Source organism: Kribbella hippodromi (assembly GCF_039531045.1).
Taxonomy (GTDB): domain Bacteria; phylum Actinomycetota; class Actinomycetes; order Propionibacteriales; family Kribbellaceae; genus Kribbella; species Kribbella hippodromi.
In genome coordinates this window covers 174,127-228,961 of record NZ_BAAAPH010000005.1, presented here as the reverse complement: position 1 = coordinate 228,961, position 54,835 = coordinate 174,127, and the positions used below count along the sequence as shown (strand labels likewise).

Genomic DNA, 54,835 nt, shown 5'->3' with positions numbered 1-54,835 from the left:
AACCGCCAGCCCGGTGGCGGCGCGCTGCATCAACGTACCTGGTGGAAGTTTCGCCATCAGTGCGGCCTCGGCGGACCGTACCTGCTCGACGGTGTACGCGTGCCGCATGCTCAACCCTCCAGAACGACCACGGCGGATGCGATCCCGGCATCGTGGCTCAGCGAAAGATGCAGACTCTGTACGCCGAGTTTGGCCGCTTGCGCCGCGACGGTGCCGGTGATTTCCAGCCACGGCCGGCCGGTCTCGTCGGTCTGCACCTCGGCGTCGTGCCAATGCATCCCGGCCGGGGCGCCCAGTGCCTTCGCCAGCGCCTCCTTGGCCGCGAACCGGGCCGCCAGCGAAGCCGGTGGTTTCACCGCCTCGACGGGCGTGAACACCCGCTCCCGCAAGTTCGGCGTCCGCTCCAGCGTCCGCATGAACCGATCCACGTCGACCACATCAATCCCCACGCCGACGATCATGCGCCCCACCTTAACCGCCACCCGCTCACCGCGACGGGCGGGTGCACGCCCCGCCGTCCGCTCACCGCGACGGGTGGGTGGTGGACTGGCGTACGCGCATGTCCACCGCCAGGTCGAGGCGTAATGCGGTGGGGGTGACGCCGCGAGCCAGATCGAGCACAACGCGAGCGGCGAGCTCGGCCATCTGCTGCAACGGCTGATGCACGGTGGTCAGCGCGGGCGTCACCCACTGCGCGAGCGGCAGGTCGTCATACCCGACCACCGACAGATCCCGCGGGATGTCCAGCCCGAGCTCGCGAGCCGCCTGATAAACACCAAGCGCCTGCATGTCACTCCCAGCAAAGATCGCCGTCGGCCGATCGGCAACCGACAGCAGCACCATCGCCTCCTGGTACGCACCGGCCACACCGAAGTCAGCCGCCCGGATCAGCCCAGGATCGGGATCCACCCCGCTGGAGCGCAGAGCGTCGGTGTACCCGTCCACGCGCTGCCGCGAGCACAACGTACTGACCGGCCCGCTGATCATCCCGATCCGCGTATGACCGAGACCGCGGAGGTGGGCGGTCGCCATCCGGCCACCGTTCCAGTTGGCCGAACCGATCGACGGTACGTCGTCACCGACATCCCCCACCGGATCGACCACCACAAACGGAATCCGCCGCGCCTCCAGCTGAGCACGCTGATCAGCGTCCAGATCCGAGAAGACCATGATCACGCCGAGCGGACGGCGGTTCAGGACCGACTCGATCCACTGCTGGCGTGGGCGCAGCGCCCCGCCGCACTCGGACAGCACCAGCTCGACGCCCTCGGCCCGGACCACTTCCTCGACGCCGCGGATGAGTTCCATCGCCCATTCGCCGCCGAGCTGGTTGAACACCAGGTCGATCATCGGACTGACCGGCGTACTCGCACCGCGCCGCCGGTAGCCGTGCTGCTGGATCAGGCTCTCGATCCGCGCCCGGGTCGCCTCGGCCACGTCGGCCCGCCCGTTCAGCACCTTGGAAACCGTCGGTACGGACACCCCGGCCTGCTCGGCGATCTTCGCAATCGTCGGCCGATCGGTCACGCCACCCTCCCCGGCTGGTCGAAACTTTCGCCCCAGCCTAGCGCCCCGTCGCTCGGCGACGGGGCGCTCAACGGTGAATCGTGCGGCCGTGGGCGTCCGGGATGCCGCTGAGGCGGTAGAAGAACGTGTTCACCTGGTCGCGCCACTCGCGGGCGTTCACCAATTGGGCCTCGAAGCGAGACGTGACGTTCTCCTGGACGCACGCGTCGAAGCGGTCGGCGATCGCCTGCCATCGGGCGACCATCGACTCCACTTCGGCGTACCCCTGGAAGTGCAGGTCGTAGATGTGCTGCAGGACAGTCACCCCCCTGCGCAGAACGTGGCCGTAGGCAACATGATGGAAGAACAGCAGCAGTTCGTCGGGGCAGGTGTACACATCCTCGTACAGACTCGCGAGTGGTTCCGGGTACTGCCCGGTGAAGCCCGATCCGCTCTTCACTGTACGGTCCACGCCGACCCCGTCGCGGTCCGCGAAGTGCCCGCGCCCGGAGTACTCGTACCCGGTCATGCTCGGCCCGTAGTGCGTCGCCGGCGTCACCATGAAGCCGACGCCGAGCGGCGCGGTGTACCGCTCGTACGTACGCCACGATCCCGCCATGATCGCGACCAGTTCGCTCCGGGTCCAGTCGTCCAGGGCGAACGTCGCCGCCGCCCATTCGTGCACCAGACTCACCGGATCGGCCGCGGGTTCCCACGCCAGCCGCCCGTACGCGTAAAGGTTGCTCTGCGCAAGTTTGTGCCCGGTCCAGTTGTCGGCATCGCCAACGTTGGACACTGCAACGATCGCACCGATGCGGTCGGCAACCGTCGCGCCGCCGTCACCGGTCGTGTCGAACTGCAGGATCTCCCGCCACCAAGGACCGAGGTAACACAGATCCCGCTGCTGCCCGGAGTACTCCTGCGTGATCTGCAACTCCAGCGCGAACGGCGTCTCCTGCAGCTCCCCGAGCAAGGGCGACACGGCCTCGCGTACCTGGAAATCGAGCGGACCGTGCTTGACCTGAAGCACGACGTTCTCCTCGAACCGCCCGTCCAGCGGGATGAACTGGTCGTACGCGGCCCGGGCCTGATCCGATCGCCGGTCCCGCCAGTCCGGTGCATGCTCGATCCCGGCGCACCGCCAGAACACCGTCCCGCCGTACGGCGCCACCGCCCGCGCCAGCACGTTCGCGCCGTCGGCGTCCCGGCCGTCGCGGACGACCAGACCACCGAGATCCGGCACCACCTCGTACCACCGGGCGACGGTGGCTGACCACCAGCGCGCCACCCGTTCATCCCGCGGTTCCTCCGGGAAATCCACAACCAGACTGACCGCGATCCCGTACTCACGGAACACCCCGGCCAAGCGCGCGACATCCGGTAGTTCCGCCTTGGCGAACGACACGGCGTTGATACCGACCGACGCCAGCAACCGCGCGTACGCCCGGACCCTGGTCAGGTCGTCGACCACCCGGCCGTCGCGGAAGAAGATCGATTCGCCCGCGTACCCGCGCTCGACCGTGCCGGAGAGCTGATCCCAGTGGTCGAGCATCCGAATCGGTACCGCCGGCCGCTCGACGACGGTGAAGTCGCCGTTCATCCATTCGAAGTACCGCAGCAGGTAGAAGTAGCCGTACAGCAACCCGTGCCCGTCCTCGGCGGCGACGACCAGATCGTTGCCTCGTCGCACCACCACGAACCCTTCGACACCCAGACCGTGCTCGGGGACCGCGGCCTCGACCTCCCGCCACAGCGGCGTCTCCCGGACCCGGGCGAGCGTGCAGACGGACACGTGCGCGTCGGTGCGGAGGCGGTGCGTCTGCCGGACCTCGGCCCGGATCGTCTGGGCCAGCACTCCGGACGCGTGCACGGTCACCTCAGGCAGCCGTTGCGTACCCAACCAGGCGGTGTCTTCCCTCATCGGGCGCAGATCTTTGCATACAGACCGGTCACCGAAAGTTTCGGCGGGTGTGCCAAGGTTGAGACGAAGCCCACGCCGGCCAGGTGTGGGTGCATCCGGCACCGATGGGAAGAATGGGCCACATGCTGCAGCCGTCGCGGGAGGTGACTCCCTACACCGAGCTCGACCGGGCCACCTGGGCCCAGCTGGCCGAGACCACCGTCTCGCCGCTGACGGCCGACGAGGTGGAGCGGCTGCGCGGCCTCGGCGACGAGATCGACATGGACGAGGTCCGCGAGGTCTACCTGCCGCTGTCCCGGATCCTGTCGCTCTACGTCCGGCACGCCCGCGCGCTGCACGCCGACACCGAGAGCTTCCTCGGCAAACCGGCCGCGACCCGGACTCCGTTCGTGATCGGGATCGGCGGTTCGGTTGCCGTCGGCAAGTCGACCACCGCCCGGCTGCTGCGCGAGCTGCTGGCCCGCTGGCCCGAGCACCCGCGGGTCGCCCTCGTCACCACCGACGGGTTCCTCTGGCCGAACGCCGAGCTCGAGCGCCGCAGCCTGATGCAACGCAAAGGCTTCCCGGAGTCGTACGACCGGAAGGCGCTGCTGCGCTTCGTGGTCGAGGTGAAGTCCGGGATCGACGCGGTCGAGGCACCGGTGTACTCGCACCTGCACTACGACCGGATGCCCGGCGTCCGGACCACTGTCGAACAACCGGACATCCTGCTGCTGGAAGGCCTGAACGTCCTGCAGCCGGCGCCCCGGCACGCGGACGGCAAGAGCGGTCTGGCGGTCAGCGACTTCTTCGACTTCTCGGTGTACGTCGACGCGGCCGCCGCCGACATCCGTTCCTGGTACGTGGCGCGCTTCCTGAAGCTGTGGGAGACGGCCTTCCGCAACCCCGAGTCGTACTTCGTCCGCTACGGCGAGCTGAGCCGCGACGAAGCGGTGAAGAAGGCGGAGTCGCTCTGGGACGGCATCAACGGGCCGAACCTGCGCGAGAACATCCTCCCGACCCGCTCCCGCGCCACCTTGGTCCTCCGCAAGGGCGCCGACCACGCCGTCCGCTGGGTCCGGCTGCGGAAACTCTGACTGCCAGCACGACGGCTCTGGCGGTCAGGCTGCTCTGACCGCTGGGACGACGGCCGCGGCGACGACTGCCGCGGTGAGGGCGAAGGCGAGCGGATAGCCCGTCCCACCAACGATCGCGCCGAACAGGATCGCGCCGGCTCCCCAGCCGCCGTCGTACGCCAGGTTCCACAGCGCGCTCACCTGCCCGTACCGGGACCGATCGACGCGGTTGTACATCAGCGTGAGCGTGAGGTTCTGCGCGGCACCGAAGCCCGTACCGAACAGCACCGAGCCGGCCAGGATGGCGATCGGGTTGCCGAAGAAGATCAGCCCGGCGGCGCCCGCGGCAGCGAGTACAAGAGCAGGGCCGAGGACCCGAGCGGGACCGATCCGGTCCGCGTACCGACCGGCCAGCCAGCGGGCGATCGGAGCCGCGATCGCCTGCAGCAGCAGGGCCGCGGCGACCAGCGAATGATTGCCGCCGGCAACTGCCAGTGGAAGGAAGGTGACGCTGATGCCCGCCGCCACAGTCACCGACGCGAACACGAAGGTCGGCATCAACAGTCCGCTTCCACGTACGCCACCGAGCACCCGCACCTGCTGCTTCTCCGTACTGGCGGCCGGCAGTCCGATCAGCGTGACGAGGCCGGCGAGCGATGCGACGGCCGCAAGCACGAACAGCGCGTCGAAGCCGATCAGGTTCGTCAGGTAGACACCGAGCGGAAGACCGATCACCGCCGGTACGCCGACCGCAACCCCGTACACCCCGAGCGCCTCGCCCCGGCGGGTGGATGGGGCGACCTCGGCGACCAGCGCGACCGCACCGACGACCAGGATCGCGAGCCCAGCGCCGCGCACCACGCACACAGCGAGGACGATCGGCAGCGACGCGGTCGCGAGCAGGACCAGCGAGGGCGCACCGAGCAGCACGAGCCCGAGACCGAGAACCACCTGGTATCCCCAGCGGGCCAGCATCCGCGGTACGAGCAGCTCGACCGCGACCGCCGCGAACATCATCGCGCCGGTGGAGAGCCCCACGCCGACCCCGCCGGAGCCGTTCGCCGCCAGGTAGAGCGGTACGACGGAGGTGAGCAGGTACATGCTGAGGCCCGAGCCGAACACCATCACCAGCAGCCGGACGAACCGGGTGCTCAGGAGGCCCGGAACCTGGACGGCGGGGAGTTCGCAGGTGGTCATGCCCTTCACGCTAGGGACGAACCGGTACGCGCTACAGATCCAGTTGCTCAGCCGTCGAGAGGACCAGTTCGTGGATCTTTGTCGACAAGGCGCCTTGGCCGGGGTCAGGTACGGTCATCCGGTGGGAAGTCCCGTACACGTCTGGTCGGCGCCCGCCGGATCCCAGCCGCGCGCCACCGCCCACACCCTGCTGCTGGAGCTCGCGAGCACCCTGGTCGACCGCCCATCGCCTACCCACGACGAAGCAGGCCGGCCGCACATCGCCGGCCTCGCAGTCAGCCTTACCTACACCGAGCACTGGGTGGTGGTGGCCGCGTCGCGCCAAGGCCCGATCGGCGTCGACCTGGAGGAAGTCCGCCCGCGCGAGTTCCACCGGCTCGCAGGTCGTTGGTTTACCCCACAAGAGCGTGCCTGGCTGCGCGACCAACCGGACCAGCTGACCGCCTTCCTCCACCTCTGGACGGCCAAGGAAGCGGTCGGCAAAGCGCTCGGCCTCGGCCTGCACGACCACGGCCTGAGCCGGCAGATGCCTCTCGGCGGTGGCGTGGTCGAGGCCGCACCCGAGCTCGCGGTCACCTACCTGCCGCACGAACACGCCGTGCTCGCCGTCGCCGCGCCGCGATCTGCCATCATCGAACCCCGCGTCACCGACTCTTGACCCACCGTGCGCGCGTGGGTAACTTTCGCGTCGTTGGGGATTATCTGTAAGTCAATTACGTTTCTGCCGCTCGCCCCTGCCCGCCCGGACTGAGTTGGTGACACCGATGAAACTGACCCGACGCCAGACCCTCGGACTGGCGGCGGCCACCGTCGCAGGTTCGACGGTCGCCGGCCCCCTTGCCGCCGATGCCCACCCGGACCGCTGGGTCCTCGACACGCTGCGCCGGATGACGCTGGAGCAGAAGGTCGGCCAGCTGTTCGTCTGTTACGCGTACGGCGCTGCCGCCGACACCGCCGACACCCGCAACACCAAGCTGTACGGCGTCGCCACGCCGGCCGAAGTGGTCGCGAAGTACCACCTCGGCGGCGTCATCTACTTCACCTGGACCGACTCGGTGAAGGACCCGCAGCAGATCGCCCAGCTGTCGAACGGTCTGCAGGCGGCCGCGATCGCCGACGCCGGAGTACCGCTGCAGATCGGTACCGACCAGGAGTACGGCACGGTCGTCCGGGTCGGCCCGCCGCTGACCCAGTTCCCCGGCGGGATGGCGCTCGGCGCGACCCGCTCCCCCGCGTACGCCAGGTCCGCCGGGGCGATCGCCGGGCGCGAGCTGAAGGCGGTCGGCATCACCACCGACTTCGCGCCGGACGCGGACGTGAACCTGAACCCGCTGAACCCGGTGATCGGTGTCCGCTCGATCTCGTCCGACCCCACGCTGGTCTCGCAACTCGTCGCCGCCCAGGTGAAGGGGTACCAGCGGGACGGCCGGATCGTCGCCACCGCGAAGCACTTCCCCGGTCACGGCGACACCGACACCGACAGCCACGTCGGCATCCCGGAGATCCACCACACCCTCGAGGAGTGGACCCGGTACGACCGGCCGCCGTTCGAGGCGGCGATCCGGGCCGGCATCCAGTCGATCATGACCGCGCACATCGTGGTCAAGGCGCTCGACCCGTCCGGCGACCCGGCCACCCTGAGCCGGCCGATCCTGACCGGCATCCTGCGCAAACAGCTCCGTTTCGACGGGGTGGTGATCACCGACTCGCTCGGGATGCAGGGCGTCCGGGACAAGTACGGCGACGCGGAGATCCCGCTCCGGGCGATCGAGGCCGGCGTGGACCAGCTGCTGATGCCGGTCGATCCCGGTCTGGCGTACAACTCCGTACTGGCCGCGGTGCGTGGCGGCCGGATCAGTGAGGCGCGGATCGACGAGAGCGTCACCCGCATCCTCAAGGTGAAGCGCGCGAACGGCCTGGTGGATCGCCCGTACGCCGACCTGACCCGGATCCCGAAACTGATCGGTACTCCGGCGAACTACGCCGAGGCCCAGCGGATCGCGGACCACAGTACGACGCTGCTGCGCAACGACGCCGACCTGCTTCCGCTCTCACCAGCACCGCGAAAGATCCTCGTCACCGGTTTCTCCCCCACGACGCTCGCGACCGCCCTGCAAAAGCGCGGCGCGACGACGGTGGTGAAGGACACCGGCACGACGCCGACCGACGCGAAGATCGCCGACGCGCTGGCGGCCACCGGCGCGGCCGATCTGACCATTGTGCTGACCAACAAAGCCTGGGACACCGAGGTCACGGACAAGCTGGCCAAGCAGCAGAAGCTGGTCAACGGCCTGCTGTCCACGGGACGTCCGGTGATCGTCGTCCCGGTCCGCGACCCGTACGACGTCGCGTACTTCCAGCCCGCGGCGACCTCGCTGGTCACGTACGGCAGCACGGCCGTGTCGATGGAGGCGCTGGCCAAGGTGCTGTACGGCGAGATCGCGCCGACCGGCAAGCTTCCAGTCGAGATCCCGGCCAAGCCGGACCCGAACAGCCCGGACCCGGCGCCGGTGCTGCATCCGTTCGGTCACGGCCTCACGTTCGATCCGCGGAACACCCGGCTGACCGTTGCCTCGTACAACATTCACGCCGGTGCCGGTACGGACAACGTGTTCGACCTGGAGCGGACCGCGCAGGCGCTGAAGGTCCTGGACGCGGACCTGATCGGTTTGCAAGAGGTCGACGTCCACTGGGACACCCGCAGCCAGTGGCTGGACACGCTCGCGGAGCTGGCCGGGAAACTCGGCATGTACTCGGCGTTCGCACCGATCTACGACTTCGATCCGCCCGCGGCGGGTCAGCCGCGCCGGCAGTACGGCGTGGGGCTGCTGTCCCGGTTCCCGATCGTGCGCAGCGAGAACCACTCGATCACCCGGCTTTCCACCCAGGACCCGAATCCGGTGCCCGCGCCGGCTCCCGGGTTCCTCGAGGTGGAGGTCGACGTTCGCGGGCGGCGGCTGCACGCGTACTGCACGCATCTGGACTACCGCGGCGATCCGACCGTGCGGCGGATGCAGGTCGCGGACACCGTGCGGATTCTGGCGCAGGACCGGCGTGGGGATCTGCAGGTGCTGGTCGGTGACTTCAACGCCGAGGCAGCCGCGCCGGAGCTGGCCGGCCTGTGGACCCGGCTGACCGACTCGTGGACAGCCGCGGGAAGGACGACCGGCGGTCCGTACACCTATCCGGCCGTCGCCGCGAACAAGCGGATCGACTTCGTCACCGTCGGCGCCGGGCTCCGGGTGCTACGGGCCGAGGTTCCCGCCGAAGTACCGGCCGCGCAGGCGCCGAGTGACCACCGCCCGATCATCGCCGACCTGACGTTCCGTTCCTGAGGAGACCCATGAAGCGACGCAGTCTGCTCGCGGGTGCCGGCGCTCTCGCCACGGCACCGCTGATCGACGTACCCACCGCCCAGGCCGGGACGCACCGCAAGGTGATGACCGGCGCCGAGGTGCTCGCGAAGAGCGGCTGGCGCGCGCTGGCCGGCCAGAAGGTCGGCGTGATCAGCAACCCGACCGGCATCCTGCCCGACTACACGCACATCGTGGACACCATGCACGCGTCCGGGAAGGTCGACATCGTCGCGGTCTTCGGTCCCGAACACGGCTTCCGCGGCAGCGCGCAGGCGGGCGGTTCGGAGGGCGATCACGTCGACCCGCGGACCGGAATCATGGTGTACGACGCGTACGGCGCGAACGCCGACAAGCTCGCGACGCTCTACGCGAAGTCCGGTGTGGAAACCGTCGTCTTCGACATCCAGGACGTCGGCGCGCGGTTCTACACCTACATCTGGACCATGTTCGAGGCGATGCTCGCGGCCGTTCGTACCGGTGCGCGGTTCGTCGTCCTGGACCGGCCGAACCCGGTCGGCGGGTACGCGCGCGGGCCGATGCTCAAACCCGGGTACACCTCCGGCGTCGGCAAGAAGGAGATCCTCCAGCAGCACGGCATGACCGTCGGCGAGCTGGCCCGGATGTTCGACGCCGAGTACCTCCCGCTGGAGCCGAACGGCGGCCGGCTGAAGGACCTCACCGTCATCCAAGTCTCGAACTGGAAGCGCGACCAGCTGTACGACGCGACCGGCCTGACCTGGGTGATGCCGAGCCCGAACATGCCCACCCCGGACACCGCCCTGCTGTACCCGGGGCTCTGTCTGTTCGAAGCGACCAACATGTCCGAAGGCCGGGGTACGACGCGGCCGTTCGAGCTGATCGGCGCGCCGTACGTCGACTACCGCTGGGCGCAGGCACTGCAGACCAAGAACATCCCCGGTGTCGCGTTCCGGGAGGCGTACTTCACGCCGACCATCAGCAAGAACGCGAACGTCCTGTGCGGTGGCCTGCAGGTACAGATCACCGATCCGGACCGGGTCGAGGCGATCACGGCGGCGACGCACATGATCGTCGAGGCCCGTAAGCTCTACCCGGAGTTCACCTGGCGGGCGGAGACCCCACCCGGCCGATGGATCGACCTGCTGACCGGATCGGACCGATTCCGGACCATGCTGCTCGCCGGCGCGACCGCCGACCAGATCGTCGCGGCCTGGCAGCCCGAGACCGGAGCGTGGACCGCTCGGCGGGCGAAGTACCTTCTGTACAAGGGAGCGCACCAATGAAGCGGTGGGCCACAATGACTAGTGTCTCTGCGGTGATACTCACGATGGCAACCCCTGCAGTTGCTGGCAGCAACGATTCCGGCCGGTTCGACCGGCCGCACGACGGCTACGCGCCGAAGACCACGCTGCTGCGCGACGCGACGCCCGCCCAGGCCGGTCTCGATCCGGCGCCGATCGACGCCGCGCTGGCCCAGGTGGCCGCCTGGACCAAGCCGATCGGGACGGCGAAGCCGATGTACGCGGGCGCGGTCACGCTGCTCGGCCACAACGGGAAGATCGTCACCCGGACGGCCACCGGCCTGGCGGTGAAGTACGCCGACGGCCAGGGCACCGAGCTGCCGCCGGATCAGCAGCTCCCGATGCGTACCGACACGATCTTCGACATGGCGTCGGTCTCCAAGCTGTTCACCTCGATCGTCGTACTGCAGCTGGTCGAGAAGGGCAAGGCCGAGCTGGACGCGCCGATCGCCTCGTACATCCCCGAGTTCGCGCAGAACGGCAAGGAGCACGTCACCGTCCGGCAGGCGCTCACGCACACCAGCGGATTCCCGTCCTGGCTGCCGTTGTGGAGCATGGGGAAGACACCGGAGGAGCGGCTGCAGCTCGCCCTGACCGCGAAACTGCAGGACGCACCCGGTACGAAGTACCTGTACAGCGACCTGAACCTGATCGCGCTCGGCGAGCTGGCCCATCGGGTGACCGGTAAGCCGCTGGACAAGCTGGTCGCGGACGGGATCACCAAGCCGCTGCAGATGCGCGACACCGGCTACAACCCGGATCCGAAGAAGAAGCCACGGATCGCCGCCACCGAGTACCAGTCCTCCCCGCCGCGCGGCATGGTCTGGGGTTCGGTGCACGACGAGAACGCCTGGTCGCTCGGCGGCGTGGCCGGACACGCGGGCGTTTTCAGTACGGCGGACGACCTGGCCGTACTGGCGCAGACGTTCCTGAACGGCGGCAGCTACCGCGGCGCCCGGATCCTGAAGGAATCCTCGGTCACCGCGATGATCACGAACTTCAACCAGGGCTTCCCCGGCAACGACCACGGCCTCGGCTTCGAGCTGAACCAGCGCTGGTACATGGGCGGGCTGTCCGGTCCGCGCACCGCCGGCCACACCGGGTACACGGGGACGTCGATCGTGATCGACTTCGACTCGCGCTCGTTCGCGATCCTGCTCAGCAACCGCGTCCACCCGAGCCGCGACTGGGGCAGCAACAGCCCGGCCCGCCGGGCCGTCGCGCAAGGCCTCGCGCTGGCCCTCGGCGTCGGGCCGCGGCACGGCAAGGACGCCTGGTTCTCCGGTACGGCCGACAACGCGACCACCACCTTGGCTGCCAGGATCGCGGTTCCGCCGAGTGGGGCGAAGCTCGCCTTCGACCTGTTCGTCGACACCGAGGACACCGATCTGCTGTACCTGGAGACGTCCACCGACGGCACAACCTGGACGAAAGTGCCGTTCTCCGTACTGGATCGGGGGTCGGTGGTCGATACCGACGGCTCGATCAGCGGCTCGGGCGACCGGCGCTGGCATCAGGCGAGCGCCGATCTGGGCGCGGGCGAGCAGACCATCCGCTGGCGGTACACGTCAGACCCGCAGTACCAGGGCCGCGGCGTGTACGTGGACGGCGTGAAGATCACCAGCGGGAGCGGCGTACTGCTCGACGGAGAACGCTCGCCGGAGTCTTTCATCGCATCAGGTTGGAGACTTTCGCGTCGGTGATCCCATCTGGTGCATGGGCGCCGTACCGTGGCTGTCATGAATTCAACGACCTCTCCAGAACCCACGGGGCCGCTGCTGGTCCGGGTCCGCGCGGTGATGCCCGCGCTGGCGCCGGCCGAGCAGCGGGTGGCGAACGCGGTCCTCGCGGACCCGGGCGGAGTGGCGGCGATGACGATCTCCGAACTGGCCGAGGTGGCCTCCACCTCGGAGACCACGGTCATCCGGTTCTGCAAGCAGATCGGTGTCCCCGGCTATCCGCAGCTCCGCCTGCAGCTGGCGGCCCAGTCGGCGCAGGAGAGTGCGCACCCCGAGGTGGGCGGTGACATCGAGCCCGGGGACTCGCTGGCCGACGTGGTCAGCAAGGTCGCGTTCGCCGACGAGCGGGCGGTCCGGGAGACCGCCCAGCAGGTCGACGTGGACACCCTGGCCAAGGTGGTGGACGCGGTCGCCAAGGCGCCGCGGGTCGACCTGTACGGCTTCGCCGCCAGCGCCTTCGTCGCGCTGGACCTGCAGCAGAAACTGCACCGGATTCGCCGGGTCGCGTTCGCCTGGTCGGACGTGCACATCGCGCTGACCAGCGCCGCGCTGCTCGGTGCGCACGACGTCGCGATCGGGATCTCGCACACCGGGACCACGGTCGAGGTGGTCGAGGCGCTCGAGGAGGCCGCCAAACACGGCGCCACCACGGTCGCGGTAACAAACTTTCCGCGTTCCCCACTGGCCCGGACCGCCGACCTGGTGCTGACCACCGCCGCCCGGGAGACGACGTACCGGTCCGGGGCGATGGCCAGCCGGATCGCGCAGCTGACGGTGATCGACTGCCTGTTCATCGGGGTCGCGCAGCAGGTGCTGCCGGACGCCCGGAAGGCGCTCGAGGAGACTGCCAGCGCGGTCCGTGGGCACCGGCTCAAAGGATCCGAGTAACGTCAACCAATTCCGTCAAGGATGAACGGAATTGAAAAAGCTTCGGTAGGAAACTAACATCAAGCCCGTGACCTCACCGACCGAGCAGCGCAACCCGAGGACGCTCGCCATCGACGCGGTGGGCACGTCCGAAATCCTCCATTTGGTCAACAACGAGGACGCCCGGGTCGCGGGCGCCGTCGCGACCGTCATCCCGGAGCTGACCAAGGCCGTGGACGCCGCCGTCGAGGCGATCCGCAGCGGCGGCCGGGTGCACTACTTCGGCGCCGGCACCTCCGGGCGCCTGGCGGTGCTGGACGCGGCCGAGCTGCTGCCCACTTTCCACGTTCCGGACGGGCTGGTGGTCGCCCACCACGCCGGCGGCATGGAGGCGCTGCTCCGCGCGGTCGAGAACGTCGAGGACTCCGAGGACGGTGGCGCCCTGGACGCGGCCGCGGTCACCGGTCAGGACCTCGTCGTCGGCCTCGCTGCTTCCGGGAGCACGCCGTACGTCGCCGGCGCCCTGAAAGCCGCCCGCGCGGCCGGGGCGACCACCGTACTGGTCACCTCGAACCCGGACGCCCCGCTGGCGCCGCTGGCCGACATCGTGGTCGCCGCGGACACCGGCCCGGAGGTGATCGCGGGCTCCACCCGGCTGAAGGCCGGCAGCGCGCAGAAGATGATCCTGAACGCGTTCTCGACCACGCTGATGATCAAACTCGGCCGCACCTGGTCGAACCTGATGGTCGACCTGGTCGCCACCAACAAGAAGCTCCGCGGCCGGATGCTGCGCATCCTCGGCGAGGCCACCGGCGCCGACGAGACCGCCTGCGAAACCGCACTGGCCGCGTCCGAGGGCGAGCTCAAGCCCGCTTTGGTACACCTCCTCACCGGCACCCCGATCCCCGCCGCCCGAACCGCCCTGGAAGCCGCCCACGGCCGCGTAGCCACCGCCCTCGCCGAACTAGGCAACCCCACCACCCCCACCACCCCGGCCGCCCCCTCCGGCCCGTCCGGCCCAGCCGACCCCTCCGGCCCAGCCGGCCCGTCCGGTCCCGCCGGCCCCACCACCGGCCCGTCCGGCCCCGTCCCCGTCTCAGGGGTCAACCCCTGAGTTTGTGGGTTGTCCCTGGTGCATGCCACGAGCCAACCCACCAGCACAGGGGTTGACCCCTGAGACGTCAGTGGGTCGGGCGGGTGATTGGCGGGCCCGTGGTTGGCCGGCCGGTGGTTGGCCGGCCGGTGGTTGGCGGGCGGGTGATTGGCGGGCGGCCAGTCGACCCAGGCGGCCCCGTCCCGTCTCAGGGGTCAACCCCTGAGTTTGTGGGTTGTCCCTGGTGCATGCCACGGGCCAACCCACCAGCACAGGGGTTGACCCCTGAGACGTCAGTGGGTCGGGCGGGTGATTGGCCGGCCGGTGATTGGCGGGCCGGTGGTTGGCGGGTCCGTGATTGGGGGGCGGGTGATTGGGGGGCGGATGACTAGGGTTGCTACGACTAGGGCCATGAAGAGTGCGGTGAGTGCGAATGGGACTGGGATGAGCGGGTCCAGCAGGACCAGGACGGCGCCGAGCGGTACGACGAGGTTCACCACGCGGTCGGCGTTGTCTCGTAAGGCGATCCACCAGATCCCGAGGACGAAGATCGCGATCGGGACCGTGACGGTGTAGGACGCGGCGAGGTCGCTGAGCTCGGTGTGGTGCGTGATCACGTCGATCTCCACCTCGATACCGGCGGAGAACGCTCCGGCCGCGGCGAACACGAAGTAGTGCACGTACCCGTACCGCAGCGATCGCCACAGCGACGTGATCGCGGTGTGGTGCGGTGGCCAGAAGTAGATCCACCAAAGCGCCGCGGTGACGACCAGCGTGAGTACGGACAACGCGATCAGCGGGCCGAGCGCCTCGTGGTCGTGTACTGCCTCGATGATCGCGTTCGCCGAGGCGAGCAGGCTTTCGCCGAGCAGGATCAGCGTGAACAGGCTGTACCGCTCGGTGATGTGATGTGGATGCCACGGCGTCATCCCGCGCCGCTCGGCCACCACCGGTACGGCGATCTCGAAGAGCACGAAGACCACCCAGGCGGCGAGCTGGATCGATTCCGGCAGCACCAAGAACACCAGCCAGAGCACTTGCGCGGTCGCGATCCCACCGGCGTAGAACAGCGTCGCGCGCCGGCTCTCCCCCGCCGAGTGCGACGCCCGCAGCCATTGCGCGATCATCGCGACCCGCATCACCACGTACGCGAGGACGACGACGCGGAAGTCCTTCTCGGTGAAGACGCGTTCGATCCCGGCGGCCAGCACCAGTACGCCGCTCATCTGCACGATCGTGAGCAGCCGGTACAGCCAGTCGTCGGTGGCGAAGGACGTGGCGAACCACGTGAAGTTCATCCACGCCCACCAGATCGCGAAGAACACCATCGCGAACGACAACAACCCGCTGCCGACATGCTTCTCCGACAACGCGTGATGCAACTGCGAAGCAGCCACACTCACCGCGACGACGAACACCAGGTCGAAGAACAACTCCAGCGACGACGCCACCCGCCCCGGCTCATCCGGATCCCTGGGCCGCATCGGCACCAACCGAGCCCGGGTCACCACTTCACTCATGCCCGCCAGGCTAAACGCACCCCAGCCCCCCAAACCGGTTTGGGGCACCCGACACCCCAAACCGGGAGTACAACCCTCCCCACTCCACGCGCACAACCTCCCCAAACCGGTTTGGGGAGGTTGTGCGCGTGGGGGTGTCAGTCGAGGCCGACGGCCTTCAGGGGGTTGGGCCAGGCGGCCAGGGCGGCTTGGAGGGCGGGGGTGGTGATGGTGTCCAGAGCCTCGGTGTACGCGTCGTTGATGACGTCGGCGATCTGGACCGGAACGCCGGCACGGGCGGAGCGTACGGCGGCCTCGACCATGGCGATGCTGACGACATTCGAGTGCACTTCGGACTGAGGTGTTGTCGACGTACGGATCGCGTCGACGAACTCGGACAAGGAGCCGGCGATCTCTTCGGGGTCGTCGGTCATGACAGCGGGCAGGTCTTCGCCGGAGGAAAGCGCGGCGACCGGCGGGTTGTCGCCGTCCCAGGTGGCAGTGCCGCCGGGCGTACTGGCGCGCCAACGCCCGTTCCACGAGGTTTCCAGACCCGCGGCGCACCAGCTGCCGGAGAACGCGAACCGGGTGCCGTCCGTGTACGTGAAGATCGCGGACGCGGCGGCATTGCCGTCGAACCAGCTCCAGGACGGGTTGTACGAGTCGCAGTACACCGACACCGGCTCGGCCCCGATCAGCTTCCGGGACAGGTCGAACTGGTGGATCGCCATGTCGACGAGCAGCGGCTCGGCCATCCGCTCCCGGAAACCACTGAAATGCGGCGCCTTGTAGAACTCGCAGGTCAGCGTGCCGATCGGCCCGAGCTCGGCGAGCTGCCGCTGGAACGCGGTGACGGCCCGGAAGTACCGCCGGGACTGCGAGACCATCAGCAGCTTCCCGCTCACCTCCGCGGCGGCGACCATGCCGAGGCACTCGCGGACCGTCTCGGCCAGCGGCTTCTCGCACAGCACCGGCAGCCCACGCAGCAACGCGTCCACGCTGACCGTCGGGTGCGCGGCCGGCACGGTCACGTCGATCAGCGCGTCCGCGGCGCCCGCCAGCTCGTCGATCGACGCCGCCACCGGGACGTCACGGAACCCGTGTTCGTCCGCGGCCGCCCGGGCCACCTCGACATCGAGGTCGACCAGGCCGGCCAGCTCGACGTCGGGGTTCGCGGCGATGGTCCGCAGCCAGGCGCGGCCCATCCCGCCGGCGCCGGCCTGCAGGAGGCGTACGGGTTCAGGCATCCGCGGGCTCCTCGATCGGGCCGGTGTAACCATGTCCGTTGAAGAAGTCGCCGGTCTCGTAGCGCAGCAAGGTCGGAACCTTTCGTTCGGGGAGGTCCGTCTGTGCCCACTCGACGCCGTTCGCAATCACCTTGCGGACGTCCTGGTGGTGGTACACCGGGTAGTCCTGGTCGCCCGGCGAGAAGAAGAAGATCTTCCCGTGCCCGCGCCGGAAGGTGCAGCCGGAACGGAACACCTCGCCACCGGAGAACGAGGACACGAAGACCAGTTCGTCCGGTACCGGGATGTCGAAGAACTCGCCGTACATCTCCTGCTGCTCGATCACGATCGGATGCGGTACGCCGCGCGCGATCGGATGCGTCGGATTCACCGTCCAGACCAGTTCGCGATCGCGTTCACTGCGCCAGCGCAGCGTGCAGGTCGTACCCATCAGCTTGCCGAAGATCTTCGACCAGTGACCGGAGTGCAGCACGATCAGGCCCATACCCGACAGGACGTGCTGGTACACCCGGTCGACCACCTTGTCGTCGACTTCGCCGTGCGCGGCATGGCCCCACCAGACCAGGACGTCGGTGCCGGCCAGCACTTCCTCGGTCAGGCCGTGCTCCGGCTCGTCCAGCGTGGTGGTGGAAACGTCGGCGTCCAGGTTCTCCCGGATGCCGGCCGCGATGGTCTCGTGCATGCCGTCGGGATAGATCTCCCGGACGTGCGGCTCGACCTGTTCGTGCCGGTTCTCGCCCCAGACAAGTACCTTCATAATTGGTCTCCCCAATGGTTATTTGACGGCCCCGCCGATGGCGCCGGCGGCGATGTACTTCTGCGCGGCGACCAGCAGCACGATGGCCGGGATCGCCGAGAGCACCGCGGTCGCCATCACCGCGTTCCAGTTCTGCACCTGGGTGCCGAGGTACTGGTAGATCCCGAGCGTCACCGGCCGGACGCCACCCTTGGTGGTCAGCGTCAGCGCGAACAGGAAGTCGCTCCAGGAAAACAGGAAACTGAACAGGCCCGCGGTGATCAGCGAGTTCTTGCTGATCGGCAGCACGATCGCGACGAACGCCCGGAACAGCCCGGCGCCGTCCACCCGCGCGGCCTCCACCAGCGACGGTGGCAGCGAGAGCATGAACGACCGCAGGATCAGGATCGCGAACGGGATGCCGCTGCTGCAGTTCGCCAGGATCAGGCCGGGGATCGAGTTCAGCAGGCCGATCCGCTCGTACGCGGTGTAGAGCGCGTTCGCGATCACGATCCCCGGGATCATCTGCGAGATCAGGATCGCCAGCAGCCCGATCGACACCCACCGGGACCGGAACTGCGACAGCGCGTACGCGCACGGGGTCGCGATCGCGAGACTGAGCACGACCGTGCCGGCCGCGATGATCATGCTGGTGACGAGGTTCCCGCCCTGCTCGTCGAGAGCGCGTTTGTAGCCGGCGAAGGTCGGGTGCAACGGCAGGAAGCCCGCGGTCAGCGTGTTGCCCGACGGCTGCAGCGACGCGTTCACCATCCAGTAGACCGGGAACAGCATCACGCACAGGATGAGTACGCCGATGATCGCGTACGCCGTACGTTTCATCGTGCTCCTCCTACTCGTCGACGGCGCGACGGGTGCCGCGCAGGTAGAAGATCGCGAACACGAACGAGATCGCGATCAGGATGTTGCTCAGCGCCGCGCCCTGCCCGAACCGGAAGTCGACGAAGGACTTCTCGTACGACTGGGTGGCCAGCGTCTGCGTCGCATTCGCCGGACCACCACCGGTCAGGCCGAGGATGATGTCCAGGACCTTGATCGTGTACACGACGCCGAGCATCAGCAGTACGCTCGCGACCGACCGCAGGTTCGGCCAGGTGATGTAGACGAACGCCCGCCACCCGGTCGCGCCGTCGAGCTGACCGGCTTCGTACAGCTCGTCGGGGATCTCCGACAGGCCCGCGTACAGCAGGGTCACGTTGAACGGGATGCCGATCCAGATGTTCACCCCGATCACCGCGATCAGGGCGACCGACGGCGAGTTCAGCCACGGCACCGGATCGTTGATCACGTGCAGACCCAGCAGGGTCCGGTTCAGGATGCCGCTGTCCTGCTCGAGGATCGACCGCCAGGTCGCGCTGGACACGATCAGCGGCAGCAGCCACGGCAGCAGGAGCAGCGAACGGATCAGGCCGCTGAGCGGAAAACGGTTCCGGAAGAACAGCGCCAGGCCCAGCCCGATCGCGAACTGGAATACGATCGACCCGATCGTGAACAGCGCCGTGTTCAGCATCGCGTCCGAGAACAGCTTGTCGGACACGACCGTGCCGTAGTTCTGCAGCCCGACCCACGGCGCGACGCCGGTGAAGAACGTCTTCAGCCCGTAGTCCTGCAGGCTCATCAACAGGTTCTTGACCACCGGGTAGCCGAATAGCGCCACCATCGCGACCGCCGCCGGAAGGACGAACAGCACCTTGGTCAGGTCCTCGCCCCGCCGGCCGCGGACCCGTGCGCGGCCGGCTGTCGTGGCGCGAGTGGTACGGGTCAGCGTGACCATGCCGATCAGCCGCCGGACGCCTGCTTGAAGGCGTCCTGGGCCGAGGCCTTACCGGTCAGCGCCAGCTGGATCGCCTGGTAGATCACCTTCGCGGCGTCCGGCCACTTGTCGCCGAGCTTGCCGGTCCGGGCGCGGGCCGTCTTGACCTGCTCGGCGAAGGCCTTCATCGACGGCACTTCCTTGGCGTACTCGTCGAGCAGCGCGGTCTTGGTCGGGAGAGTGAACCGGGCCTTGGCCCAGGCCAGCTCGTTCTCGTCCGAGTTCAGGCACTTCACGAAGTCCGCGGCCTTCTGCTGCTTGGCCTGATCCTTGTTCAGCGGGACCGTCCAGGCCTCGCCGCCGAGCGGCGCGACCGGTGTCTGATCCGGCTTGTTCACCGGGAACGTGACCACGTCCCACTTCACCGACGGCACCTTCTCCAGGGCCGGGATCTGCCACGGGCCGTTCACCATCATCGCCGCCTTGCCGGCCACGAACTGGTCCTTCACGTCGCCCTGCGTCCAGTTGATGACGCTCTTCGACGCGGACCCCGACTGCACCAGATCCACCCACAACTGCAGGGCTTCCGCCACCTGCGGGCTGTTCAGGTCGGTCTCGTCACCACCGTTGGTCCACATCGCCGGCAAGAACTGCCAGGAGCCTTCGTACGTGGCGTTGGCGTTGAAGGCGATCCCGTACCGGCCCGGTTTGGTGAGCTTCTTCGCCGCGGCCTTCAGCTCGTCCCAGGTCTTCGGCGGCTGGACGCCGGCCTGGGCCAGCAGGTCCTTGTTGTAGAACAGCGCGATCGTGTTGGTCACCGGCGCCAGTCCGTACAGCTTGCCCTGGTACGAGGTCGCGTCGACCATGCCCTTGATGACGCCGTCCGAGTTCAGGCCGAGGTCGTTCAAGGGCGCCAGCGCACCGGTGGCCGCGATCTGCTGGACGTCGGGATTGTCGAGCATCAGCACGTCCGGCAGGGTCTTCGACGACGCCTGCTGCAGCACCTTCTGGATCAAGGTGTCACCAGGCACCGTTTCCCGCTGGATGCTGATGCCGAGTTTGGTCGCGCAGGCGTCGAGCCCCTTCTGGACCAGGGACTTGTCCGGATCGTTGTTGTAGTAGTCCAGGATCGTGAGGCTTTTGACGCTGTCACCGGACGCCGGCGACTGGCCGCCGGCGCCGTTGTCACCGCAGGCCGCCAGCAGGAGCGACACCGTGGTCGCACCCGCCAGCACGGCGGCGATCCGCTTGCTGATCATGACATCGGACTCCTTCGCAGCGTTTGACCGGGCAGCGGTGAACCTTGCGATTTCGCCGGTAAACCGCTTAACTGAGGCGTTGAAGGACTATGTTCCCTAGGTCACACCGCTGTCAAGAGTTCGGAGGGGGCTGGATCGATGGCCACCATGCGCGACGTCGCCGAACGGGCCGGGGTTTCGATCGCGACCGTCTCGTTCCTGCTCAACGACACCAAACCGGTGACCGCGGCGACCCGGGCGCGGATCGAGCAGGCGATGGCCGAGCTCGGTTACCGGCGGAACGTCGTCGCCCGCGCGCTGGCCAGCCGGCGTACGCACATCATCGCGATGGCGTACCCGGCGCTGGAGCACCGGTTCGGGATGTCGACGGCCGAGTTCTTCACCAGCGCGGCCGAGGCGGCGCGCAAGGAGGACTACCACCTGGTGCTGTGGCCGGTCGGCAACGACGGCGTCGAGCTGCGCGAGCTGCTCGGACAGGGCCTGGTCGACGGCGTCGTGCTGATGGAAGTGCAGCTGGATGATCCGCGCATCGACGTCCTCCAGGAGGCGGGTACTCCGTTCGCGCTGATCGGGCGTACGGACGAGCTGGACGGCTTGCCGCATGTGGACATCGACTTCGACGCGACGGTCGAGGACGCGGTGCGGTACGTGTACGAGAAGGGGCATCGCGAGCTGGCGCTGATCTCCGGTGATCTGAGCGATCCACGCTTCCACTCGTACGGGCCGTGGGTGCGGACCGAGGACGCGTACCGCCGGGTCGCCGCCGCGTACGGCCTGCCGGTCGTGGTCGTGCCTTGCCTGGACACCACCCAGGCCGGGAAGGTCGCCGCCGAGCGACTGGTCGCGGATCATCCGGAGACCACCGCGATCCTGGTCCTCAACGAGTACGCGGCCCTCGGCGCCGTCGCGGGCCTCAAACGCGCAGGTCATGACGTACCGGGCGACATCTCCGTGCTGTCCTTGCTGATGGTCCCGGAAACCGCCGCGATGACCGACCCCGAGCTCACCATGATGCGCACGCCCGGTCCCGAGCTTGGCCAGCTCGGCACCGAGGCCCTGCTCCGCGAGCTCGAAGGCGCCGAGCCGCTCCCACCCCAACTGGTCCCGGCGAAACTGAACCCCGGCGCTACGGTCGCGGCTCCCAGAGCGCGGCGACCAAAGGCCGGTGCAGATCGTCCCGCCGCGCGCAAAGCCCGACCGTAAGCGGATCAAGCTCGGCCTCCACCTCGACCAACCGGTCCCGCATCACCGACGAATCCAGGACCAGCCGCGGCACCACGCCGATCCCGCAGCCCAGAGCGACCAGCGCGAGCAACGCTTCATGTCCGTCGGTCTCCGCCGCAATCACAGGCTTCACCCCGGCCCGCCGAAACCACCTGAACGCGGCCTCCCGCACCAGCCCACGCGCGGGTACGACGTACTCGTCCTGTGGCTCACCGTTGCTCACCAGGACGAGGTCCGTGACCGCGACCGTTCGGCTGACCAGCGTCTGCGGCAGCCGGCGCGGAATCCCGGCGACCGCTACATCCACTTCGCCTTCATCCAGCCGGGCAAGGGCAGCCGCGGCGTCGCCCGTACGCACATCCAGCCGGATCTGCGGATGCGCCTCGCGTAAGGGCGCAAGCAGGTCCGGCAGCAGCATCTGGCAGGCGGTGACGGTCGCGAAGATCTTCAGCTCGCCGGTCAGCCCGGCCGGTTCGTCCGCGCCGGCGCGATAGTCGTTCCAGAGCGCCAGCGCCTGCTCGGCGTACGCCGCGAACCGCCTGCCTTCCGCGGTCAGCACCACGCCGCGCGGACCGCGATCCAGCAACCGCGCCCCGACCCGCGTCTCCAGTCGCTGAATCGTCCGGGTCAGGGTGGCCGGGCTGACATGCGACTCCAGACTTGTCCGCCCGTAGTTCAGCGTCCGCGCCAGATGCAGGAACAACTCCAGCTCACGGCGTTCCATTTCACCTCCCGCAACGATCCGATGCAGATGTTGCGCTTGCTGCAATGTACCGGATCCGCTTTCACTGAAAGACATGCACACCATCAGCTCGTCGGTCTTCAGGACCGAGACCATGACCGTTCCCGGCGGGACCGAGACGATCGTGCGCGGCGGCCGGGACCTGTTCCCGCTGCTGCCGCGGGCGCTGCACGGCGTCCGGCGGATCGGCGTCCTCGGCTGGGGACCGCAGGGCCGCGCCCAGGCGCTGAACCTGCGGGACTCGCTGGCCGGCACCGACGTGGTGGTGTCGGTCGGGCTGCGTCCCGGCTCGGCCTCGGCCGCGGATGCGCGGAAGAACGGCTTCACCGAGGAGAACGGCACTCTCGGCGACTGGCTCGAGGTGGCCGCCAGGTCCGACCTGGTCGTCCTGCTGATCGCCGACGCCGCGCTGGCCGCGAACCACGAGCGGATCTTCGCGGCGCTGTCACCGGGCGCGACCATTGGTCTGTCCCACGGATTCCTGCTGGGTCACCTGGGCACGATCGGCAGCGACTTCCCGGCCGGGCATCCGGTCATCGCGGTCTGCCCGAAGGGCATGGGCGACTCGGTCCGCCGCCTGTACCAGCAGGGCGAAACGATCAACGGCGCCGGCATCAACGCGAGCATCGCCGTCCACGCGGACCCGGACGGGCACGGGACCGATCGGGCGCTGGCCTGGTCGATCGCGCTCGGGTCGCCGTACACGTTCGCGACCACGTTGCGGTCCGAGTACCTGTCCGACATCGTCGGCGAGCGGGCCATCCTGCTCGGCGCCGTCCACGGCCTGGTCGAGGCGTTGTACCGGCATTTCCGGATCACGGGCGACGACCCGGGGACGGCGTACCAGCGGTCGACCGAGTCGATCACCGGCCCGATCGCCCGGACCATCTCGGACTCCGGGCTGGCAGCGGTCCGCGCGGCCACCGGCGACGAGGAGGCCTTCGATCGGGCGTACGCCGCCGCGTACCAGCCGGCCCGCGACCTGGTCGCCGAGATCTACGACGAAGTGGCCGATGGCACCGAACTGCGCAGCGTGATCCTGGCCGAGCAGCGGCTCGCGACCCGGCCGATGACCGCGATCAGCGGCAGCCCGATGTGGTCGTACAGCACCGAAGCGCACGCGCGGCGGGACGTTGCGCCCGCCGTTGTCGATCCACTGACCGCGGGGCTGTTCGTGGCGACGATGACCGCCCAGGCCGACGAGTTCGCCGCCCGTGGCCACGCCTGGTCGGAGATCGTCAACGAGTCGATCATCGAAGCCGTCGACTCGCTGCTGCCGTACATGCACGCGCGGGACGTCGCGTACATGGTGGACAACTGCTCGCGGACCGCCCGGCTGGGTACGCGTCGCTGGGGTCCGCGGTTCCAGGCGGCGTACGAACAGCTCGCGCTGCCGCGGGCGGAGGCGCCGGCCGAGGACGGACTGATCAAGGAGTTCCTGGCGAACCCGGTGCACGAGGCGCTCGCGGCGGCCGCCGTACTGCGCCCGTCGGTCGACATCTCGGTGTCCTGAAACGGGTCCTGAAACAGGTCCTGAAACGGGTCCTGACAACGCGAAAGGGGCCGGAGATCCGGCCCCTTCGGCGTAGTGCTCTTACAGCTTGAGCGAGGTCGCGACCACATCGGCGAGCGAGTGGGCGATCTCGTGTGCCGTGTCCGACGACTCCGCCTCGACCATGACCCGGACCAGCGGCTCGGTGCCGGACGGCCGGAGCAGGACGCGGCCGGTGTCACCCAGCCGCGCGGTGGCAGCGGCGATCGCGGACTGAACGGCCGCGTCCGTGCCGGCCCGCGACTTGTCCACGTTCTTCACGTTCACCAGCACCTGCGGCAGCCGGGTCATCGCGGCGGCCAGGTCGGCCAGGCCCTTGCCGGTCTGGGCGACCCGCGCGAGCAGCATCACCGCGGTCAGCGTACCGTCGCCGGTGGTGGCGTGGTCGGACAGGATCACGTGCCCGGACTGCTCACCGCCGAGCTTGTGGCCGCCGGCCTTCATCGCCTCCAGCACGTACCGGTCGCCGACCTTGGTCTGCTCGACCGCGATCTGCTCCCGGACCATCGCCTGGACGAAGCCGAGGTTGCTCATCACGGTCGCGACCACGGTGTCGTTCGACAGCCGGCCACTGTCCCGCATCGCCAGCGCCAGCACCGCGAGGATCTGGTCGCCGTCGACGAGCTCGCCGTTCGCGTCCACCGCCAGGCAGCGGTCCGCGTCGCCGTCGAGCGCGATGCCGACGTCGGCGCGGTGCCCGAGCACCTCGCGCTGCAGACCCTCGATGTGGGTGGAGCCACAGTTCAGGTTGATGTTCAGGCCGTCCGGCGCGGCGGCGACCGTGATCACCTCGGCACCGAGCCGGCGCAGTGCCTCCGGCGCGGTCTCGGACGCGGCGCCGTTCGCGCAGTCGATCACGACCTTCAGGCCGTCGAACCGGTTCGGGGCCGAGCGGACCAGGTGCGAGACATACGTCTCGAAGCCCTGGCCGTCATCGGTCACCCGGCCGACGTCGGCACCGGTCGGGCGCTGCCACTCCTCGCCCATCTTGGCCTCGATCGCGTCCTCGATCGCGTCGTCGAGCTTGATCCCGCCCCGGGCCAGGAACTTGATGCCGTTGTCCGGCATCGGGTTGTGGCTGGCCGACAGCATCACGCCGAGATCGGCACCGGTCGAACCGGTCAGGTACGCGACCGCCGGCGTCGGCAGCACGCCGAGCTTCACCACGTCGACGCCGGCGCTGGCCAGACCGGCCACCACCGCCGCCTCCAGGAACTCACCACTGGCCCGCGGATCCCGCCCCACAACGGCGCGTGGCCGGTGCCCTTGGAAGGCACCGGCCTCGCCGAGTACGTGAGCTGCCGCGACCGAGAGGTCGAGCGCCAGCTCCGCGGTCAGGTCCACGTTCGCCAGGCCACGGAATCCGTCCGTGCCGAACAAACGCCCCATCAGGTGATCAGCGCTTGCTGTACTGAGGCGCCTTACGGGCCTTCTTGAGTCCGGCCTTCTTCCGCTCCTTGATCCGCGCGTCGCGGGTGAGCAGACCGGCCTTCTTCAGCCCCGGGCGGTTCGCCTCGAGGTCCGCCGCGTTCAGGCAGCGGGCCACGCCGAGCTGCAGCGCACCGGCCTGGCCGGTGATGCCGCCGCCGTTGATCCGGGCGATCACGTCGTACGAGCCCTCCAGGCCCGCGACGACGAACGGCTCGTTCACGTGCTGCTGGTGGACCTTGTTCGGGAAGTAGACATCGAGGTCCTTCCCGTTGATCTTCCACTTGCCGGTGCCCGGGACGATCCGGACGCGGGCGACGGCCTCCTTGCGGCGACCAGTGGCGCCGGCCGGGTTGATGACCGCGACCCGGCCCTGCTCGGCGCGCTGCTCCGGAGCCGGGTTGGTCTCGGAGGTGTAGGCGACCGGGCCCTCGGTGTCGATGGGGACCTCGGTGTCGAGCTCTTCGGTCTCGGTGGTGATGTCGCTCACGCTGGGAATCCTCGTTTACCTGGTTCGTCGATCGCTTACTGGGCGATCTGGGTGATCTCGAACGGCTTCGGCTGCTGGGCCGTGTGCGGGTGCTCCGGGCCGGCGTACACCTTCAGCTTGGTCAGCAGCTTCCGGCTCAGGCGGTTCTTCGGCAGCATCCCCCAGACGGCCTTCTCGACGGCCTTGCGCGGGTCCTTGTCGAGGATCTCGCCGATCGGCGTCGCGGTCAGACCACCCGGGTGACCCGAGTGCCGGTACGCCAGCTTGTCGGTCCGCTTGGTGCCGGACAGGGCCACCTTCGACGCGTTCACGACGACGACGAAGTCGCCACCGTCGACGTGCGGAGCGTACGTCGGCTTGTGCTTGCCACGCAGCAGGGTGGCGATCTGGACGGCGAGCCGACCGAGCGTGACGTCGGTGGCGTCGATCACGTGCCACTCACGGGTGACGTCAGCAGGCTTCGGGCTGTACGTGCGCACGGTCGTTGACCTTCGTTTCTCAGAGGTTGGCAAAACTGGACGTCGGCGAGCGGTCCGCCGACTGAGGATGGACCTGGAACGCACAACAGCGTCCTAGAATACCGGCGTCGGTGCGTACGGGTCAAAGTGAGCCCGGCCGCCGAGGGGACCCCGGCTTGGAAGCAGCTGAGGACCGCACTAGTTTAGCCGTAAAGATTGCAGTCCAGACCCGCGTCCCGCCGGCTGACGATAACCCTCACTCAGCGGCCGATGACGCCAGCTTCCGAAGAGGGCATCGTGACCGAACAGTCGCTCACCGTCCGGGACAACCGGACCGGCAAGGACTTCGACCTTGCCATCACCGACGGCACCATCCGTGCCGCGGATCTCAAGCAGATCAGCGCCGCCGACGGCGACGGTGGCCTGGCCACCTACGACCCGGGCTTCGTCAACACCGCGTCCTGCCGTTCCGCCGTCACCTTCATCGACGGCGACAAGGGCATCCTGGAGTACCGCGGGTACCCGATCGAGCAGCTCGCCGAGCAGTCCAACTACCTCGAGGTGGCGTACCTCCTGGTGAACGGCAAACTGCCGAACAAGGCAGAGTACGAAGCGTGGGCGCACGACGTGACGTATCACACGTTCGTGCACGAGAACCTGAAGACCTTCATGCAGGGCTTCCGGTACGACGCGCACCCGATGGGCATGCTGCTGGCCTCGGTCGGCGCGCTGTCCACGTTCTACCCGGAGTCGCGGGACATCTTCGACGAGGAGTCCCGGGCGCTGCAGATCCGCCGGCTGATCGCGAAGATGCCGACCCTGGGGGCGTTCGCCTTCCGGCACGCGCAGGGCAAGCCGTACGTGTACCCGGACAACGAGCTCAGCTACACCGCGAACTTCCTGTCCATGCTGTTCAAGATGAGCGAGCCGAAGTACGCCGCCGACGACCGGCTGGTCCGCGCGCTGGAGATCCTCTTCATCCTGCACGCCGACCACGAGCAGAACGCCTCCACCAACGCGGTCCGCGCGATCGGCTCGACCCAGGTCGACCCGTACACCGCGGTGGCCGGCGGGATCGGAGCCCTGTACGGCCCGCTGCACGGCGGCGCGAACGAGGCGGTGCTGAAGATGCTGCGCCGGATCGGCGGCGTCGAGAACGTGCCGTCGTTCATCGAGGGCGTGAAGAACGGCGAAGAGCGGCTGATGGGCTTCGGTCACCGGGTCTACAAGAACTACGACCCGCGGGCCAAGATCATCAAGAAGGCGGCCGACGACGTCTTCGAGGTGACCGGGATCAACCCGCTGCTGAAGATCGCCGTCGAGCTGGAGAAGATCGCGCTCGAGGACGAGTACTTCGTCTCCCGGAAGCTGTACCCGAACGTGGACTTCTACTCGGGCCTGATCTACGAAGCGCTGCAGTTCCCGCCGGAGATGTTCACCGTGCTGTTCGCGATTCCGCGGACGTCCGGCTGGCTGGCGCAGTGGCTGGAGATGCTCGGTGACGGCGACCAGAAGATCGCCCGGCCGAAGCAGATCTACACCGGCGGGCGCGGCGTCCAGTACGTCCCGATGGGCGACCGCTGACCCAGCTTGCGACGGCCCCCGACCGACCGGTCGGGGGCCGTTGCTGTTCACGGAGGAAATTTTCCGGCACTATGGGCTGAGTAGTGAACATCCTTCTGATCCGCCCCCAGGAGGTCACATGCTTCATCCCGTCCGTGAGCTGATGCGCCGCCCGATGCGGCCCGCGCTGCTCGTCCCGCTCGTGCTGCTCGCCGGTCCGGCGTTGCAGCCGTCGGCCGCGCCCGCCGCCGTGCCTGATCCGGTGATCGGGCACGCGGTGTTCAACGACCCGGCCGGAACGACTGCCCAGCAGAACACCATTCAGGTCCAGCTGGCCGGCCTGATCGACCGGGTGCCGGCCGGCGAGGAGATTCAGGGGTCGTTCTTCGGCTTCGACCCGCCGGACACCGCCGACACCGCCACCGACCCGGACCTCGTCGACCGGCTGATCGCGGCCCACGACCGCGGCGTCAAGATCAAGCTGATCGTCGACCAGAAGTCCAAAAACTCGGCCGCGACCCAGCGGTTGCGGGCCGCGATCGGGTCCGCCGACGACCAGCCGTCGTACGTCGTCGACTGCGCCGACAAGTCACCCGCCGGCACGATCCGCGGCTGTATCGCGACCCGGGTCAAGCAATGGTCGGACGGGCCGGTCACGCCGTACAACCACAACAAGTTCTTCACCTTCTCGAAGATCCGGCAGAGCTCCGGCGCGGAAGCCGGCTCGGTGGTCTACCAGGCGTCCGCGAACCTGGGCATCTGGGACCAGAACGAGGCGTACAACAACGCGCTCACGTACTCGGATCCGAAGACGTACGCGGCGTACCGGACGTACTTCTCCGACCTGCGCTCGTACCGGTACGTGGCGGCCGGAAACAACAACTATTACAAGGATTCCGGCAGCGGTACGGACTACCGGGCGTTCTTCTTCCCGCGCCAGGAACGGGCCGGTCAGCCGTTCGACGATCCCGCCACCGACACCGTCTACAATACGCTCGGCTCGGTGCATTGCACGTACACCGAAGCGGACGGTTCGCGGCACCAGACCGACGTCCGCGTGGCGATGTGGGACTTCAACCGGCCCGCGATCGCGCAGCGGCTGGCGCAACTGCGCAAGGACGGGTGCTGGGTCGACGTCGTCCTCACCAACGCCAACGACGCCGTGCTGACCGCGCTGAAGTCGGCGCCGGTGCAGATCACCAAGTGCAACTACAACGTTGCCCCAGGCATCGATGTCCGGGTGCACTCGAAGTACCTGCTGATCGACGGCGGGTTCGACAACGACATCGTGCCGCGGGTGTACACGGGCAGCCACAACTTCTCGTACTCGGCGCTCCGGCAGGCCGATGAGGCACAGGTCCGGGTGATGGGCCGGACGGTGCACGACGAGTACCTGAAGAACTTCTGGCACATCAGGGACACCTGCCGGGCGAAGGGCGGCGTCATCACCTGAGTCACCTGAGTCACCTGAGGATTGGCTCTTCAGCTGAGATTGGCTCTTCAGCTGAGATTGGAAACGGCCCCGGGCGGACGGTTGGTGTCTCGGTCCGGGGCCGTTCGGCGCCTCTGTGGACTAGGACGTCGCGGTGGCCGCCGCCGGTTCCGTCAGGTACGTGACGAGTTCCGGGACCTGCCCGCGAGCGCGGATCATCGCCAGGTGGTCGATGTAGTCCCGGGACTCGACGATCAGCCCGTCCCGGACCCGGAGCACGAAGACGGCCGGCGTCCGGAACGGTTCACCGGTGGCCAGGATCGTCCCGGCGTACTCGAACTCGGCCACGATCACCTCCGGGTCGGCGGTCTCGTGCACCCGGATGTTCTCCGGCCGGAACCGGACCACCTCGGTGACCCGCGGCCCGGTCCCGCCGAAGTGCTCGCGGAGCGCTTCCCGGGACAGCAGCGGGCGGTCGCCGTACGGGTTCATCGGGTGCCGGACGTCGGTCTGCTCGGCGTACAGCTCGGGCAGGGCGGCGAAGTCGCGGTCGGCGACGCCGTGCACGAGCTTCAGGAAGACCTCTTCAGGAGTCATCGCGGGGTTCCTCACGAAAGATAAACGGAGTGGTGACTTCGAATATATGGAGTATTGACTTCTGTTACAACCAGACCGGGGGTTCGCGGCGTCTTCTAGGCTGAGAGCGACGGAGGGGAGCTGGGGTGCGAGCAGACGCGCGGGACAACCGGGCCAGGATCATGACCGCCGCGGACGACGTCTTCGGGCGGTCGCCGAGTGCGTCCACCGATGACGTGGCCAGGCAGGCGGGAGTCGGGATCGCGACGGTGTTCCGGCACTTCCCGACCAAGACCGAGCTGCTCGAGGCAGTGCTGACGCTGCGGCTGGAACGGCTGCGGGAGCGGGCGCGCGAGCTGTCCGGCGACGCCGCACCAGGGAAGGCGTTCTACGAGTTCTTCACCCAGGTGGTGTCCGAGTCGGCCTCCAAGCTGGCGATCGCCGAGGCACTGACCGCCGCCGGCGCGGTGGTCGGCGCGGAAGCCCAGGAAGCCGGGCGAGGCATGCGATCGGCCTTCAACGACCTGCTGACCGCCGCGCAACGAGCTGGCGCGGTGCGTACTGACGCCGAGTTCCCCGAGGTGTACGCGCTGCTGATCGGCGCGTCCCGCGGCGCGACCGCGGCCAAGCTGGAGCCGGCCGTCCGCGACCGGATGCTGAACCTGATCTACGACGGCCTCAAACCGTACTCGTGAGGCGCCGCTGGCGATCCTGGTCCAAGCTCCGCCGCACTCTGATCGCGGTGACGGCCGCGATCGTCCTGCTCGTGGTGGCTCCACTTGGCAGCTTCGCGATCTCACTCCGGGTGCAGTACGCCGGTGAGCCGTCGGCGGACGCCCGGACCCGGAACCATGACGCGCTCTGGCTCGGCCATGCCTGGGTCGACGGCCGGAAGACCGCCGCCGACGTGACCGCACTGGGCGCGCGGCTGCGGGGCACGGGCATCCGCGACCTGTACGTACACACCGGACCGCTCGAGCACGACGGATCGTTGCCGCTGGCAAAGGTTTCGCCGAAGGCGCGGTGGTTCGTCGAGGCGATCAGGGCGGCCGCGCCGGGCGTCCGCGTGCAGGCGTGGCTGGGCGATGTGGTGCGGCCCGGCAAGGACCCTGGGATGAATCTGGATGATCCGGGCGTACGCCAGAAGGTGGTCGCGTCCGCGAAATCCGTACTGGAGCAGGGTTTTCAGGGCATCCACTACGACTTCGAGCCGGTGCGATCCGGCAGCAAGGGGTACCTGGCCGTCCTGGACGAGACGCGGGCATTGGGTACGACATTGTCGGTCGCCGCCGCGCAGATCGATCCGCTCTGGTACTTGCACTCGATCCCGGTCGACAAGTGGTGGTCGCAGGACTACTTCCGCCAAGTTGCCGAACGCGTCAACCAGATCGCGGTCATGTCGTACGACACCGCCATGCCGTTGGAGTCCTTGTACGGCGGCTATGTCGCCAAGCAGACCAACCTGGCGCTGGCGGTCACTCCCCCGGGCACCGACCTGCTGATGGGGCTTCCGGCGTACTGGGAGAGCAATCCGGCGCACTGGAGTCACGCCGAGACGGTCACCGCCGCGGTCCGCGGTGCCCGGCTCGGTCTGGGCGATTCACCTCGCCAGAACTTCGGACTGGCCTTGTACGTCGACTTCGCCGCCACGGACGCGGACTGGGCCGCGTACCGCGACGGCTGGTGTGTCTCGCCCTAGGAGCGCTAGCGGGCGCTAGCGGGCGCGTTCTACCCGGCCCTCGTCCCAGACCGGCTCGTCCGGCTCGTACACCGAGCCGTCGGAGCCGAACACCAGGTACCGGTCGAAGCCGCGCGCGAACCAGCGGTCGTGGGTCACCGCCAGCACGGTGCCGTCGAAGCTGTCCAGGCCCTCCTCCAGCGCCTCCGCTGACTCCACATCCAGGTTGTCGGTCGGCTCGTCCAGCAGCAGCAGCGTCGCACCGGACAGCTCCAGCAGGAGGATCTGGAAACGAGCCTGCTGCCCACCGGACAGGCTGTCGAACGTCTGCTCGGCAGCATGCGCCAGCTCGTACCGGTCGAGCTTCCGGGACGCCAGCTCGCGGCCCATGCCCTCCCGGTGATCGTCACCGCGGTGCAGGATCTCCAGCAGCGTGCGGCCGACCAGCTCCGGGTGCTCATGGGTCTGCGCGAACCAGCCCGGCCGTACGCGCGCACCGAGCTTGGCGTTGCCGGTGTGCGCCACAGGTGCGATCGGTACCTCACCGATCGGCCGGTGCTCCACATCCGGATCAGAACCGCCGTTGGCGAGCAGCCGGAGGAAGTGCGACTTGCCGGAGCCGTTCGACCCAAGCACAGCGACCCGTTCGCCGTACCAGACCTCCAGGTCGAACGGCTTCATCAGACCGGTCAGCTCCAGCTCGGTGGCGACGACAGCACGTTTGCCTGTACGCCCACCGGTCAGCCGCATGCTGACCTTCTGCTCACGCGGCAGTGCCTGCGGCGGTCCGGCCTCCTCGAACTTGCGCAGCCGGGTCTGTGCGGCCCGGTAGCGCGACGCCATGTCGGAGTTGTACGCGGCCTTCTGCTTGTACATCAGCATCTGTGCACGCAGTTTGGCGTGCTCCTCGTCCCAGCGCTTCCGCAGCTCCTCGAAGCGCTCGAACCGGTGCTGCCTGGCCTCGTGGTACGTCGCGAAGCCGCCGCCGTGCGTCCACGCGTTGTTGCCGGCCGCACCGAGCTCGACGGTGACGATGCGGGTGGCTGTGTTCGCCAGCAGCTCCCGGTCGTGGCTGATGTACAGCACGGTCTTGTCGGAGCTACGGAGCTGCTCCTCCAGCCAGCGCTTCCCTGGTACGTCCAGGTAGTTGTCGGGCTCGTCCAGCAAGAGCACCTCGTCCGGACCGCGCAGCAGCGCTTCCAGTACGAGCCGCTTCTGCTCGCCACCGGACAGCGTCTTCACCTCACGCCAGCGACAGCGGTCGTACGGTACGCCGAGCGCGGCCGTCGTACACACGTCCCAGAGGACCTCCGCGTCGTACCCGCCGACCTCGCCCCAGTCCGCCACCGCCTGCGCGTACTTGAGCTGGGTCTTCTCGTCGTCGGCCTCCATCATCGCCAGCTCGGCCTTGTCCAGCCGGGCCGCCACCTCCCGGATCGCGTCCGGCGCGACGCCCAGCAGCAGGTCGCGTACGGTCGACTCGTCCCGCACCGACCCGACGAACTGGCGCATCACGCCGAGCCCACCGGACCGGGCGATGCTGCCACTGTGCGCCTTCAGGTCACCGGCGATGATCCTGGTCAGCGTCGTCTTGCCGGACCCGTTCGCCCCCACCAGCGCGACCTTCGCCCCATCGCCGACCCGGAACGTGATGTCGTCCAGCAACACCCGCCCATCCGGCAACTCGTACCCGACACCAGCGACCTCGACGTGACCCATCCCCCCAGTCTGACCGCACCCACCCAACCCGAGCGAACGGTTATCCTGCGCTGTGCCGACGCAGCGCTGGATGGGGCCGGAGATCCTTCCCGATACTCGGGAGTATCAGTGGGTGGCGCAGGTCGTGGCCGCGGTCGAGCGGCGGACCGGTCGCCCCTCGTCGTGGAACCGTCGGCTGTACGAGGAGCGGTCCGGCATGGGCGCCACCGCGCAGCCGAATGGACCGCTGTCCATCAACGGGCCGGAGGTACTCGACCCGCTGTTCCGTGCGTACGACGCGACCGAGCCGCTGGACGACTGGACGACCCGCCAGGCCCGGGCAGCTGTCCTGGTGGTGGTCCATGAGACCGACCACCACCAGCACCAGGGCGGTGACCAGAACGCGCCCGATGCGGTTCGGTTCGACTCGATGGAGTGCGACCCCGTGACCGAGGGCCTCGCGGACAGCAACGCGCACCGGCTCCTCGATCCGGTCATCGACGACATCGGCATGGCCGACGCGTTCCCGCGAATTCATGAGGTGGACGTGGTGAGCTCGTACACCGGGTACCAGGCCGGTGTGGAGGGCGTGCTGGACGGGCTGCAGCGGATCAGCGGGCGGCCGTGGGACGAGGTGCATGCGGCTGTCGACTCGGCGCCGTTCGTGCAGCGGTACAACGCGATGGCCGATGTGGTGATCGACAGCCGGCTCGACGGGCTGATGCCGCCGGAGCACCGGTCGCAGCTCCGGCTCGTGCTGGGGCAGCCATTGCGCGAGGAGCTCGGTTTACTCGCGGAGTACGACCTGGCGCACGTCGTACCGGATCTGCTTGCCGACCGCGGCCAGGAGTCCGGTGCGAAGGCGGTGCAGCGGCTGGAACAGGAGGTGCAGGCTGTCGAACAGCACTACCGGCGGTACGGCGACAATGCACCGCGGATGCGGATGAACGCGCATGAGGTGGCACTGCTGCAACGCATCGAGTCACACTACGGGCGCTCCACTGCCGACCTGGAGGTCTCTCACCTCCGCGAGCTGATGGACGAACAGAGGGCCGGCTGGACGCCAGGGGGAGGGTGGGGAACGGGCAAACCGAAGAGCTGGGCGGGCGCCCCAGTTTCCAACCTCCATCGAGCAAGTCGTCGTCCGCAGCCGGACCAGCCCTCCAGGCGAACGGACTGAGCTACCAGCCCTTGAGTGCGTTCAGGTACGTGCCTCCGGACGGGCGGACCGAACCTGTCATGAACAGCTTCAGTGGCGCGGCGTACAGGCCGTACGTGTGCGACCCGGTGAAGAAGCCGGCCGACTGGCACCCGTCGTACTCGACCCAGATCTCCCGGACCCCCGCACCGGTCTCGAAGCGCAGCACGATCGCCTCCGACGGCTTGGCGGTCGGTGGGGCGCACTTGAACACCGGCAGCGCCGGATTGCGCTCCGGGAGCACCTTGATCGCGTCAACCACCTGCTGTGCCGTAGCCGCGTCGAAGTTCTCCTGCCCCAACAGACCGGTGCCGCCCTCGGCGAATCCGTACCGGCAGGCGCGCATCCCGGTCACCGGTGTGTTCAGGTCGAGCCCCGTACTCGCCTGCAGCGCGCTGGGACCGGCCGCCCGCAGGATCGGGTGATCGGTCGGACATGCGGAGCCCGCCGCTTCCGGTGTCGGCGCCAGCGCGTTCCCGGACCGCTTCGGCACCGCACTCCCGCCGCTGTCACTGCTGCTGGTGGCGACTGGTGAGTTGTTCGTCAGGAGGTTCACCCCGACGCCGCCCACCACGATGACGGCCACAGCGCCGGCCACCGCCAACCAGCCCTGCCTACGGCGGTGCACCCGCCGGCGCGCCTCTGTGGCCAGCCCGTTCCGCTGCAGACCGGACTGGTTGTGTGCCTGGTTCTGCAGTGCGGAGGTGATCTTGGGGCCGAGCTCCTGCTCAGGGTCGTGCTCAGGCATCCTCGGCTCCTTTCGTACTCTCATCTGCACCCAATGTGGTCTTCAGCGCCGCCAGTGCACGGTGTACGTGCGAACGCGCGGTCGCCTCCGCGCAGTGCAGCAGCTGGGCGATCTCGGCGTACGACAACTCCTCGTAGAACCGCAGTACGACAGCGGCCCGTTGCTTGTCCGGCAAGGTCGCGCACAACGCCCAGACCGCTTCCGACTCGGCTCGGGCGGCCGCACCGTCTGGAACCGCGTTGGCCGTCCGGACCGGATCATCCACCGGTGCCTCCCGCCGGCGGAACCGCCGCCACCAGGAGATGTGCGCGTTCACCACCATCCGCTTCACGTACGCCTCAGGGTCGTCGGCACGGCTGACCCGGCCCCAGCGAGCGCACGCGGTCGTCAGCGCATCCTGCACCGCGTCCTCCGCCAGGTGGGTGTCCCCGGTCAGCACATAGGCGAACCGCAGCAGGGCGTCCGCCTTCTCGGCCACCCAGCCCTCGAACTCCAGCTGCCCACTCCGTGCCTCCGCTGCCGCCAAGGCTGCCTCCATACCCTCAGGACGCCCCCGGCCGCCGATCCGTTGCACCCGAAGACGCCCGCCAAGTATGGCCATGCCCAGGCCCAATGAGCCCGGACGGCCGCTACCCTCAGCCAACTGTTGCGCGACCGTGAGGGGCTGGGATCTCAATGGTGAACGACCGTGAGCCGATCGATTACAGGATCGAGCGCACCGACATGCTTGCCGAGAACTGGGCTCGCCGGCTGGACGCCGCGCTGGGCCGGCCGTCCGGCGCCCGGGGGAGACTGCCGCTCTATCGATGGACGGACGCCGAAACCCGCAGTGCCGCCCATCAGGACGGCTCGATCACGTTGAACCAGTGGACCGCGTACACGATGACAGTCATCAGTGACCGGCAGTACAACGCGCAGTGGGCCGGTAAGTTCCGGCCCCACACCGCCGAGGACCTCAGCAACCTGCGGGCCGCGGTGGCCGACTTCGGCGACACCTATCTCGAACTGGTCCAGCCGGCCGACCGCACGCTCGATCGCGCCGCCCTGGCGCTGGACATCGGTGTCCGCGCGAACACCGTCGATGTGACCGCGATCCTGAACGGGATGCACAACCTGCCCGCCAGCTTCGAACCAGCCGGCGGAATCGAGAGCCAGACCGGACCGGATCGCCATCCGTTGCTTCAGGGCGCGGCAGCGGAGCTCACCGAACGGGTCAGCCGCCGGGTGGGGATGCGGCCTGGCGAGATCGACAGGCTGCTCCGGACAGTCCCGCCGGCCGGGCGCTTCAGGGCGCTCGCCACTGTGCTGGTCGAGCAGGACAGCCTCCACCACCGGCTTCCGGATGGCTCTCGGCGCCAACTGCCCCGGGATCACGTCGACCGGCTGAAGGAATTTGTGGCCGCGGACCTCGAAGCGACTTTCGACGAGTTGGGCCGGCTCGACCCACAGAACAGCCGGGGTCAGGGCGAACGCATGGTCGCGGGCGCGATGCAGAACGTGGCCGGCTTCCTGCGGCAGCCGGTCCAGACCGAACAGGCCGGCTACCAGCAGGTCGCGAGCGTGATGTCCGCCGTACAAACCGAGCTGTCACAGACCAGGGCACCCGGTATCGGGGTGGCGACTCTGCACCTCAAGTTCAACACCGACTACTGGAGCGGCCGGCTCCGCGAGTCCGTGGGCGACGGTACCGGCGCTGTCGGCTCCGATCGATCTCTGACCTTCGACCGGGATCAGGTCGTCGGCGTACTGGATGCGGCGGACACGTCCAGGCCACCTTCGCCGGAGGTCAGGTCCGCGGTGCACACGGTCGGCGTACAGGCTGCCCGGCTGTGCAACCCGGAGGCACCCGGCACCACCCCGAGGGACGCGACCGACCAGGCGCTGGACGATCAGCTCACCGAGGACTTCGCCACTCGGCAGGAGCCTCAACTGCTGGCGGCAATCGGCTACGGCCCGGCACAGCTGGGCCCGGAACACAGCGTCCCGCTGCCTCCGACCGCGACGGCTCAGGTGGTGGCCGCCCTGACGGCGAATGCGGGTCGCCACCGCGACCTCGAGCCACACGAAGCCGCGAAACATCTCCTCACCACACCGCCGAACGAGCGCCTCGACCAGGCCGCCGCGATGAGCCTCAGCGGTATCGGCTCCGCAGTGAGCCCTGAGGTACGCGCCCACGCCACGCGGACCCTGGCCACGGACCTGCGCGCCGCCCTGACCAGCGCGGCGGAAGCCGACCGGGACGGCAGGTCCAAGCTGCATGTCTGGAGCCGGTCGTCGGCCGGCGAGGACTTGAGCCAGAAGGTCACCGCGGCGGTCGGCAAGGCCCGGAAGACGCTCGCCGGTCCGGGGGTGGGGATCATGAGCAACCTGCAGCAAGCGGTATCGGCGGCGACCACCGGACAAGCTCCGCCAGGAGGTTCCCGCCCGGGCGCGGAGGGTTCCGCACCCCGTCAGCAGTACACCGGCCAGGCCAAATCCGGCCAAGACAGGTCTGGCCGCAGCTAGTTGATCAGCTGGTGGTGGCGCGGAGGACTCGGAAGCCCTTTGCGCTGGCTACTCGTTCGCAGGGATAGCCCTGGTCGGTCAGCCAGCGTTGCAAGGAGTCTCCGCCCAGGTTCTTGCCGACGACGAACCAGGCGACCCCGCCGGGTGCGAGGCGGGCCAGCCAGTGCAGCAGCATCTTGTGCAGTTCCGCTTTGCCGATGTGGATCGCCGGGTTCGACCAGATGGCGTCGAAGCGCAGGTCGTCCGGTACGCCGTCCGGCAGCACCGCATGTACTCGGTCCGCGACGCCGGCGGCCTTCGCGTTCGCCGCGGTCAGCTCCAACGCGCGGGTGTTCACATCGACTGCCCACACGGTCGCAGCTGTTTCCACAGCCAGCGCACAGGCGATCGGCCCGTACCCGCAGCCCAGGTCGAGGTATGTACCGGAGCCCTTCGGTGCCTCAACCGAGCGCAGCAGCACGGCCGTACCGATGTCCAAGCGGTCCCGGGAGAACACTCCGGTCGCCGTGGTGAACGTGTACGGCTTGCCCCAGATCCGTGCCTCGACGGTCCGGCGTACGTCCGCGGAGCCGGGCTCCGCGGAAAAGTAGTGATCAGCCACGCTGGTGTACCTCTCCCCTGACCTGACGGGCCTGCAGTGCCCGCGCGGCCAGCTCATCGTCTGCCGGGTAGCGCACTTCCTCCAGTGTCAGGCCGTGCGCGGGCAGCACCGACACGGCCGAGTCCCGCAGCTTGCCGGCCAGTACGGCGGCCGGCCACGCCACGTCGCGACGCCCATCACCTACCGGGAGCATCGAGCCGACCAGTGCGCGCACCATCGAGTGACAGAACGCATCCGCGATCACAGTGCCTTCCAGCTGCCCAGTACCGGTCCGCTGCCACGAGAACTCCAGCAGCGCCCGGACCGTACTCGCACCTTCGCGCTTCTTGCAGAACGCGGCGAAGTCGTGCTCACCGAGCAGTCCGGCTGCCGCCGCGTTCATCCGCTCCACATCCATCGGCCGCCCGACCCGGAGCACGTGGGCACGGGTCAGCGGATCCCAGCCGGCCGGGTCGTCGCACAACCGGTACACGTAGCGGCGGGCCAGAGCGGAGAACCGGGCGTCAAAGCCCTCTGGAGCCGCCGTGACGGCCGTGACAGCTACATCCTCGGGCAGGACGCCGTTCAGCCCTCTCAACAGCCTCAGCGGGTCCACAGCGGCTTCCACGTCGACATGCGTGACCTGACCCCGCGCATGTACGCCGGTGTCCGTCCGACCTGCACAGGTGACCGTGACCGGCTCCGGAAGCCGCAGTACGACCCGGATCGCCTCTTCCAGTGCGCCCTGCACGGTACGAAGCCCCGTCTGCCGGGCCCAGCCATGAAAAGCCGTCCCGTCATACCTGAGATCGATCCGCCAACGCACACGGCAATCTAACGCAACAGAACCCCCTCACCGTGCGGTGAGGGGGTTCTGGAGAACTACTTGCCTACTTGTCGTCGTCCGAACCGCCGGCCTTGGCGAAACCGGCCGCCTCGGCGTCGGCCTCGGTCTTGAACCAGACCTCGGCGACGGTCTGCTCGTACCACGGCGACTCGGTGGTGTGGTACTTCATCGAGTCCTCGTTGCCCTTGATGCTGAAGCCTTCCGGCGCGGAGCCGTCGGCATTCGGGGCAGCGGAGTTCTCGAACTTGCCGGCCACCACGTCCTGAACCGGCGCGGCGTCCTCGACCTTGTCCTCGGTCTTGGTCTCGGCCTTGGTCTCGGCGGCCGCGGCCTTCTTCGCCGGCGCCTTCTTCGCCTTCGGCGAGTCGGACAGCGCCTCGACCAGCTCGATCCGCGCCATCGGGGCGTTGTCGCCCTTGCGCGGGCCGAGCTTGGTGATCCGGGTGTAGCCACCCGGACGGTCCGCGTACCGCTCGCCGATCTCGGTGAAGAGGACGTGGACGACGCTCTTGTCCTTGATCCGCTTCATCACCTGGCGGCGGGAGTTCAGGTCACCGCGCTTCGCCTTGGTGATCATCTGCTCCGCCAGCGGCTGCAGGCGCTTGGCCTTGGCCACGGTGGTGGTGATCGCGCCGTGCTCGAACAGCGACGTCGCGAGGTTGCTGAGGATCAGCTTCTCGTGCGCCGGGCTGCCGCCCAGGCGGGCACCCTTGGTGGGGGTTGGCATCTCATAACTCCAGGAATCTAAGGCTCGTCGAGCCGTTGGGATCGGCCCGACGGGCCAAGGTCAGCTCAGTACTGCTCGGTCTCGGCGAAGCTCTCGTCCTCGTCGTCCGCCTCGTTGCCATAGGCACCGGACGCGGCGCGCAGGTCGAAGCCCGGAGGCGAGTCCTTCAGCGACAGGCTCATCTCGGCCAGCTTCAGCTTGACCTCGTCGATCGACTTGGAGCCGAAGTTCCGGATGTCCAGCAGGTCCTGCTCGCTGCGCGAGATCAGCTCACCCACGGTGTGGATGCCCTCACGCTTCAGGCAGTTGTAGGACCGGACGGTCAGCTGCAGGTCCTCGACCGGCAGCGCCAGGTCGGCGGCCATCTGCTCGTCCACCGGCGACGGGCCGATGTCGATGCCCTCGGCCTCGACGTTCAGCTCGCGGGCCAGACCGAACAGCTCGACCAGCGTCTTGCCGGCCGACGCGACGGCGTCGCGGGGCAGCATCGACGGCTTGGTCTCGACGTCGACGACCAGCCGGTCGAAGTCGGTGCGCTGCTCGACCCGGGTCGCCTCGACCTTGTACGTGACCTTCAGGACCGGGGAGTAGATCGAGTCGACCGGCATCCGGCCGATCTCGGCGTCCGCGGACTTGTTCTGAACGGCCGACACGTAGCCACGGCCACGCTCGACGACCAGCTCCATCTCGAGCCGACCCTTCTCGTTCAGGGTGGCGATCTTCAGGTCCGGGTTGTGCACCTCGACACCGGCCGGCGGCGCGATGTCCGCGGCGGTGACGTCACCCGGGCCCTGCTTGCGCAGGTACATGGTGACCGGCTCGTCGTGCTCGGAGGAGACGACCAGGTCCTTCAGGTTCAGGATCAGCTGGGTGGCGTCTTCCTTGACCCCGGCCACGGTGGAGAACTCGTGCAGGACGCCATCGATCTTGATGCTGGTGACGGCGGCCCCCGGGATGGAGGACAGCAGCGTACGGCGGATGGAGTTGCCGAGGGTGTAGCCGAAGCCCGGCTCCAGCGGCTCGATCACGAACCGGGAGCGGTACTCGCCGACGACCTCTTCGGTCAGGGTGGGGCGCTGTGCGATCAGCACTGTGGGTTCCTTCTTTCGTCGCGACGACCACTATTTGAGGCCGCGAGAGGTGAAGAACGCACCGATCCGGCCGGCCGCCCGCAGGCAGCCGGCCGGAACCGGATCAGTTCTTCGAGTAGAGCTCGACGATCAGGTGCTCGGCGACCTGAGTGTCGATCTGCTGCCGGGTCGGCAGCTGGTGGACGAGGATGCGCAGCCGCTCCGGCATCACCTCGAGCCAGGCCGGAACCACACGCTCGGCGTGCGTCTCCCGGGCGATGATGAACGGCGTCGTCTCGGCCGACTTCTGCTTGACATCGATGATGTCGTGCGCCGAAACCCGGTACGACGGGATGTTCACCTTGACGCCGTTCACGGTGAAGTGACCGTGCACGACGAGCTGACGGGCCTGCCGGCGGGTACGGGCCAGACCGCTGCGGTACACAACGTTGTCCAGCCGCGACTCGAGGATCTGCAGCAGGTTGTCACCGGTCTTGCCGGAGCGCCGCGAGGCCTCCTCGTAGTACCGGCGGAACTGCTTCTCGAGGACGCCGTACGAGTAGCGCGCCTTCTGCTTCTCGCGCAACTGGAGCAGGTACTCGCTCTCCTTCGGGCGGCCGCGGCCGTGCATACCCGGCGGGTACGGACGACGCTCGAACGCCTTGTCGCCACCGACGAGGTCGACCCCGAGACGGCGCGACTTCTTGGTCATAGGTCCGGTGTAACGGGCCATGGTTGTTCTCGCTCCTCTCGAAAGGTCAGACCCGGCGCCGCTTGGGCGGGCGGCAGCCGTTGTGGGCAACAGGGGTGACGTCCTGGATGGTGCCGACCTCGAGGCCGACCGCACCCAGGGAACGGATCGCGGTCTCCCGGCCGGAGCCAGGACCCTTGACGAACACGTCGATCTTGCGCATGCCGTGCTCCATCGCCCGGCGCCCGGCGGCCTCGGCGGCCATCTGCGCGGCGAACGGAGTGGACTTACGCGAGCCCTTGAAGCCGACGGTGCCCGCGGAGGCCCACGAGATGACCGCGCCGGTCGGGTCGGTGATCGTCACGATCGTGTTGTTGAACGTGCTCTTGATGTGCGCGTGGCCGGCGGCCACGTTCTTCTTCTCCTTGCGGCGCACCTTCTTCGCGCCGGCCGCACTGCGGCTCTTGGGAGGCATTCAGTTGCTCCTGGGGTGGTCGACGGAATCGTTTGCGGGCATCCGGGTCACTTCTTCTTCTTGCCGGCGATCGCCTTGCGGCGGCCCTTGCGGCTGCGGGCGTTGGTCCGGGTGCGCTGACCGCGCACCGGCAGCCCGCTGCGGTGCCGGCGACCCTGGTACGACCCGATCTCGATCTTGCGGCGGATGTCCGCGGTCACCTCGCGACGGAGGTCACCTTCGATCTTGTAGTTGCCTTCGATCCAGTCCCGGAGCTTGACCAGCTCGTCGTCGCCCAGCTCGTGGACGCGCTTGTCCGGGGAGACCCCGGTGTTCTTCAGCGTTTCGTGAGCGCGTGTACGGCCCACGCCGAAGATGTAGGTGAGAGCGACCTCGATGCGCTTGTCGCGCGGCAGGTCGACTCCTACGAGGCGTGCCATCTGGCGGTGTTCCTTTCGTCAGCAGAGGTGTGGTGGCGCGCCGCGTCCCCGCCCGCCTCGGTGATTCCCGCTGCTCCATCGAGCAGGGATTTCACCGGCAGGGCCCCGGCCTCTGTTCCGGGGGCAACATCCAGGGTGACCTGGATGAGCGTGCGCGCTGTGGTGCGAAAGTGCCGTGTTCCTGCGAAAGGCTTGGTCAGCCCTGCCGCTGCTTGTGCCGCGGGTTCTCGCAGATCACCATGACCCGGCCGTGCCGGCGGATCACCTTGCACTTGTCGCAGATCTTCTTGACGCTCGGGTTGACCTTCATCGAGCTACTTTCTTCGACAGGTGTTGGTGGTGTTACTTGTACCGATAGACGATGCGACCCCGGGTGAGGTCGTACGGCGACAGCTCCACGACGACCCGGTCCTCGGGGAGGATCCGGATGTAGTGCTGCCTCATCTTGCCGCTGATGTGCGCGAGCACCTTGTGCCCGTTGGACAGCTCAACACGGAACATCGCGTTCGGCAGGGCCTCGACGATGGTGCCCTCGAGTTCGATGACTCCCTCTTTTTTGGGCATGTCCTCGCACTTCTGTAGACGTGACTGGCTATGGCTACAAAGAGCCAAGGAGAGAGTCTACGCCACTGACCTGCACGAAACCCAATCGAGGCCGGACGGGCCGCTGCGGCGCGGGCTCAGCGACTGGCTTCCAGTACGTCCATGTGCTTCGCGCCCCACTCGTCCAGTGGCATCAGCGCTACGTTGAGTGACATACCGAGCTCGGTCAGTGAGTACTCAACCTTCGGCGGCACCTGGTGGAACACCTCCCGATGCACGATTCCGCGCGCCTCCAGCTCGCGCAACTGCTGGATCAGCATCTTCTCGGTGACGCCCTGGATCTCCCGCCGCAGCTCGCCAAACCGCATCGGCCCGTGGTGCAGTGCCCACAGGATGCGCGGTTTCCACTTGCCGCCGATCACGTCGGCGGCGGCATCCAGGCCACAGGTGTACGGGCGCATGCTTACCTTTCCGTCAGTACCTGACTATTTAGTGGGTACTTGTCCAGCATAAAGCGAAACTCCAGGCTGGACGACATGAAGACACCAGTGACCGTCCTCGGGCTCGGTGCGATGGGGACCGCCCTCGCCCGCGCCTTCCTGGCCGCCGGCCACCCGACCACCGTCTGGAACCGCACCCCCGGCCGCTCCCCCGAACTCGACTCCCTCGGCGTCACCCGCGCCACCACCGCCGGCGAGGCGGTCGCCGCCACGGAGCTCGTCGTCGTCTGCCTGCTGATCGACGACACCGTCCGGACCACTCTCGACGGCCTCGACCTGACCGGTCGCACGGTCGTCAATCTGACCAACAGCACGCCTGAGCAGGCCCGGAACACCGCCCGATGGGCCACGGAGGCCGGCGCGCGGTACCTGGACGGCGGCATCATGGCCGTCCCCGCGATGATCGGCGGCCCGGCGGCCTTCATCTTCTACAGCGGCGCCGAGGACGCCTTCGAACAGCACAGTGCCGATCTGTCCGTACTCGGCCGGCCCGCGTTCGTCGGCGCCGACCCCGGGCTGGCCGCGTTGTACGACATCGCCCTGCTGAGCGCGATGTACGGCATGTTCGGCGGCGCGCAGCACGCGCTCGCGCTGGCCGAGAGCGAGCGGGTACCGGCCGTGGGCTTCACCAACGAGTTCTTGGTGCCGTGGCTGACCGCGATGCTGGGCAGCCTGCCCAGGATGGCGCAGGACCTGGACGACGGCCCGGCCCCCGGTGCCGCCGGTTCGAACCTGGCGATGCAGTCGGCCGCGTACGGCAACCTGATCGACGCGTCGACCGCACAAGGCGTCGACCCCGCGCTGCTCGTACCCATGGGCGAACTGCTCCGGAAGACGGTCGCCGCCGGCCACGGCGACGCGGACATGTCGGCCGCGGTGCGGATGCTCAGGACTGCTGACTAGCTGCCCATTGCTCGCCCGCACGCCAGAGCTGTTCTGGCATCAGGTCGAGCAGGTCACACGCCGCATCGAGCTGGGCGAGGGCGGTGGCCACGTCGCGGTACGCCGGAAGGATCGCGACGAACCGCCGCCCCTCGCAGCTGAACCCGAACGGCGGTACGTCCGCGAGCGCCTCGACCGCGCGCGGGTGCAGCAGCGCGAGCGCATGATCCTCGCGCCCGTTGAACAACTGGCACCGCGCCGGCAGCCCGTCGACCGTGAACCGCAGCGGCAGCAGGCTGGCCGCCGCGACCGGCGCCAGTTCGGCCGGCAGCACCTGCAGGGGCGGCAGCGGCCGATCCACCTGCAGATCAAGGAAGTCGAAGCCGAGTTCGCGGCGCCCGGCCTTGTGCCGGAACTGCCCGGTCCACAGCTCGCGGCCGCGATGCCGGCCGGCCGTCACGTCGACCACCTCGGCCCGCGGATCGCTGCTGAACGGTGGGAACGGCCAACGATCAAGGAGTTCCATCCCCGACGCACTGATCCGCCAGCCGAGCTGCCCGGCCGCGGCAGCCCAGGCGCGCCGGCGACGGTTGTCAGCGATCCGCAGTCCGAGCGTGAAGCCGGCCAGCACCAGGAACCAGGCCAGTACGATCCAGCCCACCCAGCGCGGCTCCAGCAGTAGTCCGGCGATCGCCAGCGGTACGGCGACGGCGAACCAGATCACGTACACGATCGCGGCCCCTTGGTGCAGTTGCCAGGCCCAGTCCGGTCGCAGCCGGGCACGGCGCCGCGGGGCCGCCGTCAACGGCGCCTGCCGAGACCGCCGAGGGCGATGATCGCCCACGGGATCAACAGCCAGACCGGCCAGAAGTTCGGCCAGTGGCCACCGTTGCCGAGACCGACCACGAACCAGATCACCACGTTGATCAGGACCACCCCGGTGAACCCGCCGATCGCGTTCTTGCGGTTCGGCTGGTTCTCCTTCTTCCGCTCCGGGAAGGTGCCCGGCTCCGGCGTGGGCTTGGTGTCCTTGACCACCTCGGGCGTCTGGTACGTCCGCACCGGCGGCAGGTCACGGACCAGCGGCTCCAGCTCGCCGTACGTCTGCACCGTGTACAGCTGATCGAGCCGGGACGAGAACTCCGGCTGATCCAACCGGCCGTCCGCGAACGCATCCCGCAGCCGGCCGGCGATCTTGTCCCGGTCGGCTTCGGTGAAACGCTGGTACGGCTGGTACTGAGGCATGGCTCAAGTGTGCCTCAGCGCCGGTTCCCTCGCGTCCCCCAACGGGTGGACCCCGGGTGTCCGCTGATCGGCCCCAGGTCTGACCGGCGGCCGGTCAGTCGGCCAGCGCGCCGAAGGTGATACCGAGCTCGGCGAGCTTGGCCTCACCGCCGTCCAGCGCGGTCAGCACCCACGGCCCTTGCGGAGTGAGAGTGAACGTGTGCTCGGTGTGAGCAGCGGACTTGCCGTCGTCGGTGACGACCGTCCAGTCGTCCTCGAGGGTGTGGTTGTCCTGCTTGCCAAGGGTCAGCATCGGCTCGACCGCCAGCGCCATCCCCTCGACCAGCTTCGGTCCGCGGCCCGGACGCCCGAAGTTCGGTACGTTCGGCGGCTGGTGCATCGCCGAACCGATCCCGTGCCCGACGAAGTCCTCGACGATGCCGTACGACGAGTTCGCGCGGACGTACGCCTCGACCGCGGCGGAGATGTCCGTCAGCCGCCCGCCGAGCCGCGCCGCAGCGAACCCGCGCCACATCGACTCCTCGCAGACCCGGGCCAGCTCCAGCAACTCGGCGTCGACCGCGTCCGGCCCACCGACCGGCACCGTGATCGCCGCGTCGCCGTGCCAGCCGTCGACGATCGCACCACAGTCGATCGAGATCAGGTCACCGGCCGCGAGCACCCGCTCACCGGGGATGCCGTGCACGATCTCGTCGTTCACCGACGCGCAGATCGAGCCGGTGAACCCGTGGTACCCCTTGAACGACGGCGTCGCGCCGGAGCTGCGGATGTTGTCCTCCGCGATCGCGTCCAGCTCGCCCGTACTGATTCCGGCCCGGACCGCACCGCGGAGCAGCTCCAGCGTGCGGCCGACCACCAGGCCGGCCTTGCGCATCGCCAGGATCTGCTCGCGGGTCTTGATCTCGATACCGCGATCTCTAAACATGGCCGTACATCACGTCCGGTTTATTCGGTGACGGGCTTCAGCGCCGCGAGTACGCGCTCACTGACCTCGTCGATCTCGCCGACGCCGTTCACCTCGACCAGCAGGCCGCGCTGCGCGTACACCTGCAGCAGCGGCTTGGTCTCGGCGGTGTAGACGTCCTGCCGGTGCCGGACGACCTCTTCGGAGTCGTCGGTCCGGCCTTCGATGTGCGCCCGCTTGGTCATCCGCTCGACCAGTACGTCGATGTCGGCGACCAGTGCGACCACCGCGTCCAGCTTGTGCCCGTGCTCGGCCAGGATGTCGTCCAGCGTGCCCACCTGGGCCAGCGTCCGCGGGTACCCGTCGAGCAGGAAGCCCTCGCCCGCGTCGGCCTCGGACAGCCGGTCCCGGACCATCGAGTTGGTGACCTCGTCCGGGACGTAGTCGCCGGCGTCCATGTAGCGCTTCGCCTCGACACCGAGCGGCGTCTCGTCCTTCACGTTCGCACGGAAGATGTCGCCGGTGGACACGGCCGGGATATTGAGGCGTTCCGCAAGCACCTTTGCCTGCGTGCCCTTGCCCGCCCCGGGCGGACCCATCAGCAACATTCTCATCAGCGCAGGAACCCTTCGTAGTTACGCTGCTGCAGCTGACTCTCGATCTGCTTCACCGTGTCCAGCCCGACCCCGACCATGATCAGGATCGACGTACCACCGAAGGGGAAGTTCTGGCTGGCGTTCAGCAGGACGAGGGCGACCAGCGGGATCATCGAGATCACCGCGAGGTACAGCGCTCCCGGCAGCGTGATGCGGTCCAGCACGTACTTCAGGTATTCCTCGGTCGGCCGCCCGGCCCGGATGCCCGGGATGAAGCCGCCGTACTTCTTCATGTTGTCGGCGACCTCCTTCGGGTTGAAGGTGATCGAGACGTAGAAGTACGTGAAGAAGATGATCAGGGCGACGTACGTCACCATGTAGATCGGGTGGTCGCCCTTGACCAAGTTCCCCTGGATCCAGTTCGCCCAGGGTTTGCCCTGCTGGAACTGACTGATCAGAACGGGGAGATACAGCAGGCTGGAGGCGAAGATGACCGGGATCACACCGGCCTGGTTCACCTTCAGCGGAATGTAGGTGGAGGTCCCGCCGAACATCTTCCGGCCGACCATCCGCTTCGCGTACTGGACCGGGATCCGGCGCTGGGCCTGCTCGATGAAGATGACCGCGGCCATGATCACCAGCCCGATCGCGAGCACCACGACGAAGGTGGTGACGCCCTTCTGCTTGCGGATGCTCCACAGCTGGGTCGGGAAGGTGGCGACGATCTGGGTGAAGATCAGGATCGACATGCCGTTGCCGACGCCACGGTCGGTGATCAGCTCACCGAGCCACATGATGATGCCGGTACCGGCGGTCATCGTCAGCACCATCACCGAGACGGTGAACCAGTCGTCCTTGTACAGCAGCGGCTCGGTGCAGCCCTGGAACAGCCGGCCCGGCGTCCGGGCCAGCGCCACGAACGCGGTGGACTGCAGGATCGCCAGCCCGACGGTGAGGAACCGGGTGTACTGGGTGATCTTCGCCTGGCCCGCCTGGCCTTCCTTCTTCAGCGACTCCAGCCGCGGGATCACCACGGTGAGCAGCTGCAGGATGATGCTGGCGGTGATGTACGGCATGATGCCGAGCGCGAAGATCGCGAGCTGCAGCAGCGCGCCACCGGAGAACAGGTTGATCAAGTTGTACAGGTTGGCGTTCGCGCCACCCTGGGAGATCTTGATACACGTGTGCAGAGACTGAACGTTGACGCCGGGTGCCGGTACGACGGAGCCGATCCGGAAGATCACGACGATGAAGAGCACGAACAAGATCTTCCGGCGCAGGTCCGGAGTCTTGAACGCGTTGGCAAAGGCGCCTAACACCCTGTCCTCCCACAAGTTTCCCTCGCCGCGGGCACGGCAGGGGCCTAGCTAAACCGCTGGGCAAGAGACGAACCAGGGCTCGTCCGACCGGCGCAGGATATCAAGCACCGATCGTTACGAGCCCTGGACCTCGTGTCACACCTCGGTCGTGGTTCCTCCGGCCGCCTGGATCTTCTCCGTGGCGGACTTCGAGAACTTGTGTGCCGAGACCTGCAGTGCCACGGTCAGTTCGCCGTCACCCAGCACCTTCACCGGCTGACCACGACGGACCGCGCCCTTGGCGACCAGCTCGGCTACGCCGACCTCGCCACCCTCGGGAAACAGTTGTCCGAGCTTGTCCAGGTTAACGACCTGGAACTCCACCCGGTTCCTGCTGTTGAAGCCCTTCAGCTTCGGGAGCCGCATGTGCAGCGGCATCTGGCCACCCTCGAACCACTCGGGGATGTTGTTCCGCGCCTTGCTGCCCTTGGTACCGCGGCCGGCCGTCTTGCCCTTGCTGCCCTCGCCACGACCCACGCGGGTCTTGGCGGTCTTGGCACCGGGCGCCGGACGCAGGTGGTGAACCTTGAGCGCCATATCAGTCGACCTCCTCGACGGTGATGAGGTGGCGAACCGCCCGCACCATGCCGCGGACCTCGGGCTTGTCCTCGTGGACGGCGGTGTCGCCGATCCGCTTGACGCCGAGCGTACGCAGCGTGTCGCGCTGGTTCTGCTTGCCACCGATGCCCGAACGGACCTGGGTCACCTTCAGGCGTGCCATCAGGAAGCCACCTCCGCCCGCGCCTTCAGCAGCGCGGCCGGCGCGACGTCCTCGACCGGCAGGCCACGGCGCGCGGCCACGGCCTCCGGGGTCTCCAGGCTCCGCAGCGCCTCCACCGTGGCGTGCACCACGTTGATGGAGTTCGAGGAACCCAGCGACTTGCTGAGGATGTCGTGGATACCGGCGCACTCCAGTACGGCGCGCGCCGAGCCGCCCGCGATCACACCGGTACCGGGAGCGGCCGGACGCAGCATCACAACGCCTGCAGCCTTCTCGCCCTGGACCGGGTGCGGGATGGTGCCCTGAATCCGCGGCACCTTGAAGAACGCCTTCTTGGCCTCCTCGACGCCCTTGGCGATCGCCGCGGGCACCTCCTTGGCCTTGCCGTAACCCACACCGACGGTGCCTTCACCGTCGCCGACGACCACGAGGGCGGTGAAGCTGAAGCGACGACCACCCTTCACGACCTTGGCGACCCGGTTGATGGCTACCACGCGCTCGATGTAGGCGGTCTTGTCCGCCTGCTGACCGCGACCACCGTCGCGGCCACGGCGCTCACCACCGGCGCCGCCTCCGCGACGCTGCTGGCCTCCGCTCATTTCGAACTACCTTCTTCCTTTGTCGCCATGTCAGAAGCCGAGGCCGCCCTCACGGGCGGCGTCGGCCAGGGCCGCGATCCGGCCGTGGTACTTGTTCCCGGCCCGGTCGAAGACGACCGAGTCGATGCCGGCGGCCTTGGCGCGGTCGGCGATCAGGCCGCCGACGGTCTTGGCCTTGTCGGTCTTGTTCGCCTCGGCGCCACGCAGGTCGGCCTCCATCGTGGAAGCCGACGCCAGCGTCTTGCCGGCGACGTCGTCGATGACCTGAACAAACAGGTGCTTCGAGGACTTGGTGACCACCAGCCGCGGCCGGTCGGCCGTGCCGTTGATCTTCTTCCGGACCCGGATCTGCCGGCGCAGCCGGGAGGCCGTGGTCTTCGCGGCGTGCTTGTGCGGACGCAGTCCGATCGCCATGGTTACTTACCAGCCTTTCCGACCTTGCGGCGCACCTGCTCGCCGGCGTACCGCACGCCCTTGCCCTTGTACGGCTCGGGCTTGCGCAGCTTGCGGATGTTCGCGGCGACCTCGCCGACCGACTGCTTGTCGATGCCGAGCACCGAGAACTTGGTCGGGGCCTCGACGTTGAAGGTGATCCCCTCGGGCGCGTCCACCGTGATGGTGTGGCTGTAGCCGAGGGAGAACTCCAGCTGGGTCGGTCCCTTGGCCAGGACGCGGTACCCGACGCCGACGATCTCGAGCTTCTTCTCGTAGCCCTCGGTCACCCCGGTGACCAGGTTGGCGATCAGAGTGCGGGACAGGCCGTGCAGTTCCTTGCTCTTCCGCAGGTCGTCCGGGCGGGTCACGGCGATGGCGCCGTCCTCGTCCCGGTTGACCACGATGGGCTCAGCCACTACGTGCGAGAGCTGGCCCTTGGGCCCCTTGACGGTGACCGTCTGGCCGTCGATCGTGACGTCGACGCCGGACGGGACCGAGACCGGGAGCTTACCGATGCGAGACATTTCAGTGGTCCTCCTTCCGGTTCTTCGTCACCAGACGTAGGCGAGGACTTCCCCGCCAACGCCCTTGTTCTTGGCCTGACGGTCGGTCAGCAGTCCCTGGGACGTCGAGATGATCGCGACGCCCAGGCCACCGAGGACCTTGGGCAGGTTGGTCGACTTCGCGTAGACCCGCAGGCCCGGCTTGCTGATCCGGCGCACGCCCGCGATGGAGCGCTCCCGGCTCGGGCCGAACTTCAGGTCGACCGTCAGGGTCTTGCCGACAGCACCCTCCGCGGGGTCCTCGACCTTGTAGGAGGCGATGTAGCCCTCCTGCTGAAGGATGTCGGCGATGCCCTGCTTGATCTTGCTGTACGGCATCGTGGTCGACTCGTGGTACGCCTGGTTGGCGTTCCGCAGACGCGTCAACATGTCTGCGATCGGGTCGGTCATCGTCATGGCCTGGGGCCTCTTTCCCGCCGTGGTTTCGCCGTTCGGCGACCTACGGTGACTAGATGGTGGTGAATAGGGAGAAGTTCGGGGGTGGAGACGGTCACCAGCTGGACTTGGTCACGCCGGGCAGCTCGCCCCGGTGCGCCATCTCCCGCAGGCAGATCCGGCACAGGCCGAACTTGCGGAAGACCGCCTTCGGCCGGCCGCAGCGCTGGCAGCGGGTGTAACCGCGTACCGCGAACTTCGGCTTCCGGGCCTGCTTGACCTTGAGTGCTGTCTTCGCCACGTCAGTTCTCCTTGAACGGGAAGCCGAGCGCCCGCAGCAGGGCCCGGCCCTCGTCGTCGTTCTTCGCGGTGGTCACCACGGTGATGTCCATGCCCCGGACCCGGTCGATCCGGTCCTGGTTGATCTCGTGGAACATCACCTGCTCGGTCAGACCGAAGGTGTAGTTCCCGGTGCCGTCGAACTGCTTCGCCGACAGTCCGCGGAAGTCGCGGATCCGGGGCAGCGCGAGCGCCAGCAGCCGGTCCAGGAACTCCCACATCCGGTCCCCGCGCAGCGTCACGTGGGCGCCGATCGGCATCCCCTCGCGCAGCTTGAACTGCGCGATCGACTTGCGGGCCTTGGTCACCTGCGGCTTCTGACCGGTGATCGCGGCCAGGTCCTTCACCGCGCCCTCGATCAGCTTCGAGTCCCGCGCCGCCTCGCCGACGCCCATGTTCACCACGATCTTGGTGAGCCCGGGCACCTGCATCACGTTCGCGTACTTGAACTCGTCGTGCAGCTTGCCGACGATCTCCTCGCGGTACTTCGTCTTCAGCCGCGGCTGCGTCTTGTTCTCGGTCACTGCGGTGGTCATCAGATCTCCTCGCCGGTCTTCCGGGCGATCCGGACGCTCCGGTAACCGGTGTACGTCGAACCGTCCGGACGGCGCTTCTGCACCTCGACGCGGTTGTAGCCGACGCGGGTGGTCACCTTCTGCTTCTTGCCGTCCTTCTCGACCTCGACGACAAGCGCCACGTTCGAGACGTGGATCGGGGCTTCCTGGGTGACGATGCCACCGGTGGTGCCGCCGCGCTGGGCCTGCTGCACCTTGGTGTGCTTCTTCACCCGGTTGACGCCCTCGACGATGACCTTCTCGTCGTCCGGGAAGACCTGGATGATCTTGCCCTCGAGGCCCTTGGACTTACCGGCGATCACACGAACCTGATCGCCCTTCTTCACGTGCAGCTTCTTCTGCTGGGCCATCTCAGAGCACCTCCGGCGCGAGCGAGATGATCTTCATGAAGCGCTTCTCCCGCAGCTCCCGGCCGACCGGGCCGAAGATACGGGTACCGCGCGGCTCACCGTCGGCCTTCAGGATCACCGCGGCGTTCTCGTCGAAGCGGATGTAGGAGCCGTCCGGACGCCGGCGCTCCTTCACGGTCCGCACGACGACCGCCTTCACGACGTCACCCTTCTTCACACCACCGCCGGGGATCGCGTCCTTGACGGTGGCGACGATCGTGTCACCGACACCGGCGTAGCGCCGACCGGAGCCACCGAGAACGCGGATGCAAAGGATCTCCTTCGCGCCCGTGTTGTCGGCGACCTTCAGTCGCGACTCCTGCTGGATCATCTGTTGATCTCCTGGTTGTCTCGCTGGTTCTCACGTCCGTGAGCCTTGCGGAACGAATAAAATCGAATGGTTTCCGGACGGTGCCGAGGCACCGGGCCGGGAACTACTTGGCCTTCTCGAGGATCTCGACGACGCGCCAGCGCTTGGTCGCCGACAGCGGCCGGGTCTCCATCAGGAGGACGCGGTCGCCGATCCCGGCGGCGTTCTGCTCGTCGTGCGCCTTCAGCTTGCTGGTGCGCCGGATGACCTTGCCGTAGAGCTTGTGCTTGACCCGGTCCTCGACCTCGACGGTGACGGTCTTGTCCATCTTGTCACTCAGCACCAGGCCCTCACGGGTCTTCCGGCGGCCTCGCGCCTCGGTGGTCGTGCTCACGGTCTCGTCCTTCGTGTTCTCGGTCATGCGTTCGCCTTCTCACTGTCGTCCGCAGCTTCGTCGGCGACGGCCGCGGCCTCAGCCGGGGCGTCCACCTCCTCGGTGATGCCGAGCGCACGCTCGGACAGCACCGTGTAGATGCGGGCGATGTCCTTGCGGACGGCGCGCAGCCGGCCGTGGGACTCCAGCTGTCCGGTGGCAGCCTGGAACCGGAGGTTGAACAGCTCCTCCTTGGCTTCACCGAGCTTGGTCATCAGCTCGTCCCGGCCCAGGTTCCGCAGCTCGGCGGCGGTCAGGGTAGCCATCAGTTCTCACCTGCCTCTCGGGTGATGAAGCGGCACTTCATCGGCAACTTGTGGATCGCGCGGCGCATCGCCTCGCGAGCGATGTCCTCGGGAACACCGGACAGCTCGAACAGCACGCGGCCGGCCTTCACGTTCGCGATCCACCACTCCGGCGAACCCTTACCGGAACCCATCCGGGTTTCGGCCGGCTTCTTGGTCAGCGGGCGGTCCGGGTAGATGTTGATCCAGACCTTTCCGCCACGCTTGATGTGCCGGGTCATCGCGATACGCGCGGACTCGATCTGCCGGTTGGTGACGTAGTGGCTCTCCAGCGCCTGGATGCCGAAGTCACCGAAAGCCAGCGTGGTACCACCCTTGGCAGCGCCGCTGCGCTTCGGGTGGTGCTGCTTGCGGTGCTTGACCTTGCGGGGGATGAGCATCGGTCAGCTCTCCGTTCCGGTCGTCTCGGCGGCCTTGGCCGCCGGCGCGCTCTCGGCGGCCTTCTCGGCCGGCGCAGCGTTGTCGTTGCGGGCGTCGCGGCGGTTGTCGCCACCGCGGCCACCGCGGTCGCCACCACGGCCACCCCGGTCGCCACCACGGCCACCGCGGTCGTCGCGGCGAGCCGGCCGGCGCTGCTGGTTGGCAGCCCGGGCCGCCGCCTGCGCCTCGCGCTCGGCGCGGGAGCCGGCCACGTCACCCTTGTAGATCCAGACCTTCACGCCGATCCGGCCGAAGGTCGTCCGGGCCTCGTAGAAGCCGTAGTCGATGTCGGCCCGCAGCGTGTGCAGCGGGACGCGGCCCTCGCGGTAGAACTCCGACCGCGACATTTCCGCGCCACCGAGCCGGCCGGAGCACTGGATCCGGATGCCCAGGGCGCCGCCACGCATGGTGGTCTGCATCGCCTTGCGCATCGCGCGGCGGAACGCCACGCGGCCGGACAGCTGCTCGGCCACACCCTGGGCGACCAGCTGCGCGTCCACCTCGGAGTTCTTCACCTCGAGGATGTTCAGCTGCACCTGCTTGCCGGTGAGCTCCTCCAGGCTGCCCCGAATCCGGTCCGCCTCGGCGCCGCGGCGACCGATCACGATGCCCGGACGAGCGGTGTGGATGTCGACCCGGACCCGGTCACGGGTGCGCTCGATCTCCACGCGGGAGATGCCGGCGCGCTCCATGCCCTTGCTCAGCAGGCGGCGGAT

General features: G+C 68.2%; 64 protein-coding genes (2 of these 64 running past the window's edge). 16 read left to right on the top strand and 48 right to left on the bottom strand.

Translation table 11 applies throughout. The features are described from left to right. The 4 genes from ABD260_RS09925 to ABD260_RS09910 form a co-directional block, all read right to left on the bottom strand. On the bottom strand, positions 1-108 hold the beginning of the coding sequence (locus ABD260_RS09925) for an NAD(P)H-hydrate dehydratase (protein ID WP_344233091.1). 1,299 nt of this gene lie to the left of the window's left edge; the window shows 108 of its 1,407 coding nt (coding positions 1-108); it begins with the start codon at positions 106-108; its stop codon lies beyond the left edge, outside the window. A 2-nt stretch (positions 109-110) separates the two neighbouring features. After that, positions 111-461: a holo-ACP synthase gene (locus ABD260_RS09920; RefSeq protein ID WP_344233090.1), complete on the bottom strand. Its 351-nt coding sequence runs from the start codon at positions 459-461 to the stop codon at positions 111-113. A 61-nt stretch (positions 462-522) separates the two neighbouring features. Further along, positions 523-1,527 carry a LacI family DNA-binding transcriptional regulator gene (locus ABD260_RS09915; RefSeq protein ID WP_344233089.1) on the bottom strand — a complete coding sequence of 335 codons (1,005 nt, stop codon included), beginning with the start codon at positions 1,525-1,527 and terminating at the stop codon, positions 523-525. Positions 1,528-1,594: 67 nt separating this feature from the next. Further along, positions 1,595-3,427 (bottom strand): alpha-glucuronidase, encoded by a 1,833-nt coding sequence (locus tag ABD260_RS09910; RefSeq protein WP_344233088.1) that lies wholly within the window; start codon positions 3,425-3,427, stop codon positions 1,595-1,597. 122 nt (positions 3,428-3,549) lie between these two features. On the opposite strand from ABD260_RS09910, the gene coaA reads away from it, so the two are divergent. Continuing rightward, a complete protein-coding gene (gene coaA, locus ABD260_RS09905) occupies positions 3,550-4,503 on the top strand; it encodes a type I pantothenate kinase (RefSeq protein WP_184840683.1) in 954 nt (317 codons plus the stop codon). Between the two features lie 24 nt (positions 4,504-4,527). Here coaA and ABD260_RS09900 read toward each other — a convergent pair whose 3' ends face one another. Further along, positions 4,528-5,679, bottom strand: coding sequence for an MFS transporter (locus ABD260_RS09900; RefSeq protein WP_344233087.1), 1,152 nt, complete (start codon positions 5,677-5,679; stop codon positions 4,528-4,530). 121 nt (positions 5,680-5,800) lie between these two features. On the opposite strand from ABD260_RS09900, the gene ABD260_RS09895 reads away from it, so the two are divergent. From ABD260_RS09895 to murQ, 6 genes are all read left to right on the top strand, one after another. Further along, entirely contained in the window at positions 5,801-6,337 is a 537-nt protein-coding gene (locus tag ABD260_RS09895; RefSeq protein ID WP_344233086.1) for a 4'-phosphopantetheinyl transferase family protein, read from the top strand. 106 nt (positions 6,338-6,443) lie between these two features. Then, the gene (locus ABD260_RS09890; RefSeq protein ID WP_344233085.1) at positions 6,444-9,014 is read left to right on the top strand and encodes a glycoside hydrolase family 3 N-terminal domain-containing protein; all 2,571 of its coding nucleotides are present in this window, start codon (positions 6,444-6,446) and stop codon (positions 9,012-9,014) included. An 8-nt stretch (positions 9,015-9,022) separates the two neighbouring features. Then, positions 9,023-10,297: an exo-beta-N-acetylmuramidase NamZ family protein gene (locus ABD260_RS09885; RefSeq protein WP_344233084.1), complete on the top strand. Its 1,275-nt coding sequence runs from the start codon at positions 9,023-9,025 to the stop codon at positions 10,295-10,297. A gap of 44 nt (positions 10,298-10,341) precedes the next feature. Further along, positions 10,342-12,018, top strand: coding sequence for a serine hydrolase domain-containing protein (locus ABD260_RS09880; RefSeq protein WP_344233083.1), 1,677 nt, complete (start codon positions 10,342-10,344; stop codon positions 12,016-12,018). A gap of 36 nt (positions 12,019-12,054) precedes the next feature. Then, positions 12,055-12,942 carry a MurR/RpiR family transcriptional regulator gene (locus ABD260_RS09875; protein WP_344233082.1) on the top strand — a complete coding sequence of 296 codons (888 nt, stop codon included), beginning with the start codon at positions 12,055-12,057 and terminating at the stop codon, positions 12,940-12,942. Between the two features lie 67 nt (positions 12,943-13,009). After that, positions 13,010-14,035, top strand: a complete 1,026-nt coding sequence (gene murQ / locus ABD260_RS09870) for an N-acetylmuramic acid 6-phosphate etherase (protein WP_344233081.1) — start codon at positions 13,010-13,012, stop codon at positions 14,033-14,035. Positions 14,036-14,307: 272 nt separating this feature from the next. On the opposite strand, the gene ABD260_RS09865 is transcribed toward murQ, so the two are convergent. The 6 genes from ABD260_RS09865 to ABD260_RS09840 all read right to left on the bottom strand — a co-directional run bounded on the left by ABD260_RS09865 (position 14,308) and on the right by ABD260_RS09840 (position 20,526). Continuing rightward, on the bottom strand, positions 14,308-15,534 hold the full coding sequence (locus ABD260_RS09865; RefSeq protein ID WP_344233080.1) for a low temperature requirement protein A: 1,227 nt from the start codon (positions 15,532-15,534) through the stop codon (positions 14,308-14,310). Between the two features lie 137 nt (positions 15,535-15,671). After that, a complete protein-coding gene (locus ABD260_RS09860) occupies positions 15,672-16,760 on the bottom strand; it encodes a Gfo/Idh/MocA family protein (protein WP_344233079.1) in 1,089 nt (362 codons plus the stop codon). Next, positions 16,753-17,517, bottom strand: coding sequence for a ThuA domain-containing protein (locus ABD260_RS09855; RefSeq protein WP_344233077.1), 765 nt, complete (start codon positions 17,515-17,517; stop codon positions 16,753-16,755). The genes ABD260_RS09860 and ABD260_RS09855 overlap by 8 nt, the downstream gene beginning before the upstream one ends. Positions 17,518-17,535: 18 nt before the next feature. Next, positions 17,536-18,336 carry a carbohydrate ABC transporter permease gene (locus tag ABD260_RS09850; RefSeq protein ID WP_344233076.1) on the bottom strand — a complete coding sequence of 267 codons (801 nt, stop codon included), beginning with the start codon at positions 18,334-18,336 and terminating at the stop codon, positions 17,536-17,538. A 10-nt stretch (positions 18,337-18,346) separates the two neighbouring features. After that, positions 18,347-19,288, bottom strand: a complete 942-nt coding sequence (locus tag ABD260_RS09845; RefSeq protein ID WP_344233075.1) for a carbohydrate ABC transporter permease — start codon at positions 19,286-19,288, stop codon at positions 18,347-18,349. Positions 19,289-19,293: 5 nt separating this feature from the next. Continuing rightward, positions 19,294-20,526, bottom strand: coding sequence for a sugar ABC transporter substrate-binding protein (locus ABD260_RS09840; protein ID WP_344233074.1), 1,233 nt, complete (start codon positions 20,524-20,526; stop codon positions 19,294-19,296). Between the two features lie 138 nt (positions 20,527-20,664). Between ABD260_RS09840 and ABD260_RS09835 the strand changes: the two genes are divergently transcribed. Then, a complete protein-coding gene (locus ABD260_RS09835) occupies positions 20,665-21,729 on the top strand; it encodes a LacI family DNA-binding transcriptional regulator (protein WP_344233073.1) in 1,065 nt (354 codons plus the stop codon). On the opposite strand, the gene ilvY is transcribed toward ABD260_RS09835, so the two are convergent. Beyond that, entirely contained in the window at positions 21,653-22,474 is an 822-nt protein-coding gene (gene ilvY, locus ABD260_RS09830) for an HTH-type transcriptional activator IlvY (protein ID WP_344233072.1), read from the bottom strand. The genes ABD260_RS09835 and ilvY overlap by 77 nt on opposite strands. A 73-nt stretch (positions 22,475-22,547) precedes the next feature. Here ilvY and ABD260_RS09825 point away from each other — a divergent pair, with 73 nt between their 5' ends. After that, a complete protein-coding gene (locus tag ABD260_RS09825; protein WP_344233071.1) occupies positions 22,548-24,005 on the top strand; it encodes a ketol-acid reductoisomerase in 1,458 nt (485 codons plus the stop codon). An 81-nt stretch (positions 24,006-24,086) separates the two neighbouring features. On the opposite strand, the gene glmM is transcribed toward ABD260_RS09825, so the two are convergent. The 3 genes from glmM to rplM are packed head-to-tail and all read right to left on the bottom strand — an operon-like array spanning position 24,087 to position 26,441. Continuing rightward, positions 24,087-25,433 carry a phosphoglucosamine mutase gene (gene glmM, locus ABD260_RS09820; protein ID WP_344233070.1) on the bottom strand — a complete coding sequence of 449 codons (1,347 nt, stop codon included), beginning with the start codon at positions 25,431-25,433 and terminating at the stop codon, positions 24,087-24,089. Between the two features lie 7 nt (positions 25,434-25,440). After that, entirely contained in the window at positions 25,441-25,962 is a 522-nt protein-coding gene (gene rpsI / locus ABD260_RS09815) for a 30S ribosomal protein S9 (protein WP_130441429.1), read from the bottom strand. A 35-nt stretch (positions 25,963-25,997) separates the two neighbouring features. Then, the gene (rplM, locus tag ABD260_RS09810; protein WP_184840649.1) at positions 25,998-26,441 is read right to left on the bottom strand and encodes a 50S ribosomal protein L13; all 444 of its coding nucleotides are present in this window, start codon (positions 26,439-26,441) and stop codon (positions 25,998-26,000) included. A gap of 249 nt (positions 26,442-26,690) precedes the next feature. Between rplM and ABD260_RS09805 the strand changes: the two genes are divergently transcribed. Beyond that, positions 26,691-28,004 (top strand): citrate synthase, encoded by a 1,314-nt coding sequence (locus ABD260_RS09805; protein ID WP_184840647.1) that lies wholly within the window; start codon positions 26,691-26,693, stop codon positions 28,002-28,004. A 118-nt stretch (positions 28,005-28,122) separates the two neighbouring features. After that, complete coding sequence (locus tag ABD260_RS09800) at positions 28,123-29,436, top strand: phospholipase D-like domain-containing protein (protein ID WP_344233067.1); 1,314 nt, start codon at positions 28,123-28,125, stop codon at positions 29,434-29,436. A 120-nt stretch (positions 29,437-29,556) separates the two neighbouring features. On the opposite strand, the gene ABD260_RS09795 is transcribed toward ABD260_RS09800, so the two are convergent. Beyond that, complete coding sequence (locus tag ABD260_RS09795; protein WP_344233066.1) at positions 29,557-30,012, bottom strand: nuclear transport factor 2 family protein; 456 nt, start codon at positions 30,010-30,012, stop codon at positions 29,557-29,559. A gap of 125 nt (positions 30,013-30,137) precedes the next feature. Between ABD260_RS09795 and ABD260_RS09790 the strand changes: the two genes are divergently transcribed. Together ABD260_RS09790 and ABD260_RS09785 are read left to right on the top strand one after the other, a co-directional pair. Continuing rightward, on the top strand, positions 30,138-30,686 hold the full coding sequence (locus ABD260_RS09790) for a TetR/AcrR family transcriptional regulator (protein ID WP_344233064.1): 549 nt from the start codon (positions 30,138-30,140) through the stop codon (positions 30,684-30,686). Between the two features lie 47 nt (positions 30,687-30,733). Further along, positions 30,734-31,690 (top strand): glycoside hydrolase family 18 protein, encoded by a 957-nt coding sequence (locus ABD260_RS09785; RefSeq protein WP_344233063.1) that lies wholly within the window; start codon positions 30,734-30,736, stop codon positions 31,688-31,690. Positions 31,691-31,705: 15 nt separating this feature from the next. Here ABD260_RS09785 and ABD260_RS09780 read toward each other — a convergent pair whose 3' ends face one another. After that, the gene (locus tag ABD260_RS09780) at positions 31,706-33,388 is read right to left on the bottom strand and encodes an ABC-F family ATP-binding cassette domain-containing protein (RefSeq protein WP_344233062.1); all 1,683 of its coding nucleotides are present in this window, start codon (positions 33,386-33,388) and stop codon (positions 31,706-31,708) included. Between the two features lie 112 nt (positions 33,389-33,500). Here ABD260_RS09780 and ABD260_RS09775 point away from each other — a divergent pair, with 112 nt between their 5' ends. Continuing rightward, positions 33,501-34,547: a hypothetical protein gene (locus tag ABD260_RS09775; protein WP_344233061.1), complete on the top strand. Its 1,047-nt coding sequence runs from the start codon at positions 33,501-33,503 to the stop codon at positions 34,545-34,547. Between the two features lies 1 nt (position 34,548). Here ABD260_RS09775 and ABD260_RS09770 read toward each other — a convergent pair whose 3' ends face one another. Both ABD260_RS09770 and ABD260_RS09765 read right to left on the bottom strand, forming a co-directional pair. Further along, on the bottom strand, positions 34,549-35,313 hold the full coding sequence (locus tag ABD260_RS09770; RefSeq protein WP_344233060.1) for a hypothetical protein: 765 nt from the start codon (positions 35,311-35,313) through the stop codon (positions 34,549-34,551). Then, on the bottom strand, positions 35,306-35,851 hold the full coding sequence (locus tag ABD260_RS09765; protein ID WP_344233059.1) for a SigE family RNA polymerase sigma factor: 546 nt from the start codon (positions 35,849-35,851) through the stop codon (positions 35,306-35,308). Before ABD260_RS09765 ends, ABD260_RS09770 begins: the two co-directional genes overlap by 8 nt. A gap of 137 nt (positions 35,852-35,988) precedes the next feature. Here ABD260_RS09765 and ABD260_RS09760 point away from each other — a divergent pair, with 137 nt between their 5' ends. Continuing rightward, entirely contained in the window at positions 35,989-37,818 is a 1,830-nt protein-coding gene (locus tag ABD260_RS09760) for a hypothetical protein (protein ID WP_344233058.1), read from the top strand. 4 nt (positions 37,819-37,822) lie between these two features. Here the strand turns inward: ABD260_RS09760 and ABD260_RS09755 are convergent, their stop codons facing one another. From ABD260_RS09755 to ABD260_RS09710, 10 genes are all read right to left on the bottom strand, one after another. Further along, positions 37,823-38,419: a class I SAM-dependent methyltransferase gene (locus ABD260_RS09755; protein ID WP_425553313.1), complete on the bottom strand. Its 597-nt coding sequence runs from the start codon at positions 38,417-38,419 to the stop codon at positions 37,823-37,825. Further along, positions 38,412-39,224: a tRNA pseudouridine(38-40) synthase TruA gene (gene truA / locus ABD260_RS09750; RefSeq protein ID WP_344233057.1), complete on the bottom strand. Its 813-nt coding sequence runs from the start codon at positions 39,222-39,224 to the stop codon at positions 38,412-38,414. Before truA ends, ABD260_RS09755 begins: the two co-directional genes overlap by 8 nt. A 64-nt stretch (positions 39,225-39,288) precedes the next feature. Further along, positions 39,289-39,972, bottom strand: a complete 684-nt coding sequence (gene rplQ / locus ABD260_RS37780) for a 50S ribosomal protein L17, sunset domain variant (protein WP_344233056.1) — start codon at positions 39,970-39,972, stop codon at positions 39,289-39,291. A 65-nt stretch (positions 39,973-40,037) separates the two neighbouring features. Continuing rightward, a complete protein-coding gene (locus tag ABD260_RS09740; protein ID WP_344233055.1) occupies positions 40,038-41,063 on the bottom strand; it encodes a DNA-directed RNA polymerase subunit alpha in 1,026 nt (341 codons plus the stop codon). 103 nt (positions 41,064-41,166) lie between these two features. Then, positions 41,167-41,775 (bottom strand): 30S ribosomal protein S4, encoded by a 609-nt coding sequence (rpsD, locus tag ABD260_RS09735; RefSeq protein ID WP_184840619.1) that lies wholly within the window; start codon positions 41,773-41,775, stop codon positions 41,167-41,169. A 25-nt stretch (positions 41,776-41,800) separates the two neighbouring features. Further along, entirely contained in the window at positions 41,801-42,208 is a 408-nt protein-coding gene (gene rpsK / locus ABD260_RS09730; protein ID WP_130384622.1) for a 30S ribosomal protein S11, read from the bottom strand. A gap of 47 nt (positions 42,209-42,255) precedes the next feature. Then, entirely contained in the window at positions 42,256-42,627 is a 372-nt protein-coding gene (gene rpsM / locus ABD260_RS09725; protein WP_184840609.1) for a 30S ribosomal protein S13, read from the bottom strand. 196 nt (positions 42,628-42,823) lie between these two features. Further along, entirely contained in the window at positions 42,824-42,937 is a 114-nt protein-coding gene (rpmJ, locus tag ABD260_RS09720) for a 50S ribosomal protein L36 (RefSeq protein WP_008361054.1), read from the bottom strand. Positions 42,938-42,969: 32 nt separating this feature from the next. After that, positions 42,970-43,191, bottom strand: coding sequence for a translation initiation factor IF-1 (gene infA, locus ABD260_RS09715; RefSeq protein ID WP_012923661.1), 222 nt, complete (start codon positions 43,189-43,191; stop codon positions 42,970-42,972). 116 nt (positions 43,192-43,307) lie between these two features. Continuing rightward, on the bottom strand, positions 43,308-43,631 hold the full coding sequence (locus ABD260_RS09710) for a winged helix-turn-helix transcriptional regulator (protein ID WP_344233054.1): 324 nt from the start codon (positions 43,629-43,631) through the stop codon (positions 43,308-43,310). Between the two features lie 75 nt (positions 43,632-43,706). Between ABD260_RS09710 and ABD260_RS09705 the strand changes: the two genes are divergently transcribed. Then, on the top strand, positions 43,707-44,573 hold the full coding sequence (locus ABD260_RS09705; RefSeq protein WP_344233053.1) for an NAD(P)-dependent oxidoreductase: 867 nt from the start codon (positions 43,707-43,709) through the stop codon (positions 44,571-44,573). Here the strand turns inward: ABD260_RS09705 and ABD260_RS09700 are convergent. The 19 genes from ABD260_RS09700 to rpsC all read right to left on the bottom strand — a co-directional run. Beyond that, positions 44,557-45,357 carry a hypothetical protein gene (locus tag ABD260_RS09700; RefSeq protein ID WP_344233052.1) on the bottom strand — a complete coding sequence of 267 codons (801 nt, stop codon included), beginning with the start codon at positions 45,355-45,357 and terminating at the stop codon, positions 44,557-44,559. The genes ABD260_RS09705 and ABD260_RS09700 overlap by 17 nt on opposite strands. Continuing rightward, complete coding sequence (locus tag ABD260_RS09695) at positions 45,354-45,797, bottom strand: DUF1707 SHOCT-like domain-containing protein (RefSeq protein WP_344233051.1); 444 nt, start codon at positions 45,795-45,797, stop codon at positions 45,354-45,356. The genes ABD260_RS09700 and ABD260_RS09695 overlap by 4 nt, the downstream gene beginning before the upstream one ends. A 94-nt stretch (positions 45,798-45,891) precedes the next feature. Then, positions 45,892-46,722, bottom strand: coding sequence for a type I methionyl aminopeptidase (gene map / locus ABD260_RS09690; protein ID WP_344233050.1), 831 nt, complete (start codon positions 46,720-46,722; stop codon positions 45,892-45,894). A gap of 20 nt (positions 46,723-46,742) precedes the next feature. Continuing rightward, complete coding sequence (locus ABD260_RS09685) at positions 46,743-47,315, bottom strand: adenylate kinase (protein WP_344233049.1); 573 nt, start codon at positions 47,313-47,315, stop codon at positions 46,743-46,745. Next, positions 47,315-48,616 (bottom strand): preprotein translocase subunit SecY, encoded by a 1,302-nt coding sequence (gene secY / locus ABD260_RS09680; RefSeq protein ID WP_344233048.1) that lies wholly within the window; start codon positions 48,614-48,616, stop codon positions 47,315-47,317. The genes ABD260_RS09685 and secY overlap by 1 nt, the downstream gene beginning before the upstream one ends. 135 nt (positions 48,617-48,751) lie before the next feature. Further along, positions 48,752-49,192: a 50S ribosomal protein L15 gene (gene rplO / locus ABD260_RS09675; RefSeq protein WP_344233046.1), complete on the bottom strand. Its 441-nt coding sequence runs from the start codon at positions 49,190-49,192 to the stop codon at positions 48,752-48,754. Position 49,193: 1 nt separating this feature from the next. Continuing rightward, complete coding sequence (gene rpmD / locus ABD260_RS09670; RefSeq protein WP_132147635.1) at positions 49,194-49,376, bottom strand: 50S ribosomal protein L30; 183 nt, start codon at positions 49,374-49,376, stop codon at positions 49,194-49,196. Continuing rightward, the gene (gene rpsE / locus ABD260_RS09665) at positions 49,376-49,975 is read right to left on the bottom strand and encodes a 30S ribosomal protein S5 (RefSeq protein WP_141854793.1); all 600 of its coding nucleotides are present in this window, start codon (positions 49,973-49,975) and stop codon (positions 49,376-49,378) included. Before rpsE ends, rpmD begins: the two co-directional genes overlap by 1 nt. 30 nt (positions 49,976-50,005) lie before the next feature. Beyond that, the gene (rplR, locus tag ABD260_RS09660; RefSeq protein ID WP_344233045.1) at positions 50,006-50,389 is read right to left on the bottom strand and encodes a 50S ribosomal protein L18; all 384 of its coding nucleotides are present in this window, start codon (positions 50,387-50,389) and stop codon (positions 50,006-50,008) included. A gap of 2 nt (positions 50,390-50,391) precedes the next feature. Continuing rightward, positions 50,392-50,934 (bottom strand): 50S ribosomal protein L6, encoded by a 543-nt coding sequence (rplF, locus tag ABD260_RS09655; protein ID WP_344233044.1) that lies wholly within the window; start codon positions 50,932-50,934, stop codon positions 50,392-50,394. Between the two features lie 27 nt (positions 50,935-50,961). Further along, a complete protein-coding gene (gene rpsH, locus ABD260_RS09650; RefSeq protein ID WP_184840587.1) occupies positions 50,962-51,369 on the bottom strand; it encodes a 30S ribosomal protein S8 in 408 nt (135 codons plus the stop codon). Between the two features lie 94 nt (positions 51,370-51,463). Further along, on the bottom strand, positions 51,464-51,649 hold the full coding sequence (locus ABD260_RS09645) for a type Z 30S ribosomal protein S14 (RefSeq protein ID WP_012923674.1): 186 nt from the start codon (positions 51,647-51,649) through the stop codon (positions 51,464-51,466). Between the two features lies 1 nt (position 51,650). Further along, complete coding sequence (rplE, locus tag ABD260_RS09640) at positions 51,651-52,223, bottom strand: 50S ribosomal protein L5 (RefSeq protein ID WP_184840585.1); 573 nt, start codon at positions 52,221-52,223, stop codon at positions 51,651-51,653. Then, complete coding sequence (rplX, locus tag ABD260_RS09635) at positions 52,223-52,612, bottom strand: 50S ribosomal protein L24 (RefSeq protein ID WP_344233043.1); 390 nt, start codon at positions 52,610-52,612, stop codon at positions 52,223-52,225. Before rplX ends, rplE begins: the two co-directional genes overlap by 1 nt. A gap of 1 nt (position 52,613) precedes the next feature. Continuing rightward, positions 52,614-52,982, bottom strand: a complete 369-nt coding sequence (rplN, locus tag ABD260_RS09630) for a 50S ribosomal protein L14 (protein ID WP_012923677.1) — start codon at positions 52,980-52,982, stop codon at positions 52,614-52,616. A 103-nt stretch (positions 52,983-53,085) separates the two neighbouring features. Further along, the gene (gene rpsQ / locus ABD260_RS09625) at positions 53,086-53,382 is read right to left on the bottom strand and encodes a 30S ribosomal protein S17 (protein WP_184840574.1); all 297 of its coding nucleotides are present in this window, start codon (positions 53,380-53,382) and stop codon (positions 53,086-53,088) included. Beyond that, positions 53,379-53,660, bottom strand: a complete 282-nt coding sequence (rpmC, locus tag ABD260_RS09620) for a 50S ribosomal protein L29 (protein ID WP_184840571.1) — start codon at positions 53,658-53,660, stop codon at positions 53,379-53,381. The genes rpsQ and rpmC overlap by 4 nt, the downstream gene beginning before the upstream one ends. Then, positions 53,660-54,079, bottom strand: a complete 420-nt coding sequence (gene rplP, locus ABD260_RS09615; protein ID WP_184840569.1) for a 50S ribosomal protein L16 — start codon at positions 54,077-54,079, stop codon at positions 53,660-53,662. The genes rpmC and rplP overlap by 1 nt, the downstream gene beginning before the upstream one ends. A gap of 3 nt (positions 54,080-54,082) precedes the next feature. After that, on the bottom strand, positions 54,083-54,835 hold the 3' portion of the coding sequence (rpsC, locus tag ABD260_RS09610) for a 30S ribosomal protein S3 (protein WP_344233042.1). Its footprint extends 111 nt past the window's final position; only the last 753 of its 864 coding nucleotides appear in the window; its start codon lies off the right edge, out of view; its stop codon occupies positions 54,083-54,085.

Bases quoted from the DNA above. Each gene is read 5' to 3' on its own strand.
- ABD260_RS09890 (WP_344233085.1), top strand. From the start codon at position 6,444: ATGAAACTGACCCGACGCCAGACCCTCGGACTGGCGGCGGCCACCGTC.
- rplP (WP_184840569.1), bottom strand. From the start codon at position 54,079: ATGCTCATCCCCCGCAAGGTCAAGCACCGCAAGCAGCACCACCCGAAG.
- rpsD (WP_184840619.1), bottom strand. From the start codon at position 41,775: ATGGCCCGTTACACCGGACCTATGACCAAGAAGTCGCGCCGTCTCGGG.
- ABD260_RS09800 (WP_344233067.1), top strand. From the start codon at position 28,123: ATGCTTCATCCCGTCCGTGAGCTGATGCGCCGCCCGATGCGGCCCGCG.
- ABD260_RS09910 (WP_344233088.1), bottom strand. From the start codon at position 3,427: ATGAGGGAAGACACCGCCTGGTTGGGTACGCAACGGCTGCCTGAGGTG.
- ABD260_RS09760 (WP_344233058.1), top strand. From the start codon at position 35,989: ATGGTGAACGACCGTGAGCCGATCGATTACAGGATCGAGCGCACCGAC.
- ABD260_RS09875 (WP_344233082.1), top strand. From the start codon at position 12,055: ATGAATTCAACGACCTCTCCAGAACCCACGGGGCCGCTGCTGGTCCGG.
- ABD260_RS09695 (WP_344233051.1), bottom strand. From the start codon at position 45,797: ATGCCTCAGTACCAGCCGTACCAGCGTTTCACCGAAGCCGACCGGGAC.
- infA (WP_012923661.1), bottom strand. From the start codon at position 43,191: ATGCCCAAAAAAGAGGGAGTCATCGAACTCGAGGGCACCATCGTCGAG.
- rplQ (WP_344233056.1), bottom strand. From the start codon at position 39,972: ATGCCAACCCCCACCAAGGGTGCCCGCCTGGGCGGCAGCCCGGCGCAC.
- ABD260_RS09855 (WP_344233077.1), bottom strand. From the start codon at position 17,517: ATGAAGGTACTTGTCTGGGGCGAGAACCGGCACGAACAGGTCGAGCCG.
- ABD260_RS09685 (WP_344233049.1), bottom strand. From the start codon at position 47,315: ATGAGAATGTTGCTGATGGGTCCGCCCGGGGCGGGCAAGGGCACGCAG.
- coaA (WP_184840683.1), top strand. From the start codon at position 3,550: ATGCTGCAGCCGTCGCGGGAGGTGACTCCCTACACCGAGCTCGACCGG.
- rpmD (WP_132147635.1), bottom strand. From the start codon at position 49,376: ATGGCACGCCTGAAGGTGACCCAGGTCCGTTCGGGCATCGGTGGCAAG.
- ABD260_RS09920 (WP_344233090.1), bottom strand. From the start codon at position 461: ATGATCGTCGGCGTGGGGATTGATGTGGTCGACGTGGATCGGTTCATG.
- rplN (WP_012923677.1), bottom strand. From the start codon at position 52,982: ATGATCCAGCAGGAGTCGCGACTGAAGGTCGCCGACAACACGGGCGCG.
- ABD260_RS09795 (WP_344233066.1), bottom strand. From the start codon at position 30,012: ATGACTCCTGAAGAGGTCTTCCTGAAGCTCGTGCACGGCGTCGCCGAC.
- rplO (WP_344233046.1), bottom strand. From the start codon at position 49,192: ATGGCGCTCAAGGTTCACCACCTGCGTCCGGCGCCCGGTGCCAAGACC.
- ABD260_RS09840 (WP_344233074.1), bottom strand. From the start codon at position 20,526: ATGATCAGCAAGCGGATCGCCGCCGTGCTGGCGGGTGCGACCACGGTG.
- ABD260_RS09850 (WP_344233076.1), bottom strand. From the start codon at position 18,336: ATGAAACGTACGGCGTACGCGATCATCGGCGTACTCATCCTGTGCGTG.
- ABD260_RS09885 (WP_344233084.1), top strand. From the start codon at position 9,023: ATGAAGCGACGCAGTCTGCTCGCGGGTGCCGGCGCTCTCGCCACGGCA.
- ABD260_RS09845 (WP_344233075.1), bottom strand. From the start codon at position 19,288: ATGGTCACGCTGACCCGTACCACTCGCGCCACGACAGCCGGCCGCGCA.
- ABD260_RS09880 (WP_344233083.1), top strand. From the start codon at position 10,342: ATGGCAACCCCTGCAGTTGCTGGCAGCAACGATTCCGGCCGGTTCGAC.
- ABD260_RS09805 (WP_184840647.1), top strand. From the start codon at position 26,691: ATGACGCCAGCTTCCGAAGAGGGCATCGTGACCGAACAGTCGCTCACC.
- rplF (WP_344233044.1), bottom strand. From the start codon at position 50,934: ATGTCTCGCATCGGTAAGCTCCCGGTCTCGGTCCCGTCCGGCGTCGAC.
- ABD260_RS09770 (WP_344233060.1), bottom strand. From the start codon at position 35,313: ATGCCTGAGCACGACCCTGAGCAGGAGCTCGGCCCCAAGATCACCTCC.
- rplR (WP_344233045.1), bottom strand. From the start codon at position 50,389: ATGGCGATCGGACTGCGTCCGCACAAGCACGCCGCGAAGACCACGGCC.
- rpsH (WP_184840587.1), bottom strand. From the start codon at position 51,369: ATGACGATGACCGACCCGATCGCAGACATGTTGACGCGTCTGCGGAAC.
- rpsM (WP_184840609.1), bottom strand. From the start codon at position 42,627: ATGGCACGCCTCGTAGGAGTCGACCTGCCGCGCGACAAGCGCATCGAG.
- glmM (WP_344233070.1), bottom strand. From the start codon at position 25,433: ATGGGGCGTTTGTTCGGCACGGACGGATTCCGTGGCCTGGCGAACGTG.
- ABD260_RS09835 (WP_344233073.1), top strand. From the start codon at position 20,665: ATGGCCACCATGCGCGACGTCGCCGAACGGGCCGGGGTTTCGATCGCG.
- rpmC (WP_184840571.1), bottom strand. From the start codon at position 53,660: ATGGCTACCCTGACCGCCGCCGAGCTGCGGAACCTGGGCCGGGACGAG.
- ABD260_RS09705 (WP_344233053.1), top strand. From the start codon at position 43,707: ATGAAGACACCAGTGACCGTCCTCGGGCTCGGTGCGATGGGGACCGCC.
- rpsK (WP_130384622.1), bottom strand. From the start codon at position 42,208: ATGCCTCCCAAGAGCCGCAGTGCGGCCGGCGCGAAGAAGGTGCGCCGC.
- map (WP_344233050.1), bottom strand. From the start codon at position 46,722: ATGTTTAGAGATCGCGGTATCGAGATCAAGACCCGCGAGCAGATCCTG.
- ABD260_RS09825 (WP_344233071.1), top strand. From the start codon at position 22,548: ATGCACACCATCAGCTCGTCGGTCTTCAGGACCGAGACCATGACCGTT.
- rpsE (WP_141854793.1), bottom strand. From the start codon at position 49,975: ATGAGCGGAGGCCAGCAGCGTCGCGGAGGCGGCGCCGGTGGTGAGCGC.
- ABD260_RS09780 (WP_344233062.1), bottom strand. From the start codon at position 33,388: ATGGGTCACGTCGAGGTCGCTGGTGTCGGGTACGAGTTGCCGGATGGG.
- ABD260_RS09900 (WP_344233087.1), bottom strand. From the start codon at position 5,679: ATGACCACCTGCGAACTCCCCGCCGTCCAGGTTCCGGGCCTCCTGAGC.
- rpsQ (WP_184840574.1), bottom strand. From the start codon at position 53,382: ATGACCGAGAACACGAAGGACGAGACCGTGAGCACGACCACCGAGGCG.
- rplE (WP_184840585.1), bottom strand. From the start codon at position 52,223: ATGACCACCGCAGTGACCGAGAACAAGACGCAGCCGCGGCTGAAGACG.
- ilvY (WP_344233072.1), bottom strand. From the start codon at position 22,474: ATGGAACGCCGTGAGCTGGAGTTGTTCCTGCATCTGGCGCGGACGCTG.
- ABD260_RS09860 (WP_344233079.1), bottom strand. From the start codon at position 16,760: ATGCCTGAACCCGTACGCCTCCTGCAGGCCGGCGCCGGCGGGATGGGC.
- ABD260_RS09765 (WP_344233059.1), bottom strand. From the start codon at position 35,851: ATGGAGGCAGCCTTGGCGGCAGCGGAGGCACGGAGTGGGCAGCTGGAG.
- ABD260_RS09865 (WP_344233080.1), bottom strand. From the start codon at position 15,534: ATGAGTGAAGTGGTGACCCGGGCTCGGTTGGTGCCGATGCGGCCCAGG.
- ABD260_RS09710 (WP_344233054.1), bottom strand. From the start codon at position 43,631: ATGCGCCCGTACACCTGTGGCCTGGATGCCGCCGCCGACGTGATCGGC.
- rplX (WP_344233043.1), bottom strand. From the start codon at position 52,612: ATGGCCCAGCAGAAGAAGCTGCACGTGAAGAAGGGCGATCAGGTTCGT.
- rpmJ (WP_008361054.1), bottom strand. From the start codon at position 42,937: ATGAAGGTCAACCCGAGCGTCAAGAAGATCTGCGACAAGTGCAAGGTG.